The following is a 57,671-nucleotide window of genomic DNA, read 5'->3' on the forward strand; positions in this document are numbered from 1 at the left end:
CCGCAGAGACCAGCGAGAAGCGACTGTTTACTAAAAACACAGGTCCGTGCGAAGCCGTAAGGCGATGTATACGGACTGACGCCTGCCCGGTGCTGGAACGTTAAGGGGACCGGTTAGTGACCTTTCGGGGTTGCGAAGCTGAGAACTTAAGCGCCAGTAAACGGCGGTGGTAACTATAACCATCCTAAGGTAGCGAAATTCCTTGTCGGGTAAGTTCCGACCTGCACGAATGGCGTAACGACTTCTCGACTGTCTCAACCATAGGCCCGGTGAAATTGCACTACGAGTAAAGATGCTCGTTTCGCGCAGCAGGACGGAAAGACCCCGGGACCTTTACTACAGTTTGATATTGGTGTTCGGTTCGGCTTGTGTAGGATAGGTGGGAGACTTTGAAGCAGCCACGCCAGTGGTTGTGGAGTCGCCGTTGAAATACCACTCTGGTCGTGCTGGATGTCTAACCTCGGTCCGTGATCCGGATCAGGGACAGTGTCTGATGGGTAGTTTAACTGGGGCGGTTGCCTCCCAAAGGGTAACGGAGGCGCCCAAAGGTTCCCTCAGCCTGGTTGGCAATCAGGTGTTGAGTGTAAGTGCACAAGGGAGCTTGACTGTGAGACCGACGGGTCGAGCAGGGACGAAAGTCGGGACTAGTGATCCGGCGGTGGCTTGTGGAAGCGCCGTCGCTCAACGGATAAAAGGTACCCCGGGGATAACAGGCTGATCTTCCCCAAGAGTCCATATCGACGGGATGGTTTGGCACCTCGATGTCGGCTCGTCGCATCCTGGGGCTGGAGTCGGTCCCAAGGGTTGGGCTGTTCGCCCATTAAAGCGGTACGCGAGCTGGGTTTAGAACGTCGTGAGACAGTTCGGTCCCTATCCGCTGTGCGCGTAGGAATATTGAGAAGGGCTGTCCCTAGTACGAGAGGACCGGGACGGACGAACCTCTGGTGTGCCAGTTGTCCTGCCAAGGGCATGGCTGGTTGGCTACGTTCGGGAGGGATAACCGCTGAAAGCATCTAAGCGGGAAGCCTGCTTCAAGATGAGTATTCCCACCTCCTTGAGAGGGTAAGGCTCCCAGTAGACGACTGGGTTGATAGGCCAGATGTGGAAGCCCGGTAACGGGTGAAGCTGACTGGTACTAATAGGCCGAGGGCTTGTCCTCAGTTGCTCGCGTCCACTGTGTTAGTTCTGAAATAACGAACAGCTGTGTCAACACCAGCGTTCAAATTTCATAGTGTTTCGGTGGTCATAGCGTTAGGGAAACGCCCGGTTACATTCCGAACCCGGAAGCTAAGCCTTTCAGCGCCGATGGTACTGCAGGGGGGACCCTGTGGGAGAGTAGGACGCCGCCGAACAATCATTGTGGGAAAGCCCCGCACCAACCCTTACGGGTTCGGTGCGGGGCTTTTCTGCGTTTACCCCACGGTGATGTTTACGTGGGCGTATACTCGGAGCATGTCTGATGCCATGATCCGTGTGCCGGCCGAGGTGAGAGACCGCCTGGCCGTCATCGCTGAGTCCCGCGGGACGTCCATCCGGTCTCTGGTGCAGGAGTTTGCCGAGACGACGCTGACCGCAGAGGAGCGGCGGGAGCGGGCGGAGCGAGCCCGGGCTTATATGGCCGATCACTTCGGGGTGGACGTGACCGATGAGGAGAGTGCGGCCATGGGCCGAAAGCTCCGTGAGGCCTTCGCGCGGCAGGAGGACGCGGCCGCGTGATCCAGCACCACCTCGTCCTGGACGCGCCGTCCTTGCTTGCGCTGTCCGGGAATCGGCAGGTGTCCGCGCTGATTCACCATGCCCATCTCGATGCGGAGACGCGGTTGTGGGTGCCGGTCCTGTCGGTCCTCGAGGCCGACGTGGTTCTCGCGGGGATCGCCGAGCACATCGGCCAGCTCGACGTGATCCACATGCTCGACCTCGACTATCCGGCCGTCCTGGCTGTGGCACAGATGTGCCGCGACGGAGTGCCGGCCGGTGTCGCAGCCGCCGTCCATGCCGCACGTCACCTTCCCGAGTGGGGTTCGCAGGCACTGGTTGCCACGGTCGAGCCGAAGGCCTATGAGGGGCAGGGAGTGGGCGTCTTCGATCTGAACCGCTGAGCCTTCGCTCCTCAGAGGCGGCCGGCGGCCTTCAGGGCCAGGTAGGCGTCCGCCAGGGACGGCGCCAGGGTGTCCGGGGTGGCGTCGACGACGTGGACGCCGTGGCGGCTGAGCTGGTCGGCCGTGCGGCGGCGCTGGGACTGGGTCTGGGTACCGGCGGCGGCCTCGTAGACGGCGTCCACCGAGCCCCGTGAGCTTGTCATGGCCGCGACATGAGGGTCGGCGACCGAAGCCAGCAGGACCGTGTGGCGCTGCGTGAGGCGGGGCAGCACCGGGAGCAGGCCCTCTTCGATCGGGGCCGCGTCCAGGCTCGTCAGGAGCACCACCAGGGACCGGCGCGGGGCGTTGCGCAGGATGGTGGAGACCAGGGTCCGGGCGTCCGTCTCGACCAGTTCCGGCTCCAGGGTGGCCATCGCGTTGACGAAGGACGGGAGGGTGTCGGCCGCCGAGCGGCCCTGGACCTGGGCGCGGGGGCGGCGGTCGTGGGCCAGGAGGTCCACGCGGTCGCCGGCGCGGGTGGCCAGGGCTGCGAGGAGCAGGGCCGCGTCCATCGCGGAGTCCAGGCGGGGGGCGTCGCCGACGCGGCCCGCCGAGGTGCGGCCGGTGTCCAGGCAGATGAGGATGTGCCGGTCGCGTTCGGGGCGCCAGGTGCGGACGGCCACCTTGTTCTGGCGGGCCGTGGCGCGCCAGTCGATGGAGCGGGTGTCGTCGCCGGGGACGTAGTCGCGGAGGCTGTCGAACTCGGTGCCCTCGCCGCGGGTCAGGACGCTCGTACGGCCGTCCAGTTCGCGCAGGCGGGCCAGCCGGGACGGGAGGTGCTTGCGGCTGGTGAAGGGCGGCAGGACCCGGACGGTCCAGGGGGACGTCTGGGAGCCCTGGCGGGCCCACAGGCCCAGGGGGCCGTAGGAGCGGATCGTGACGCGGTCGGCCCGGCGGTCGCCGCGGCGGGTGGGCAGCAGCCGGGTGGTCAGCCGGCGGCGTTCGCCCGCGGGGACGACCACCTCGTGGCGGGACGCCGCCGCCTCCGTGCCCGGGAGCCAGCTGCTCGGGGGCCAGGCGTCGCGGACGCGGGCCCGGAGCTTGCGGCCGCTGGGGTTGGTGACGGTGAGGTGGACCTCCGCCGGCTCGCCCAGGCGGACCGAGGTGTCTCCGGAGCGGGCCAGTACGAGGCCGCGTACGGGCGCCGCCAGGGCGCCGTCGAGCGCGCAGGCCAGGGCGATCGGGCCGTTGACCGCGAGCATGCCGGTCCAGCTCGGTTCGAGGAGGCCGACCGGGATGCTGCCGAGGGCCGCCAGCAGGGCGGCGCGTCCGGTGAGGGCCATCAGCGCGGGACGGGGACGTGGGAGAGGATCGCCGTGATGACGGCGTCGGCCGTGACTCCCTCCATCTCCGCTTCCGGGCGCAGCTGGACGCGGTGGCGCAGGGTCGGCAGGGCGAGGGCCTTGACGTCGTCGGGGGTGACGTAGTCGCGGCCGGTGAGCCAGGCCCAGGCGCGGGCGGTGGCCAGCAGGGCGGTCGCGCCGCGGGGGGAGACGCCGAGGGTGAGGGACGGCGATTCGCGAGTGGCGCGGCAGACGTCGACGACGTAGCCGGCGATCTCGGGGGAGACGGAGACCTGGGCGACGGCCTGGCGGGCGGCTTCGAGTTGGGCCGGGCCGGCGACCGGGCGGACGCCGGCGGCGTGCAGGTCGCGGGGGTTGAAGCCGGCGGCGTGGCGGGTCAGGACCCCGATCTCGTCCTCGCGGGAGGGGAGGGGGACGGTGAGCTTGAGGAGGAAGCGGTCGAGCTGGGCTTCCGGGAGGGGGTACGTGCCCTCGTACTCGACCGGGTTCATGGTGGCGGCGACGAGGAAGGGGTCGGGCAGCTTCCGCGGGGTGCCGTCGACGGTGACCTGGCGCTCCTCCATCGCTTCGAGGAGCGAGGACTGGGTCTTGGGCGGGGTGCGGTTGATCTCGTCCGCGAGGAGGAGGTTGGTGAAGACCGGGCCGTCCTGGAAGGAGAACTCGGCGGTGCGGGCGTCGTAGACGAGCGAGCCGGTGACGTCGCTCGGCATCAGGTCCGGGGTGAACTGGACGCGCTTGGTGTCGAGTTCGAGGGAGGCGGCCAGCGCCCGTACCAGCAGGGTCTTGGCGACGCCGGGGACGCCTTCGAGGAGGACGTGGCCGCGGCACAGGAGCGCGACGACGAGCCCGGTGACGGCGGAGTCCTGACCGACCACGGCCTTGCCGATCTCGGTGCGGAGCGCTTCGAGGGAAGCGCGGGCGCTGTCCGCGGTCACTGCCGTGGACTCGGTGGCCGGGTACGTCATGACGTACGGACCTCTCTTTCGAGGGCGTCGAGGTGGTCGGCGAGCGCGACGAGTGCCGCGTCGTCGGAGGGGGTGGTGCCGAAGAGGAGGGCGGTCACGTCCCGGGGCTCGCCGGTCAGGCGGGCGGAGACGGCCGGGGCCAGGGCCGCGGGGTCGTGGGCCTGGGTGTGCGGTACGCCGAGCAGCGCGGCGAGGCGTTCGCGGGTGGCGGTGCGCAGCACGGTGGCGGCGCGGTCGCGGGCGTCGGTCTTGCGGTAGAGGCGGGCGCGGCCCTCGGTGGCCTCGGAGGCGCGGATGGCGACGGGGAGCTTCTCGGTGACGAGGGGGCCCAGGCGCCGGGCGCGCCAGAGGGCGGCGAGGACGGCGGCGACGAAGAGCTGGAGCAGGGCCCAGGACCAGCCGGCCGGGATGAGGTCGAGGAGGCCCTTGTCCTCGGCGGAGGGCGCGGTGTCGGGGTCGGAGTCCGCGAGGGACGGCAGGTACCAGACGAGGTCCGGGCGGGAGCCGAGGAGTTGGAGGGCGAGGGAGGCGTTGCCTTCGTCGGCGAGGGACTCGTTGAGGAGGATCGTCTCGGAGCCGAGGAGGACGGTGTCGCCGCCGGCGGGGCCGGTGGGGAGGACGAGGAGCGTGGGGTGGCCGCCGCTGGGGTAGCAGGCGGTGGTCCGGGGCAGGGCGGTGGTGTAGGTGAGGCCGCCGCCGGTGTCGGCGCGGCCGGCCGAGGTGGCGGCGGGCAGGGTGCAGCCGGGGTCGGGGCGGTCCGTGGTGGCGTCGCCGGAGGTGCGCACGCCGGGGGAGAGGTCGCCGAGGCTGTGGCTGCTGGGTGCGAGGAGGACGGTGCGGCCGCCGGAGAGGTCGATGGCCGAGCGGATGACGTCGCGCTGGGTGGCGCCGAGCCGGTCGGGGTCGGTGACCAGGAGAGTGGTGCGGGGGCCGGTGGCGGCGGCGGCCTCGCGGGCGGTGGTGACGACGCGGGTGGTGACGCCGCGTTCCTTCAAGAGCTCGGCGACGGCGCGGCTGCCGAAGGGGTCGGCGCTGCGGGGGTCGAGGCCGCCGTGGCGGGTGCCGGAGTCGAGGGCCGCCATGGCGACGGCGCCGGCGGCGAGGACGGCCACGGCGGTGAGGACGCGGCGGATCCGGCGAAGGCGGCGGGTGCGCGGGGCGCCGTCGGCGGGTGGGGGTGCGTGGCCGGGGGTACCGGCCGAGGGCTCCCGCGCCTCGGGCGCCGACGGGGCCGACGGCGCCGAAGTGGCCGTCGGCGTGGCCGGGTCGGTCGGGCCGGTCATGCGGTGGGTCCCGTCAGCAGCGGCTTTGCGCGGTCCAGGGTGAGGTCGAGGGCGCGCAGGCGGGCGTACGTGTCGGCGTCGGCGGTGCGGCCGCCGTAGGTGACGTCGTCGAAGGTACGGGCGGCGGCGCGGAGTTCCGCGGCGTGGTCGGGGAGGGAGACCGCGGCTTCGGCGGCGGCCTCGTCGGCGGTGCGTCCGGGGCGCGGGTCGAGCAGGGTGCGCTCCTCCAGGGAGCGGACGACGGCGCGCATGCGTTCCTGGACGGCTTCGGTCCAGCGGCCGGCCGCGGCGTGGGCGTCGGCGGCGGTGCGGTGGTCGGCGGCGCTGCGGGTGCCGTCGGCGAAGAGGACGCCCGTGCCGGTGGTGATCCGGCCGGGGGTGCCGAGGCGCCACCAGAGGGCGCCGACGGCGAGGACCACGAGTACGAGGATCACGACGAGGCCGAAGCCGCCTCCGGGGGTCGCCCCGGAGGCGGCGCCGAGCATGTCGTCGAGCCAGTCGAAGAACTTGCGCAGGGCGCGGTCGAGCAGGCTCGGGTCGTTCTCGTGGTACATCGGCTTGGACAGTTCGCGCTCGGCCGCTTCCCTGGCGGGTTCGCGCGGTGTCGTCACCGGTGGTGTTTCGGCGCTCGGCAGGAGCGCCGTGGCGCGGGTGATGAGGCCCCCCGTACTCATCATCTGTGCGTCAGCCTCCGGTCGTGCCGTAGTTCTCGAGGCCTGCGGCCCGGGCGAGCTCCAGGTCGAGTCCCTCGCGGCGGATGCGCTGGTCGACGTAGAGGAGCACGGTGACGCCGGACTGGAACGGCATGACGATGGTCTGCGCGATGATCAGGCCGATCGCGGGGGCGATCAGTGCGCCCCAGTTGTTCATGTTGGCGGGGCTGCCGTCCGCGAGGGCGTCGAGGCCGCCGCTGAAGGCGAAGACGCTGAGGAGCTGGAACGGCATGACGATCATCGCCGAGATGAAGCCGGCGATGATGATGGTGAGCAGCGTGATGCCGAAGATGCGCCACCAGGTGCCCTTGACGAGCTTCGAGGAGCGCGCGAAGGCCTTGAACACGGTGCTCTTCTCGAGCATCAGGGCGGGCGAGGCCAGTGTGAACTTGATGCCCAGCCAGAGCAGGAGCGGCAGCCAGACGAGGCCGCCGAGGACGGCGAGGGCGGGGGTCTCGGCGAGGAGGCCCGGCAGGATCAGTACGGCGCCGAGCAGGACGGCGCCGAGGGCCATCAGCAGCGTGAGCCCTATCAGGCGCAGCAGCTGGGGGCGGGACTCGCGCCAGGCGTCGGAGACCGAGGAGTGCTGGCCGAGCACGGCGCGGCTGAAGACCATCGTGAGCATCGCGGTGACCACGATGGTGCCGAGGAACTGGATGAACTGGACCACTGCGGTCGCGCCGATGGTGCTGCCGATCGCGTCGATGAATTCCTCGGGGCCGGCGTCCGGGGAGGCGGAGATGGCGAGGTCGTCCAGCATGAACTTCTGGGCGATCACGCTGATCACCTGGACGACGGTGGCCACGACCAGGGTGATCGGCAGGACCGCGCGCCAGTGGGTGCGCATGGTGGCGACCGCGCCGTCGAGGATCTCGCCGAGGCCCAGGGGCCGCAGGGGGATCACACCGGGCTTGGCGGCGGGGGGCTGGCCCCACTGGCCGGGGGCGCCCGGGTAGCCGTACTGGGGGCCGTACTGGCCCGCCTGAGGGGTACCCGGCTGCTGCCCCCAGCCCGAGGTGGGCTGCGGCTGCGGCTGCGGGGCCGCGGGCGTGGTGCCCGGGTTCGACCACTGACCGGGCGGCGGCTGTTCGGCGGACCACTTCGGGTCGCCGGCGGGCTGGGCGGGCTGGGCCGGCGGTGCGGGCTGCTGCGCGCCGCCGTCGGTGCCCGGCCGCTCGCTGTCAGACGGAGAGGATCCGGGCGAAGCCCAGCCCGGAGAGTCGTTCATCGTCACTCCTTCATGTGCGCCTGCCGCGGCAGGGCGCTGGTCGCTGCCATCGTGCCACGTGGGGGGCCCGAACGGAGTAGGGGGTGGGCAGCGGATCGCGTGCGGTGGCGGGGCGGGGAGGGCCGGCCCGGGAGGATTCCGACCGGTCGGACGGTTCCGGGCGGTAGTGAGGGGTTCTCCGCAGCCCGTACCTTCAATAGTCGACCCGTTCGGGGGCAGACTGGTGGAGCTGATCTCCACACAGGTCCGAGGGTCGATTTCCAGCCCTTTTGGCTGTGGGACAGCTCACCGCCGGGTCACGATTAGCTAATGGGATGATGTCAACCATGAAGGGACGCGTCCTTGTCGTCGACGACGACACCGCGCTGGCCGAGATGCTCGGCATTGTGCTGCGTGGAGAAGGTTTTGAGCCGTCGTTCGTAGCAGACGGTGACAAGGCACTTGCTGCCTTCCGGGAGGCGAAGCCGGACCTGGTGCTGCTGGACCTCATGCTGCCCGGGAGGGACGGCATAGAGGTCTGCCGCCTGATCCGGGCGGAGTCCGGCGTGCCGATCGTCATGCTCACCGCCAAGAGCGACACGGTCGATGTCGTCGTGGGCCTGGAGTCCGGGGCCGACGACTACATCGTGAAGCCGTTCAAGCCGAAGGAGCTGGTGGCCCGTATCCGGGCCCGCCTGCGCCGGTCGGAGGAGCCCGCGCCCGAGCAGCTGGCCATCGGTGACCTGGTCATCGACGTGGCCGGGCACTCGGTCAAGCGGGACGGCGCCTCCATCGCGCTGACCCCGCTCGAGTTCGACCTGCTGGTCGCCCTCGCGCGCAAGCCCTGGCAGGTCTTCACCCGTGAGGTGCTGCTGGAGCAGGTTTGGGGCTACCGGCACGCGGCGGACACCCGCCTGGTCAACGTGCACGTGCAGCGTCTGCGCTCCAAGGTCGAGAAGGACCCGGAGCGCCCCGAGATCGTCGTGACGGTGCGTGGTGTCGGCTACAAGGCCGGACCCAGCTGACGTGCAGTCCGGTACGTCCGGCGTGTCCGGTAGGGTCCCGGGCGGCTTCCACCCGTGGAGGCTGCGCTTCGGCCGGCTGTTCCGGGACCGGGCGTCGAGCAGCCGTGTCCTGCGGTTGTTCCTGCGCCTGGCGCGCCGACCGCTGCTTCCGGCCGTCCGGCTGTGGCGGCGCAACATCCAGCTCCGGGTGGTCGCCGCCACCCTGTTGATCTCGCTCGCCGTGGTCCTCGCCCTGGGGTTCGTCGTCATCGCCCAGGTCAGCAGGGGTCTCCTCGAGGCCAAGGAGGAGGCGGCACAGAGCCAGGCCGCGGGCGGGTTCGCGGTGGCGCAGGAGAAGGCCAACGCCCCGGCCACGGTGGACGGGCCCGACGCCACCGACAACAAGGTCGGCCGGGACGCCAGTACGTGGATGAACTCCCTGGTCAAGCAGTTGGCCAGTGGTGGGCAGACCGCTTTCGAGGTCGTCGCGCTGGGTGCGGGCACGGGTGACGAGGCGCTGCCCGGGACGCAGGGCGTCAAGGGCGCCCGGGCCTCCGGCAACGTGGACCCGACCGCCAGCGTCCCGCTGCCGCTGCGCCGGGCCGTCAACCGGGCCACCGGCGCCTTCAAGACCTTCTCCGAGATCCGCTACACCAGTGGGGACGGGGCGAAGGAGCCCGAGCCGGCGCTGGTCATCGGCAAGCGGCTCTCGGACATCAACGGCGACCCGTACGACCTGTACTACCTCTTCCCGCTCACGCAGGAGGAGGAGTCCCTCAACCTGATCAAGGTCACCATCGTGACCGCGGGCATGTTCGTCGTCGTCCTGCTCTGCGGCATCGCCTGGCTCGTCGTGCGCCAGGTGGTCACACCGGTCCGGATGGCCGCCGGGATCGCCGAGCGGCTCTCGGCCGGGCGGCTCCAGGAGCGGATGAAGGTCACCGGTGAGGACGACATCGCGCGCCTCGGCGAGGCCTTCAACAAGATGGCGCAGAACCTCCAGAACAAGATCCAGCAGCTGGAGGAGCTGTCCCGGATGCAGCGCCGCTTCGTCTCGGACGTCTCGCACGAGCTGCGCACCCCGCTGACGACGGTACGGATGGCCGCCGACGTCATCCACGACGCCCGGGTCGACTTCGACCCGATCACCGCGCGCTCCGCCGAGCTGCTCGCCGGGCAGCTCGACCGGTTCGAGTCGCTCCTCGCCGACCTGCTGGAGATCAGCCGCTTCGACGCCGGGGCCGCGGCCCTGGAGGCCGAGCCCATCGACCTGCGTGACGTCGTGCGCCGGGTCATCGACGGTGCCGAGCCGCTCGCCGAGCACAAGGGCACCCGGATCCGGGTCCTGGGCGACACCCAGCCGGTCATCGCCGAGGCCGATGCCCGGCGGGTGGAGCGGGTGCTGCGCAATCTGGTGGTCAACGCCGTGGAGCACGGCGAGGGCCGCGACGTGGTGGTCCGGCTGGCGTCCGCGGGCGGGGCCGTCGCCGTCGCCGTACGGGACTACGGGGTCGGGCTGAAGCCCGGCGAGGCCACCCGTGTCTTCAACCGCTTCTGGCGGGCCGACCCGGCGCGGGCGCGCACGACCGGCGGGACCGGCCTGGGCCTGTCGATCGCCGTCGAGGACGCCCGGCTGCACGGGGGCTGGCTGCAGGCTTGGGGCGAGCCGGGCGGCGGTTCGCAGTTCCGGCTGACCCTGCCGCGCACGGCCGACGAGCCGCTGCGGGGCTCGCCCATCCCGCTGGAGCCCGAGGACTCCCGGGCCAACCGCGCCAACCGGGCCAGGGCCGCGGCCGAGGCCGCGGGCGGTGCGGCGGAGCGTACGCCCGCCGACGCGGGCGACCGCTCGCCGATACCGCCGCGCTCGCCCGTCGCCGGAGCGATGCCGGTGCCCGCAGACCCGACGGCCCTGCCGGGGAACGGGGCACGGGTCGTGGCCCGCCCGGCCGAACAGGCACAACAGGAGGACCGAGCCGATGGACGCTGAGCCCTTGGACGCGCGGGCGGGGCGTGCGCGGGTGCGGCGCCGGCGGCTGCGCACCGTACGGGCGTACGCCTTCGGCGCGGCCGGGCTGCTGCTCGCGGGGTGTGCCTCCATGCCGGACCGGGGCGACATCCGTCCGGTGCAGGCCTCGCAGGGCGTGGATTCGCAGGTCCGGGTGTTCGGCGTACCGCCCGCGGACAAGGCCAGCCCGGCGGAGATCGTCGACGGCTTCCTGGAGGCGATGACCAGCGACGACCCGCAGCTGGAGACGGCCCGCAAGTACCTCACCGAGGCGGCTGCGAAGAGCTGGAAGCCCGGCTCGGCCGTCACCGTGCTCTCCTCCGGGCTCAACCGGGTTCCGAACCGCGGCGAGAAGGACCCGGACGGGCCCCGCTGGAAGGTGACCGGCAAGAAGCTCGCGACCGTCGACGAGCACAGCGCGTACCAGCCGCAGACCGGGGCCAGGGAGTACGAGGAGTTCCTCCAGCTCGTCCAGAACGAGGACAAGCAATGGCGGATCTCGACCCCGCCGAGCGGGCTCGTGCTCAGCGAATCGGACTTCCAGCGCATCTACATGCCGGTCAACAAGTACTACTTCGCGGGCGGCACGCTCGTCGCCGACCCCGTCTACGTGCGTCAGCGCACCGACCCGGACTCGCGGATGGACCCGACCACCCAGACCGTGCAGTCGCTGCTGGCGGGGCCGTCGCGGTGGCTCGCCCCGGTCGTGGAGTCCAGTTTCCCCACCGGTACGGAACTGAGCCCGGGCACCAAGTCCCTTTCGTACGACGGGCAGAACACGCTGCGCGTGCCGCTCAACGAGAAGGCCGAGAACGTCGCGCAGCCGCAGTGCAAGAAGATGGCCACCCAACTCCTCTACACGGTCAAGGACCTGACGGGTTCCCGGCTCGACCAGGTCGAACTGGTGCGGGCGGGCGGCAAGTCGACCTCGCTGTGTTCGGTGAGCGAGGTGAACGCGGCCGCGATCGCGGGCCGGCCAAAGATCCCCGAGTTCCAGTACTTCGTGGACAACGAGAAGCGTCTGGTCCGCATGAAGCTGGACACGAGCAGCGAGGACCAGCAGGTCCGGCCCGAACCGGTGCCGGGGCCGCTGGCCACCCCTCCCGGTTTCAAGGTCAGATCGGCGGCGGTCTCGCACGACGAGCGGCGCGCGGCCGTGGTCTCCGAGGACGAGCACGCGCTGTACGTCGTGCCGCTGGTCGGGAGCGGGGCGATGCCGCAGCCGTTGCCGGTCGGCAAGGGCGGCAAGGCGGCGTTGCTGACCGCGCCGAGCTGGGACGCTTCGGGTGATCTGTGGGTCGCGGACCGGGATCTGCAGTCCCCGGGGCTGTGGCGGGTGCCGGGTGGTGCCGGAACGCCCGAGAAGGTGCAGGTGGCGGGGCTCGACGGGCGGAAGATCGCTTCGCTGAAGGCGTCCGCCGACGGGGCGCGGATCGCCCTGCTGGTGGAGCAGCCCGGCGGCGGCAGCAAGGTCCTCTACGTCGGGCGGATCGAACGGCCCGACGGCAAGGGCGACTCCTCGGCGGTGTCGGTGCGCGAGCTGCGTCCGGCGGCCCCGCAGATGGTCGACGTGACGGCGATGAGCTGGGCGCCCCGCGGGCGGCTGCTCGTGGTGGGCCGGGAGAACGGCGGCGTGCAGCAGGCCCGCTACATGCTGGCCGACGGTTCGATGGTCGCGGCGAGCCTGCCCGGGGCCACCGGTCTGTCGGAGGTGGCGGTCGCGGCCACGGAGGACGAGGCGAAGCCGAAGCCGGTGGTCGCGTTCTCGGAGGACGGGATCGTGTGGCTTCCGCCGGGGGCGCAGTGGCGCACGGTGGCGGCGGGCGCGGGCGGCCGGGCTCCGGTGTACCCGGGCTGATCGGCCTTCGCGCGGGTCGTCCACAGGGGTCGCGCCCGGCGGCCGGGCCCGTCAGTGTGGATCCATGCGGGATGGGTGGCAGGAGCTCGCCGGGCTGGTCCTGCCGGTCGACTGCGCCGGCTGCGGGGCGGTCCGGGTGCTGGTGTGCGCCGAGTGCCGGGATGCGCTGAGCGGGGCCGGGGCGGGGCCGGTGCGGCCGTCTCCGCGGCCCGCGGGATTGCCGGTGGTGCTGGCCGCCGCCGTCTACGAGGGGGCCGTACGGAGCCTCCTGCTGGCGCACAAGGAGCGCGGGGCGCTACCGCTGGCCGGGGTGCTCGGCGCAGGCCTGGCGGCGGCCGTCCTGGCGGGCGGTGTCGGCGGTGCCGGTGGTGCGGGCGGTGCGGGGGACGTGGCGCTGGTCCCGGTCCCGTCGGCGCGGCGGCAGGTCCGGGCGCGCGGGCACGATCCGGCGCTCAGGATCGCGCGGGCGGCCGCGGGGCGGCTGCGGCGGGCCGGCGTTCCCGCGCGCGTGGCGCCCGTACTGGGGCTGCGGCGGGCGGTGGCGGACCAGGCGGGGCTGGGGGCCCGGCAGCGCCGGGAGAACCTCACGGGGGCGCTGGCGGTGCGCCGCGGCGGGTGGCGGCTCATGGCCGGTGCGGCCCGGATCGTGCTCGTGGACGACCTGATCACGACGGGGGCGACGCTGGCGGAGGCGGCCCGGGCGGTGCGCGCCGCGGGGCTGGTGGCGGGCCCGGGGACGGGCCCGGGGACGGTGCTGCGGGCGGCGGTGGTGGCCGCGCCGGCGGACTCCTTCAGGCGGATCGAACGCGCGCCACGTCTTTGCGCACCTCGGACAGAGCAAAAATCTTGTGAATAGATTTGGAACTGGCGGGGAAGGCCCATCGTTGCAGGTAGTAAGAGGGAACAGTCACCTGACTGGAAGTACATTCCGGTAGCGGGTGCCGACAACCGCCATAGAGGGATATGTTCGGTTGTAAGGAACTCAGGAGACTGTCTCTCGACTCCGAAGTCGGTGGGGTGTTGATCTTGCCGATGGGGGAGGAGGAGGTGAAAGTCGCCAAGTCCGAGGCTCCGGCCTTCACCGGAGTCTGGTGCGAAAGGGAGACGCTTCGCCCCGTCGGGCGGAGCTATCCGGGAACGGAGTTCTGCGTGGACATCGTCGTCAAGGGCCGCAAGACCGAGGTGCCCGAGCGGTTCCGCAAGCACGTGGCCGAGAAGCTGAATCCGGAGCGGATCCAGAAGCTCGACGCCAAGGTGATCAGCTTGGACGTCGAGGTGTCCAAGGAGCACAACCCGCGCCAGGCCGACCGTTCCGACCGCGTGGAGATCACCCTGCGTTCGCGGGGCCCGGTGATCCGTGCCGAGGCCGCCGCCGCCGACGCGTACGCGGCGCTGGACCTGGCTCAGGACAAGCTCGAGGCCCGGCTGCGCAAGCAGCACGACAAGCGTTACACCCGCCGTGGCAACGGCCGGCTCTCGGCGGCGGAGGTCGCCGACGTGGTGCCGGGCGTCGCATCGCTGAACGGCAGCGGACAGCCGGTGTCGGAGGAGAAGACGGACGGGGTGCCGATCACCCGGATCGGATCCCTCGAGGTGCAGGGCGAAGGCCCGCTCATCGTGCGCGAGAAGACCCACTCGGCCGCACCCATGTCGCTCGACCAGGCCCTGTACGAGATGGAACTGGTCGGCCACGACTTCTATCTGTTCGTCGACTCCGAGACGAAGTTGCCCAGTGTCGTTTACCGCCGTCATGCCTATGACTACGGCGTCATCCACGTGAACCCCGACGGTGCCTCCAGCTCGGAGGAACCGCGGGGCGGCGCCGGTGGCGCGCTCGGCGGCTGAGGCCGGGCACATCTGTTCATCGCCCCCGCGCAGGCGTTCCGGCGCCTGCGCGGGGGCGCCTGCATGACCGGTATGCGACGGGTATGCGCCAGGTGGCTCACTTTTGGCCCCCGGGCCGTGGCGCGGGCATGGAATCATGGCGTGCAGTCAACCGGCAGCGGTGTGTGTCCGGTTGGCCCGGCAACTGAGCACATGCAGGGGGAGGAACGATGGCGGACAGCTTCGGGCCGGCGCGCGGGGACAGCGGCGTCGCGGACTGCCACGGGACGGACCCGTCGCAGGAGCCCGCCCGGGAGCCCATCAGAGTGCTCGTGGTCGACGACCACGCGCTCTTCCGGCGGGGACTGGAGATCGTCCTCGCGCAGGAGGAGGACATCCAGGTCGTCGGCGAGGCCGGGGACGGGGCGGAGGCCGTGGACAAGGCGGCCGATCTGCTTCCGGACATCGTGCTGATGGACGTGCGGATGCCCCGGCGCGGCGGGATCGAGGCGTGCACCTCGATCAAGGAGGTGGCCCCCTCGGCGAAGATCATCATGCTGACGATCAGCGACGAGGAGGCGGACCTCTACGACGCGATCAAGGCGGGTGCGACCGGGTACCTCCTGAAGGAGATCTCGACGGACGAGGTGGCCACGGCGATCCGGGCGGTGGCGGACGGCCAGTCGCAGATCAGCCCGTCGATGGCGTCGAAGCTGCTCACCGAGTTCAAGTCGATGATCCAGCGGACCGACGAGCGCCGGCTGGTGCCGGCGCCGCGGCTGACGGACCGGGAGCTGGAGGTCCTGAAACTGGTGGCCACCGGTATGAACAACCGTGATATCGCCAAGGAGTTGTTCATTTCCGAGAACACCGTGAAGAACCACGTCCGCAACATCCTGGAGAAGCTGCAGCTGCACTCCAGGATGGAAGCCGTGGTCTACGCGATGCGGGAAAAGATCCTCGAAATCCGCTGAGGCGAGATCCGGAAGAGGCGACACGGGGCCCGGGCCCCGTGGTCGAAGTCCCGTCGGGCCTAGAGCGCAGCCAGTTCCGCGGTGACGGCCGCCGCCTCCGCGGGCGAGCTCGCGCGCTCGACGCGTACGTCCTCGCACCCGACCCACTCCGCCGCCTCCCGCAGGGCCCGCGCCATCGGGCCCGCGGCCTTCGGGGAGGTCAGCGAGAGCTGCCGGGCGACCAGCGTGCGGCCCTCGCGGGCCGGGTCGACGCGGCCCTGGAGCCGGCCGCCCGCCAGCAGCGGCATCGCGAAGTACCCGTGTATCCGCTTCGGCTTGGGCACGTACGCCTCCAGGCGGTGCGTGAAACCGAAGATCCGCTCCGTGCGGGGACGGTCCCAGACCAGGGAGTCGAAGGGCGAGAGCAGCGTCGTGCGGTGGCGGCCCCCGGGGGTCTGCGCGAGAGCCGCCGGGTCCGCCCAGGCCGGCTTGGACCAGCCCTGCACCTCGACCGGTACCAGCCCGGAGTCCGCGACCACCGCGTCGAACTGCTCGCCCTTGAGGCGGTGGTAGTCCGCGATGTCGGCGCGGGTGCCGACGCCCAGGGACCGGCCCGCCAGGGCGACCAGGCGGCGCAGGCACTCGCGGTCCTCCAGGTCGTCGTGGAGCAGCGCATCGGGAACGGCCCGCTCGGGGAGGTCGTAGACCCGCTTCCATCCGCGGCGCTCGCTGCACACCACCTCGCCGGTGTCCAGCAGCCACTCCACCGCGATCTTGGTCTCGGACCACTCGAACCACTCGCCGCCGTTCTTGGCGCCGCCCAGCTCGGTGGAGGTCAGCGGGCCGTCGGACCGCAGCCGGTCCAGGACGGCCCGCGTCGAGTGCTGCTTGTCCTCGAGGATGTGCCAGCGGTGGCCGCGGGTCCGGTTGGCCCGGCGGCGGAAGGCGAAATGCGGCCATTCCTCGATGGGCAGGATGCAGGCGGCGTGCGACCAGTACTCGAAGGCGTGCCGGTCCGACCAGTACGCCTGCTCCACGGCGTCCCGGCCGACCGCGCCCAGGCGCGCGTACGGGATCAGCTCGTGCGAGCGGGCCAGGACCGAGATGGTGTCCAGCTGCACGGCGCCCAGGTGGCGCAGGACCCCGCGGACCCCGCCGCGCCGGTCGGGCGCGCCGATGAAGCCCTGCGCGCGCAGCGCGATGCGCCGGGCCTCGTCGGCGGACAGGGACACGTGCGGCGGCGGGTTGCTCATGCGCCGAAGCCTAGGCGGCACCACTGACATTGATACTCGTAGCGGGTTCCGGTGGTCGTGGCTCTGCCACTGACTGACGCCCTGCTGGGCTGTCTTCCCGCTGTACCGTCCGGCTGCCGGGCCCGTTCTTCATGGCTCCGGCCAGGTGGAACATGACCTGATAGGAGCTTGGTCAGAAGCCCCCTCAATGTCCTGTCTGTCCCACCTGGCCGGTGTCACCTCCGGCTAGGAAGGCGCCTCCAGCATGACAGCAGCGGACACAGCGGGCACGAGCGGCCAGTGGGTGTTCGGCGGTGTGGACTCGCACGCCGACACCATCCACGTCGCGGTCATCACCGACAACGGCGGCCACCTCGCCGACGCAGAGTTCCCCACCACCACCGCCGGATACACGGCAGCCCTGGCCTTCCTCTGCGCCCACGGGGACGTGATCGCGATCGGCGTGGAAGGCACCGCGTCCTACGGAACCGGGTTCACCCGCGCCGCCGTCGCCGATGGCCTGAGCGTGCTCGAAGTCAACCGCCCCGACCGCGCCGAACGCCGCCGCAGCGGCAAGTCCGACCCCATCGACGCCTACGCCGCCGCCCGCGCCGCACTCTCCGGACGCGCCTCCAGCGCGCCCAAGGACGAGACCGTCACTGGCATACGCGCCCTCCACAACGCCGCCCGGTCCACGGTCAAAGCCCGCACCGCCGCCATGAACCAGATCGGGCACATCCTCGTCAGCGCCCCCGAAACCATCCGCGCCCGCTATCGGGCCCTGCGGGGAAAGCCGCTCATGGATGCCCTGGCACGACTGCGGCTCACGGCAACGACAGACGCCGTCCACACCGCCGTGCTGAGCGCTTTGAAGAGCCTCGCCCGACGCGTCCAGGCCCTGACCGCTGAACACGACGAGCTCACAGCAACACTCGACAGTGTGGTCACCGAACACAATCCGGGCCTGCGGGGCGCCTACGGCGTCGGCCCCGACACCGCGGCCCAGCTCCTGATCACCGCAGGCGGCAACTCCGACCGTCTCCGCACCGAAGCTTCCTTCGCGGCCCTGTGCGGGGTCGCCCCCGTTCCTGCCTCCAGCGGGAAGACCAACCGTCACCGCCTCTCCCGAGGCGGCGATCGCGCCGCCAACGCGGCCCTCTACCGGATAGCCCTCGTCCGCATGGCCAGCGACCAGCGCACCCGCGACTACGTGGCCCGCCAGACCGCGGCCGGCCGGACCAAGAAGGAGATCATCCGCCTCCTCAAACGGGCCATCGCCCGGGAAGTGTTCCGCTACCTCACCACGACGGTCGCCGTCCCCGAGGTCGCGGACCTGCGGCCCACACGCCAGGCCAAGAACATCACCCTCACCGCCGTCGCCCACCACTTCGGCGTCTGGCCATCGGTCATCTCATGCATCGAACGCGGCACCCGCCGCGACGACAACCTCGCCAACGCCTACCGCGACTGGCTCACCACTGCTTGACAGCCAATAGGAGCTTCAGCGGGCTCGTACGGCAGTCGCGAGGGCAGGCCCAGGTCGGACGGGAGCAAGGAGCCGACCCAGCAGTCCAGCAGTGCGCCGCCGTGCTCCATGCCGGCGCGCTGGACGCCCTCGACGAGGAAGCCCGCGCGTTCGGCGACGGCGCGGGAGCCGTCGTTGCCCACCCCGGCCCGCCAGACCAGCCGTACGACGCCCGCTTCGGTGAACGCCCAGCGGACGGCGGCCCGCAGGGCTTCGGCCATGTAGCCGCGGCCCCGGTGCCCGGCGACGGTCCAGTAGCCGATCTCGTGGGTGTGCGACCCCGTCCGGTGCACGGCGAGCGTGGCGACCAGCGGGCCGTCGGCCCCGAGCCGTACCGCGAAGTTGTACTCGGTGTCCTCGCGCCACCCGGCCGGGACGGTTTCCGTCACGTACGTCCGCGCGTGGGCGGGCTCGTACGGGACCGGCACCGATATCCAGCGCTGGATGTCGGGGTCCTGGCAGGCGGTGTACACCTCGGCCGCGTCCTCGGGGGCGTGCGGGCCGAGGACGAGGCGGTCGGTGGTCAGCGTGATCGGCTCCATGATCAGGATTGTGCCGGCCGGCTACTTCGCGGGTGCCGGAAGGTAGGGCAGTCGCGAGGGCAGGCCCAGGTCGGAGGGGAGCAGGGCGCCGACCCAGCAGTCGCGGTACGTGTTCCGCTGGATGATGCCGGCCCGCAGGAGGCCCTCGACCTGGAAGCCGGCCTTCTCGGCCACGGCGCGGGAGCCCGTATTGCCCACCTCGGCGCGCCATTCGAGCCGGCCGATGCCCAGCTCGGTGAAGGCCCAGCGGGCGACGGCCAGGACCGCCTCGGTCATGTAGCCCCGGCCGCGGTGTTCCTTGACCGCCCAGTAGCCGATCTCGTAGCTCTCCGCGCTGTGGACGTGCAGGCCGACGGACGCGACGAGCGGGCCCGTGGTTCCCAGGCGTACGGCGAAGGGGAAGGCCGTGCCGGCGCGCCAGCCGTCGGGCGCGGTCTCGGTCACCCAGGTGTGCGCGTTCTCCTTCTTGTAGGGGGAGGGGACCAGCGTCCATCGCTGGATGTCCGGGTCCTGTGCCGCGGCGTAGACCTCGGCCTCGTCCGCGAGGACGAAAGGCCGCAGTACCAATCGGTCCGTGCTCAGTGTCGTGGGCTCCATGAACCGATTCTGCTGCCGGGCCGACGTCCGCAGCGAACAAATTTCGGTGATCCCTCCGGGTGGTGCGGCACCTTCGGTGTCCCCCGTACGTTCTCAATCCGGGCACCCGTGCCCTCACGGGAACGGCGGACCTCCCGGCGCGGCCGCGTCCTCGCTTACGATGGCCGTTGCGGTGGGGCCCACCTGCCGTGCCCGTGTACGTACAGTGCCCAGGCCCGACCGGCAAGGAGACAAACCTCGGTGTCCGTCTTCAACAAGCTCATGCGTGCAGGCGAAGGCAAGATCCTGCGCAAACTGCACCGCATCGCGGACCAGGTCAACTCCATCGAAGAGGACTTCGTCAACCTCTCCGACGCCGAGTTGCGAGCGCTCACGGACGAGTACAAGCAGCGTTTCCAGGACGGCGAGAGCCTGGACGACCTGCTGCCCGAGGCCTTCGCGACCGTACGCGAGGCGGCCAAGCGCGTCCTCGGCCAGCGGCACTACGACGTCCAGATCATGGGTGGTGCGGCGCTGCACCTCGGCTACGTGGCCGAGATGAAGACCGGTGAGGGCAAGACCCTCGTCGGCACGCTGCCCGCGTACCTGAACGCGCTGTCCGACAAGGGCGTCCACCTGATCACGGTGAACGACTACCTCGCCGAGCGCGACTCCGAGCTGATGGGCCGGGTGCACAAGTTCCTCGGCCTGGAGGTCGGCTGCATCCTGGCGAACATGTCGCCCGCGCAGCGCCGCGAGCAGTACGCCTGCGACATCACCTACGGCACGAACAACGAGTTCGGCTTCGACTACCTGCGCGACAACATGGCGTGGTCCCAGGACGAGCTCGTCCAGCGCGGCCACAACTTCGCCGTGGTCGACGAGGTCGACTCGATCCTCGTCGACGAGGCCCGCACCCCGCTGATCATCTCCGGCCCCGCCGACCAGGCCACGAAGTGGTACGGCGACTTCGCGAAGCTGGTGACCCGCCTGACCAAGGGCGAGGCCGGCCAGCCGCTGAAGGGCATCGAGGAGACCGGCGACTACGAGGTCGACGAGAAGAAGCGCACCGTCGCCATCCACGAGTCCGGTGTCGCCAAGGTCGAGGACTGGCTCGGCATCGAGAACCTCTACGAGTCGGTGAACACCCCGCTCGTCGGTTACCTCAACAACGCGATCAAGGCCAAGGAGCTCTTCAAGAACGACAAGGACTACGTCGTCATCGACGGCGAAGTCATGATCGTCGACGAGCACACCGGTCGCATCCTCGCCGGTCGCCGCTACAACGAGGGCATGCACCAGGCGATCGAGGCGAAGGAAGGGGTGGACATCAAGGACGAGAACCAGACCCTCGCCACGATCACCCTGCAGAACTTCTTCCGCCTCTACTCGAAGCTGTCCGGCATGACCGGTACGGCCATGACCGAGGCCGCCGAGTTCCACCAGATCTACAAGCTCGGTGTCGTCCCCATCCCGACCAACCGCGGCATGGTCCGCAAGGACCAGCCGGACCTGATCTACCGGACCGAGGTCGCGAAGTTCGCCGCCGTCGTCGACGACATCGCGGAGAAGCACGAGAAGGGCCAGCCGATCCTCGTCGGTACGACGTCGGTCGAGAAGTCCGAGTACCTCTCCCAGCAGCTCTCCAAGCGCGGCATCCCGCACGAGGTGCTCAACGCCAAGCAGCACGACCGCGAGGCGACGATCGTCGCCCAGGCCGGCCGCCGGGGCGCGGTCACGGTCGCCACGAACATGGCCGGCCGCGGTACCGACATCAAGCTCGGCGGCAACCCGGACGACCTCGCCGAGGCCGAGCTGCGCCAGCAGGGCCTGGACCCGGAGGAGCACATCGAGGAGTGGGCGCACGCCCTTCCCGCAGCGCTCACCCGGGCCGAGGCCGCGGTGAAGGCGGAGTTCGAGGAGGTCAAGGAGCTCGGCGGGCTGTACGTGCTGGGCACCGAGCGTCACGAGTCGCGCCGCATCGACAACCAGCTGCGCGGCCGTTCCGGCCGACAGGGCGACCCGGGCGAGTCCCGCTTCTACCTGTCGCTGGGCGACGACCTGATGCGCCTGTTCAAGGCGCAGATGGTCGAGCGCGTCATGGCGATGGCGAACGTGCCGGACGACGTGCCGATCGAGAACAAGATGGTGACGCGCGCGATCGCGTCGGCCCAGTCGCAGGTGGAGACCCAGAACTTCGAGACGCGCAAGAACGTCCTGAAGTACGACGAGGTCCTCAACAACCAGCGTGAGGTCATCTACGGCGAGCGCCGCCGCGTCCTGGAGGGCGAGGACCTGCAGGAGCAGGTGCGCCACATGATGGACGACACCATCGACGCGTACATCGCGGCCGAGACGGTCGAGGGCTTCGCCGAGGAGTGGGACCTGGAGCGCCTGTGGGGCGCCTTCCGGCAGCTCTACCCGGTGAAGGTCACCATCGAGGAGCTGGAGGAGGCCGCGGGCGACCGCGCGGGCATCACCGCCGAGTTCATCGCGGAGTCCGTCAAGGACGACATCCACGAGCAGTACGAGACCCGCGAGAAGACGCTCGGCTCCGAGATCATGCGTGAGCTGGAGCGGCGTGTGGTCCTGTCGGTGCTCGACCGCAAGTGGCGTGAGCACCTGTACGAGATGGACTACCTGCAGGAGGGCATCGGCCTGCGGGCCATGGCCCAGAAGGACCCGCTGGTCGAGTACCAGCGCGAGGGCTTCGACATGTTCAACGCCATGCAGGAAGGCATCAAGGAGGAGTCCGTCGGCTACCTGTTCAACCTGGAGGTCCAGGTCGAGCAGCAGGTCGAGGAGGTTCCGGTGCAGGACGTGGCGCCGTCGCTGACGAAGGAGCCGGCGGGTGCGCGTCCGGAGATCCGGGCGAAGGGGCTGGACGCTCCGCAGCGGCCGGACCGGCTGCACTTCTCCGCCCCGACGGTGGACGGGGAGGGCGGTGTCATCGAGGGCGACTTCGAGAGCGACTCCCTCGGCGCCGAGGGTGACGGAATGACGCGGGCGGAGCGGCGCAAGGCGCAGAAGGCCGCGGGCGGGCGTCGCCGGAAGAAGTAACCCGCCGTCGCCGGGTTGAGCTGGAGCCGTCGGCCGGGGCCGGACACCTGGGGTGTCCGGCCCCGGCCGCGTTGTGTGCGGCTGCGGCTGCGGCGCCGTTGCCGGGGGCGTTGCCCCCGGACCCCCGCGCCTCAACCCCTGGCGAGGCTGAAGGTCAGGGGCGGGGGCCCTGGATTTCTACTGCGGCGCAGCGCCAGCGGAGGTCCGGGCCCTGTTCGAGGCGGAAGGCCATGGCGGTGAGGCGGTCGCCCGTGGCGATGCGGGCGAAGGCCTCGATGACCCCCGGGCCCGGGGTGAAGCGGCCGCACTGGCGGACGACCGGGCGCAGGCGGTCGCGGAGGGGGTCCGCGGGGGCCAGGGCGATCAGCTGCTGGTAGGCGGGGCCGATGGTGTGGCCGAGGAGCGAGTGGACCGGGCGCAGGCCGCTGACCACCGCGAGGAGGCGTTCGGCGAACCAGTGGTGCGGGCCGAGCTGCAGGGTGCGCGGGGGACTGGCCGGGCGCCGCTGGTCCCGGCGGCCCGCGGGCCGGGTGCGGGTCCGGCCCGCGGGCCGTCGGCGGCTGCCGTCGTTGGCGGTCATCGTGGCGCGCATCGTGGTGTCCATCGCGTGCTTCCCCCGAACAGGCCGGGCCCGGAGCGGTACCGGGCAGTAACTTGATGGGGATCTTCTACGGCCGCCGAACACGCTCCGCAACCACGCCCGCGGCCGTCCCGGCCGCCGGCCCGCTTCACCTATCAGGGTGGGCGGCGGCCGGTCCCCCGCCCCGGGCGGCGCCCGTGCGCGTACCCGGGTGGACGGGCGCGGCCCCCGGTCCGGCACCCCGAAGGGGGACGGGGTCCCTCACCCGCCCGGCCGCGTCCGAGTCGTATCCTGAGGGCGTTTCCGACTACCGAAAGCAGCCGGCCATGCGCGTGTACGTCCCCCTGACCCTCCCCGGGCTCGCCGAGGTGCACCGGGCGGGTGAGCTGGGCCCCGCCCCGCTGCTGGCGTACGCCGTCACCCCCGGTCTGCGCGAGTGGTACGTCTCGGACGACATCGAGGAGCTGGAGTACGCGGCCTTGAACCGGGCCGCGCTCGCCTCCCTGCGGCTGGTCGCCGCGGACGCGGACGCCCCGCGCCGGCGCGTCGTGGTCGCCCTCGACGTCGACGACAAGGCGGCCGACGCCACCCCCGGGGACGACGAGGCCGCTCTCGGCCGGGTGGCCCTCGCCGCCGCCGTACGGCTCGCCGTGGCCGCCGCCGTGCACGTGGACGCCGATGACGCCGAAGAGGACGTGGCCGCCGCCGTACGGGCCCTGGAGGCCGCCGACGGCGGGGACGCCGACGCGCAGCGCACCGTGGACGCGGCCGAGGACCACGACCTGCTGTGGTTCGGCCTGCAGGAGATTCCGGGGCTGCTGAAGTGACCGGGACGACCGCCGCCGCTACCGCCACCACCCGCCCGAACCACATCGTCTGGGACTGGAACGGGACGCTCCTCCACGACATCGACGCGGTCATAGCCGCGACCAACGCCTCCTTCGCCGAGCTCGGCTTCGCGCCGATCAGCCTGGAGACCTACCGAGACCTGTACGTCGTGCCGGTGCCGAAGTTCTACGAGCGCCTCATGGGACGGATGCCCACCGAGGCGGAGTGGCTGGTCATGGACGACACCTTCCACCGCCACTACTGGGCCGCCGCCGAAGACGCCGGGCTGGCCGAGGGGGCCCGGGAGTTGCTCCGGGACTGGCAGGTGGACGGGCTCACCGCGTCCCTGCTGTCCCTCGCACCCCACGACAAGCTCGTCCCCCTGGTCCGGGCCCACGGCATCGACCAGCACTTCCTGCGCGTCGACGGCCGGATCGGCCCCTCCCACACCTCCAAGGCGGGACATCTCGTACGCCACCTGGCCGCCCTGGACGGGACGGGTGTGACGGCGGACCGTACGGTCCTCATCGGAGACGCCGTGGACGACGCCCTCGCGGCCGCCCACGTGGGTGCCCGGGCGGTTCTCTACACGGGCGGCTCGCACAGCCGCCGCAGTCTGGAATCAGCCGGAGTGCCGGTCGTGGACAGCCTGGCCGAGGCCGTTCGGACAGCTCGGGAGCTGGCCGGATAAGGACTGCACGGGCCGCTGCACGGACGGCCGGCCACGTCGCTGGCCAGAGTGTCAAAGTTCTACCCCAAGATTTGTACAGATGCAGCGAATGACGTCCTGGGGGTAGGTCGGGATAGCCTTGTACCCGTGATCAGCGCGATAGTCATCGGGGGCACTGGAGCCTCCGGCCTGCGCCCGGCGCACGACCGTGCCCGGGCCTTCGCTGATCCCCGCCCCCGGGACCGTCGGCCGATCATGGCTCATTCCCTCCCGGTCGGCTCTCTCGACGGCATAGCGTCGATCCCGAACGGACACCCCGCCTCGCGGCGCTATGTCATTCCTTCCTTCACCTACGTCACGCAATGGCGCGCGACAGGAGCCAGAGGACATGCAGACCAAGCTGGACGAAGCAAAGGCCGAGCTGCTAGCACGGGCGGCCCGGGTAGCTGAGCACAGCCCGGCCGGGGGGCTACTTCCGACTGGGTCCGAGCGGGGAGAGCGTCCAGACCAGGACACCGTTCTCTCCTACCTCCAGCGCTACTACCTGCACACGGCGCCCGAGGACCTCGCGGACCGGGACCCGGTCGATGTGTTCGGAGCCGCGCTCTCGCACTACCGGCTCGCCGAGAACCGGCCGCAGGGCACCGCGAACGTGCGCGTGCACACGCCCACGGTGGAGGAGAACGGCTGGACCTCCAGCCACTCCGTCGTCGAGGTCGTCACCGACGACATGCCCTTCCTCGTGGACTCCGTGACGAACGAGCTGTCCCGCCAGGGCCGCGGCATCCACGTCGTGATCCACCCGCAGGTCGTCGTCCGCCGCGACATCACCGGCAAGCTGATCGAGATCCTCGGCCCCGACTGCGACGCCCACGGCCCCGCCACCGCGCGTCCCCACGACTCCCTCGTCGAGTCCTGGATCCACGTCGAGATGGACCGCGAGACCGACAAGGCCGATCTCAAGCAGATCACCGCCGATCTCCAGCGCGTCCTGTCCGACGTACGCGAGTCCGTCGAGGACTGGGAGAAGATGCGCGAGGCCGCGCTGCGGATCGCGGAGGGCCTCCCGGCCGAGCCCACCGCCCCCGACCTGCGCGAGTACGAGCTCGAAGAGGCCCGTGAGCTGCTGCGCTGGCTCGCCGACGACCACTTCACCTTCCTCGGCTACCGCGAGTACAACCTCGTCGACGGCGACTCCCTGTCCGCCGTGCCCGGTACCGGCCTCGGCATCCTGCGCTCCGACCCGCACCACAGCGGCAAGGAGGACGGCCACCCGGTCTCGCCGTCCTTCAACCGGCTGCCCGCCGACGCGCGCGCCAAGGCCCGCGAGCACCGCCTGCTGGTGCTGACCAAGGCCAACAGCCGCTCCACCGTGCACCGCCCCTCGTACCTCGACTACGTGGGCGTCAAGAAGTTCGACGCCGACGGCAACGTCGTCGGCGAGCGCCGCTTCCTCGGCCTGTTCTCCTCCGCCGCGTACACCGAGTCCGTGCGCCGCGTCCCGGTCATCCGCCGCAAGGTCGCGGAGGTCCTCGCCGGCGCCGGCTTCGCGCCGAGCAGCCACGACGGCCGCGACCTGACGCAGATCCTGGAGACGTACCCGCGCGACGAGCTGTTCCAGACCCCGGTCGACCAGCTCCAGGCCATCGTCACCTCCGTCCTGTACCTCCAGGAACGCCGCCGGCTGCGGCTGTACCTGCGCCAGGACGAGTACGGCCGCTACTACTCGGCGCTCGTTTACCTGCCCCGCGACCGGTTCACCACCGGTGTGCGGCTGCGCCTGATGGACATCCTGCGCGAGGAGCTCGGCGGCATCAGCGTCGACTTCACCGCCTGGAACACCGAGTCGATCCTCTCCCGCATCCACTTCGTCGTCCGCGTCCCGCAGGGCACCGAGCTGCCCGCGCTGACCGACTCCGACGTCGAGCGCATCGAGGGCCGTCTCGTCGAGGCCGCCCGCTCCTGGGCCGACGGCTTCCAGGAAGCGCTGATCGCCGAGTGCGGCGAGGAGCGCGCCGCCGAGCTGCTGCGCCGCTACGGCACCTCCTTCGCCGAGGGCTACAAGGCCGACCACTCGCCGCGCGCGGCCGTCGCCGACCTGATCCACCTGGAGCGGCTCGCCGCCAGCGACCGCCAGTTCGCGCTCTCGCTCTACGAGCCCGTCGGCGCGGGCCCCGGCGAGCGCCGCTTCAAGATCTTCCGTACCGGCGACCAGGTCTCGCTCTCCGCGGTCCTGCCGGTGCTGCAGCGCCTGGGCGTCGAGGTCACCGACGAGCGCCCGTACGAGCTGCGCCGCTCCGACCGGGTCAGCGCCTGGATCTACGACTTCGGTCTGCGGATGCCCGTCTCCGGCAACGGGGACAACTACCTCGGCGACGACGCCCGCGAGCGCTTCCAGGACGCCTTCGCCGCGGTCTGGCAGGGCGACGCGGAGAACGACAACTTCAACGCCCTGGTGCTGAGCGCCGGGCTCACCTGGCGACAGGCCGTCGTCCTGCGCGCGTACGCCAAGTACCTGCGCCAGGCCGGCTCCACCTTCAGCCAGGACTACATGGAGGACACCCTCCGCAACAACGTCCACACCACCCGACTGCTGGTCTCGCTCTTCGAGGCCCGGATGGCGCCCGTGCGCCAGACCGCCGGCAGCGAGCTCGTGGACGCCATGCTGGAGGAGCTCGACGGGGCCCTGGACCAGGTCGCCTCGCTCGACGAGGACCGCATCCTGCGGGCCTTCCTCACCCTCATCAAGGCCACCCTGCGCACGAACTTCTTCCAGCTCAACGGCGTGGGCGAGCAGCACTCGTACGTGTCGATGAAGTTCGACCCGCAGGCCATCCCGGACCTGCCGGCCCCGCGTCCGGCCTTCGAGATCTGGGTGTACTCCCCGCGCGTCGAGGGCGTCCACCTGCGCTTCGGCAAGGTCGCCCGAGGCGGCCTCCGCTGGTCCGACCGCCGCGAGGACTTCCGTACGGAGATCCTCGGCCTGGTCAAGGCGCAGATGGTCAAGAACACCGTGATCGTGCCGGTCGGTGCCAAGGGCGGCTTCGTCGCCAAGAACCTCCCCGACCCGTCGGTGGACCGCGACGCCTGGCTCGCCGAGGGCATCGCCTCGTACAAGATCTTCATCTCGGCACTCCTCGACATCACCGACAACATGGTCGCCGGCGAGGTCCTGCCCCCGAAGGGCGTGGTCCGCCACGACGAGGACGACACCTACCTCGTCGTCGCCGCCGACAAGGGCACCGCGACCTTCTCCGACATCGCCAACGGCGTGGCGGAGTCCTACGGCTTCTGGCTCGGCGACGCCTTCGCATCGGGCGGCTCGGCCGGCTACGACCACAAGGGCATGGGCATCACGGCCCGCGGCGCGTGGGAGTCCGTCAAGCGGCACTTCCGCGAGCTGGGCCACGACACCCAGACCGAGGACTTCACCGTCGTCGGCGTCGGTGACATGTCCGGCGACGTGTTCGGCAACGGCATGCTGCTCTCCGAGCACATCCGCCTGGTCGCCGCCTTCGACCACCGGCACATCTTCATCGACCCGAACCCGGACGCGGCCACCTCCTACGCCGAGCGCCGGCGCCTGTTCGAGCTGCCGCGCTCCTCGTGGGCCGACTACGACACCTCGCTGATCTCGGCGGGCGGTGGCATCCACCCGCGTACCGCGAAGGCCGTCCCGATCACCGCGCAGGTCCGCGAGGCCCTCGGCATCGAGGCGGGCGTCACCAAGATGACCCCGGCCGACCTGATGAAGGCCATCCTGCAGTCCCCCGTGGACCTGCTGTGGAACGGCGGCATCGGTACGTACGTCAAGGCCACCGCCGAGACGCACGCGGACGTCGGCGACAAGGCCAACGACGCCATCCGCGTCAACGGCTCCGACGTGCGGGCCAAGGTCATCGGCGAGGGCGGCAACCTGGGTCTGACCCAGCTGGGCCGGATCGAGTTCGCCCGCACCGGTGCGGGCGGCGAGGGCGGCAAGGTCAACACCGACGCCATCGACAACAGCGCGGGCGTGGACACCTCCGACCACGAGGTGAACATCAAGATCCTGCTCAACGCGGTCGTCACCGACGGCGACATGACGGTCAAGCAGCGCAACAAGCTGCTCGCCCAGATGACCGACGAGGTCGGCCACCTGGTGCTGCGCAACAACTACGCGCAGAACGTCGCGCTCGCCAACGGTGCGGCCCAGGCCCCGAGCCTGCTCCACGCCCAGCAGCGCTACATGCGGCGGCTGGAGCGCGACGGGCTGCTCGACCGGGCGCTGGAGTTCCTGCCCACCGACCGGCAGATCCGCGAGCTGCTGGGCGGCGGCAAGGGCCTGACCCAGCCGGAGCTGGCCGTGCTGTTCGCCTACACCAAGATCACGGTGGCGGACGAGCTCATCGCCACCGAGCTGCCGGACGACCCGTACCTGCGCCGTCTGCTCTTCGCGTACTTCCCGGCCGCCCTGGCCGAGCGGCTCACCGAGCAGATCGACACGCACGCGCTGCGCCGGGAGATCATCACCACCATCCTGGTCAACGACACCGTCAACACGGGTGGTTCGACCTTCCTGCACCGTCTGCGCGAGGAGAGCGGGGCCTCCACGGAGGAGATCGTGCGCGCGCAGCTCGCGGCCCGCGAGATCTTCGGCCTGGCCGACGTGTGGGACGCGGTGGAGGCGCTGGACAACAAGGTCGCCGCCGACGTCCAGACCCGGGTGCGGCTGCACTCGCGGCGCCTGGTCGAGCGCGGTACCCGCTGGCTGCTGAACAACCGCCCGCAGCCGCTCCAGATCACCGAGACCATCGGCTTCTTCCAGGAGCGCGTGGGCCAGGTCTGGGCCGAGCTGCCGAAGCTGGTGCGCGGCGCCGACCTGGAGTGGTACCAGTCGATCCTCGACGAGCTGACGGGCGAGGGCGTCCCCGAGGAACTGGCCGCCAAGGTGGCCGGCTTCTCCTCCGCCTTCCCGGCGCTGGACATCGTCGCGATCGCGGACCGCACGGGTGTGGATCCGCTGGAGGTCGCCGAGGTGTACTACGACCTCGCCGACCGTCTGGCCATCACCCAGCTGATGGACCGGATCATCGAGCTGCCGCGGTCCGACCGCTGGCAGTCGATGGCCCGCGCCTCCATCCGCGAGGACCTGTTCGCGGCGCACGCGGCGCTGACCGCGGACGTGCTGTCGGTGGGCAACGGCACTTCGACTCCCGAGGAGCGCTTCAAGGCGTGGGAGGAGAAGAACACGGCCATCATCGGGCGGGCGCGGACGACTCTGGACGAGATCCAGGGGTCGGACGACTTCGACCTGGCGAACCTGTCGGTGGCGATGCGGACGATGCGGTCGCTGCTGCGCGTGCACAGCTGATCGGTCGGCTTTGCCGAACGGGCCCGGCCCGGGACCTTCATGGTCCCGGGCCCGGCCCGTTGTCGCTTCCGGTGTGCGCTTCCGGGTGCGGCGCCGTTGCGGGGCGCTGCCCCCGGACCCCCGCGCCTCAAACGCCGGCGGGGCTGGATCTTCCAGCCCCGCCGGCGTTTGAGGCGCAGGTCTGAGCGGGGCTGGTCAGCGGCCCGCTGTGAAGGCCTCGTAGGCGTCGCAGACTTCGGAGGAGGGGCCGTCCATGCGGAGCACGCCGGCCTCCAGCCAGATCGCGCGGTCGCAGGTCTCGCGCACCGTGTTGATGCCGTGGCTGACGAGGAAGACGGTGCCGGCGTGCTCGCGGAGTTCCTCGATGCGGGCCTGGCTGCGCCGCTGGAAGGCCGCGTCGCCGGTGGCCAGGGCCTCGTCGATCATCAGGACGTCGTGGTCCTTGGCTGCGGCGATGGAGAACCGCAGTCGGGCGCCCATGCCGGAGGAGTACGTCCGCATGGGCAGGGAGATGAAGTCGCCCTTCTCGTTGATGCCGGAGAAGTCGACGATGCCCTGGTAGCGCTCGCGGATCTGCTGCTTGGACATGCCCATCGCGAGACCGCCGAGGACGACGTTGCGTTCGCCGGTCAGGTCGTTCATCAGGGCGGCGTTCACGCCGAGCAGGGACGGCTGGCCGTGCGAGTAGATCCGGCCGCGGGCCACCGGCTGGAGGCCGGCGATGGCGGCCAGCAGGGTGGACTTGCCCGAACCGTTGGAGCCGATGAGGCCGATGGCCTCGCCCTTGTACGCGGTGAAGGTGACGCCCTTGACGGCGTGCACCTCCTTGATGCCGGGGGGCGCCTTGCGGGAGAAGACCCGGCTGAGCGCCGCGGTGGCTCCACCCTTGCGGGCGCCGGCGCCGTGCACCTTGTAGATGACGTGGACCCCGTCGGCGATGACGGTCGGTACCCGGGTGTCGGTCTGCGTCGCGGTGTCAGCCACGTCCGTACTCCTCTTCTGCCTTCCAGAACCAGATGAAGCCGCCGACGCCGGCGACCAGGGCCCAGCCGATGGCGAGCGGCCACGCGTGGGGCGGGAGCGAGTGCGCCTGGAAGCTGTCGATCAGCGCGAAGCGCATCAGGTCGATGTAGACGGCGGCGGGGTTGAGCTTGAGCAGCACCAGCACCCAGTGGTGCGGCAGGTGGCCCGACCTGATCATCTGGTCGATGGACCACATGACGCCCGAGGAGTACATCCAGGTGCGCAGGACGAAGGGCATCAGCTGGCTGACGTCCGGGCTCTTGCTGCCGATGCGCGCCATGATCATCGCGCAGCCGGCGGCGAAGACGGCCATCAGCAGCAGGGCCGGGACGGCCAGGAACCAGGACCAGGCGGGCCGCTGGCCGAAGGCCAGCAGCAGGATGACCAGGGCGCCCATGGTGACGAGCAGCTGCTGGAAGAGCTGGACGACGGTGGAGATGGGCAGGCTGGCGCGGGGGAAGTGCAGGGCGCGGACCAGGCCGCGGTTGCTGTGGACGGCGCGGGTGCCGGCGTTGATGGAGCTGCCGATGAAGTCCCAGACGAAGATGCCGGTGATCAGGAAGGGGATGTAGTCCGGCACGCCGTGGCTGGCCTGCATCACGATGCCGAAGATGAAGTAGTAGACGGCCGCGTTGAGGAGCGGGGTCACCAGGTGCCAGACCTGGCCGAGCTTGGCGGTGCTGTACGTGGCCTGCATGCGGGCGGTCGCGTACGCGGTCACGAAGTGGCGGCGGTCCCAGAGTTCCGCGATGTAGCGGGGGAGCGTGGGGCGGGCGCCGCTGAGGGTGAGGCCGTGGGCGGCGGCGAGGCGCGCGAGTTCCGCGGAGGGGGCGGGCTCGGTCTTGGAGGCGGTCGCGGTGGTCACAGGGTTCGCTTTCGACGGGGTCAGTACGTCACTGCCGAGGTCGGGACGGGTCCGTATCGTCGCTACGGCGAGGTTAGGGCGTGCTGCGTCGGAACGCAACCGTATCGTCGTGACGGGGGCGCGGTTATGCTCTCTGCATGACCCCGGACCCCGCCGCCGCTTCCGCCCCCGCCCGTAGAGCTCCCGCCGGGGCCGCCGTCCTGCGCGCGGACGTGACCGAGGCGATCCGTGACGCGGTGGTGGAGGAGCTGGCCGCGGTCGGCTTCTCGAAGATGTCCATCGAGGGCATCGCCCGGCGGGCGGGGGTCGGCAAGACCGCGGTCTACCGGCGGTGGAAGTCGAAGCTGCACCTGGTGCTGGACCTGGTGGGGGCCTTCGCGGTGGACGGCCTGCCGGTGCCCGCGACCGGCTCGCTGTACGGGGACGTACGGGCGCTGCTGGAGGTCATGTCCCACGTGCTGCGGCACCCGGTGGCCTCCGCGGTGATCCCCGACCTGCTCGTGGAGGCGGCGCGGAACCCGGAGATCGCGGACGCGGTGCGCGGCGCACTGCTCGACGGACAGCGGCGGATGGCGGAGGGGATCGTCTCGGACGCGGTCGCCCGCGGCGAGCTCCCGGCGGGCATCGACCCGGCCCACGCCCTCGACCTGCTGATCGGCCCGCTCTACTGGCGCCAGGTGGTGGTCCGGGAAGCGGTGGCGGGCGGCCACCTCGACGTCCTGGCCCACCAGGTGGTGGCGGGCCTGAAGGCGAGCTCCGGCGCCGGCGAATAGCGGCGCCTAGGGCCGGACGGGAGCCAGGGCCGGCGCGGGTGCGGGAGCCGCGGGAGCCGCGGGAGCCGCGGGAGTGGGGCGGCGGTCCGCCAGGGGGACGACCGCCGGGATCGGGGCCGTCTGCCCGAGGAAGACCCGGCGCACCACCCGCTCCGCCGCATGGCCGTCGTCGTACGAGCAGAAGCGCGCGCGGAAGGCCGCCCGCAACTGCGCGGAGCGCGAGCCCTGCCAGTGGCCCGTGCTGAAGATGTCCACCAGCTGGTCCTCGGTCCGGGCGATCGCGCCGGGCGGGCACGAGCGCAGGTCGAAGTAGGTGCCCCGGGCCGCCTCGTACGCCTCCCAGTCGTCCGCGTGGATCACGATCGGCCGGTCCAGCACCGCGTAGTCGAACATCAGGGACGAGTAGTCCGTCACCAGCGCGTCCGAGGCCAGGCAGAGCTCCTCCACCGAGGGGTGGGAGGAGACGTCGATCAGGCGCGGGTGCGTGCCCCGGGAGGGCGGGACGTCCGCGTACGTGAGGTGGGTGCGGGCCAGGATCGTGAAGCGCGGGCCCAGGTCCTGCAGCACCCGCTCGAAGTCCAGGTGGTCCGGCCGACTGCGCCGGTAGTCGCGGTGCGTGGGCGCGTACAGGACGGCCGTCGAGCCCGCCGGGATGCCGAGGCGTTCGCGCAGCTCCAGCACCTGGGCCGGAGTCGCCCGGTGGAAGGCGTCGTTGCGCGGGTAGCCGTACTCCAGCGTCGTGTAGGAGGCCGGGACGGCCTTCTCCCACACCAAGGTGGAGTGCCGGTTCGAGGAGAGCAGGTAGTCCCACTGGTCGGCGCCGCGCAGCAGTCCCGCGAAGTCCGTCGTCGGGGTGGCCGCCGGGCGGTCCTGGAGGTCGAGGCCCACCCGCTTGAGCGGGGTGCCGTGCTGGGTCTGGACGAGGACCTGGCCCGGACGCTTGACCAGGGCCCGGTCGAAGTTGACGTTCGTGACCAGGTATCCGGCCCGGGCCAGGGCGGTCCAGTACGCCGCCGAGCCGGGGCGCAGCGCCGTCGTCTCGCGGGGCAGGGTCGGGGCGTGCTCCGGGTCGCAGATCCACGCCGTGCGCATCTGCGGCGCGAGCTCCCGCAGCGTGGCCTCGATCGCCGCCGGGTTGCAGGCGTAGCCGCCGTGCCAGTATGCGGAGAAGACCGCGAGCTCCGGGCGCAGCGGAAGCAGCCGCTGGATCCGGTAGTGCAGCCGCAACGAGGACTCCCGCAGGCCCCGGCGCAGGACCGAGACCGCGCGTCCCAGCGCCAGTCCGGCCGACCGCAGCACCGACAGCAGCCGGTACGTGCGCCGGGTGCCCAGCCGCATCAGGGCGTGCCGGACCCGGTCGGTCCGGGAGAGGGGCAGCGGCAGGGCGCCGCTGCCGCCGGGGACGTGGTAGCGGCGCAGCAGGACGCAGGCCCGGGCGAAGAACTCGGTCCGGGCGGCGCGCGGGAGGCGGCGCGGATCCGCGTACACGGCGCAGAAGTGCTCGGCCATCCGGCGGTGCAGGGCGGGGCGCCAGCGCTCCAGCTCGGGGCGGCCGGCGAGGTAGCCGAAGACCCGGTCGTACTGGTCGAAGACGTCGAGGTGGCGGCGGCTGGTGGTGGTCAGGATCGAACCGGCGCGCCGCTGCCGGTGGTGGACGCACACCCGGTCCAGGACGGCGAGGGACTCCGCGGCCAGCAGGGCCGGGTAGGTCCAGGGGACGTCCGCGTAGAAGCCGGGCGGGAACGCGAGGCCCTCGCGCTCCACGTACTCGCGGCGGTAGGCCCTGTTCCAGACCGCCATCGGCATGCCGAGGAGGGCCGGGCGGTCGGCGAGCCGGAAGCTGGCCGGGCCCTCCTCGGACGGCCGGTGGGAGGGGCGGCCCGGTACGAGTTGGCCCGACCACAGGGCGCGCGCGTGGTCGTAGACCAGGACGTCGGGGGAGCCGGTGGCCTTCAGCCGGTCGGTGATGGCCTGCAGGGCGCCGGGGGCGAGGATGTCGTCGCCGTCGAGGAAGACCAGGTAGTCGCCGCTCGCCCGGGCCAGGCCCGCGTTGCGGGCCGGCCCCGGGCCCAGGTTGTGCGCGAGGTGGACGGCCGTCACCCGGGGGTCACGGGCCGCGTACTCGTCGATGATCGAACCACAGGCATCCGGGGAGGCGTCGTCGACCGCGATCAGTTCCAGGTCCGAGTGCGACTGCGTCAGTACCGAGTCCAGACCCTCCTGGAGGTAGGCCTGGACCTTGTACGCGGGCACGATGACGCTGAACCGGGGCACGGCACATCCAGGGGTCGGCTCGGGCATATGGCCCAGGAACCCCTGGTGTGGCGATCGGGTTACGCGGTGTGTGGCATTCGGGTTGCGCAGTGCCAACGGAGCACGTCGGGCGCCGTGCGGGGGACGGGCTACTTGATCGCTCCGGCCATCACCCCCGAGACGAACTGCCGCTGGAAGGCGAAGAAGACGACGAGCGGGACCGCCATCGACAGGAACGCGCCGGGCGCGAGCACGTCGATGTTGTTCCCGAACTGCCGTACCTGCTGCTGGAGCGCGACCGTGACCGGCGGGTTGGCCGAGTCCGCGAACACCAGCGCCACCAGCATGTCGTTCCACACCCACAGGAACTGGAAGATGCCGAGCGAGGCGATCGCAGGACCGCCGAGCGGCAGCACCACCCGTGCGAACAGCCGCAGTTCACCCGCCCCGTCGAGACGGGCCGCCTCCAGCAGCTCGCGCGGGATCTCCGCGAAGAAGTTGCGCAGCAGGAACACGGCGAAGGGCAGCCCGAAGGCGGTGTGGAAGAGGACCACGCCCGCCGTGGTCTCGAACAGCCCGATGGAGCCGAAGAGTTCGGAGACGGGGATCAGCGCCACCTGGACGGGGACCACGAGCAGTCCGACGACGAGGAGGAACAGCCAGTCCCGGCCGGGGAACTCCAGCCAGGCGAAGGCGTATCCGGCGAGCGAGCCCAGGACCAGGACCAGCAGGGTGGCCGGCACGGCGATCGCGAACGTGTTCAGGAGCGAGCCGGTGATGGTGTCGTTCGCCAGCAGCCGCTCGTAGTTGTCGGCCGTCAGCCGCGAGGGCGCGGTGAACACCTGCCACCAGCCGCCGCCGTTGAGGTCGGTGGGGGAGACGAACGAGGAGAGCAGCAGCCCGAGCGTGGGCAGCAGCCAGAAGAGCGCCGCCACGACCAGGAAGACGCGCAGCGCGCCCGAGGCGAGCTTGGTGGAGACGAGGGCGGCGTACGAGGGCTTGGCGGGCGCGGGCGCGGGCGCGGAGTGCGAGGAGTGCGAGGGCCTGGCGTACGCGGGTCCGGCGGCCGCCGGCTCCACCGCCGTCGGGTCCGGCGTCGCGTCGGAACGGCTCATCGGGACCCCTCCTTGCGCAGCCGACGGATGTTCACGAGCATCACTGGGATCACCAGCACCAGCAGCAACACCGCGATCGCGCTGCCCAGCCCCGGATCGGCGTCCGTGCCGAACGAGGTCCGGTACAGCTGGAGCGCGAGCACGTTCGCGTCGTCCTGGACCGCACCCGGGGCGATCACGAAGACCAGGTCGAAGATCTTCATGACGTTGATGACGAGGGTGACGAGCACGACCACCAGGACGGGCGCCAGCAGCGGGACGGTGATCCGCCGGAACACCTGCCACTCGTTCGCCCCGTCCACGCGCGCCGCCTCCAGCAGCTCACGCGGTACGGCGGCCAGCCCGGCCCCGATCAGCACCATCGCGAAACCGGCCCACATCCATACGTACGCCCCGATGACCGCCGGGGTGACGAGCGCCGGGCCGAGCCACTCCACCCCCGCGTACGCCTCCCGGAAGTTGGCCGCGGGCAGCCGCAGCAGGGCCCCGTCGGCCTTCGCGGACAGGGTGAAGGTGCCGTCGGCGCCGGCCGTCGCCGTATCGACCACCCGGCCGTCCTTGACCGCCTCGATCCGCATCCCGGCGTAGCCCTGCTCGGTCGGGTCGACCGCGTTCGTCGACCCGCCCCCGCCCCGGGTGAAGTCCTGCCAGACGGTGCCGGTGACCTTCCCCGGCACGGCGTCCGACCTGCCTGCGGTACGGGTCCCCTCCGGCAGCGCCTCCGGGGCCACACCGACCAGCGGGAGCAGCACCGGGGTACCCGCGCGGACGGGGTCGCGGGTGATGAAGGCGCCCCCGCCGGCGTCCGCGAGCGGCGAGTCCCGGCCCGGGCGGGCCTTGGGGAAGGCCGAGGACGCCGCGAAGGTGTCGTGGACCCCGACCCAGACCGCGTTGGCGACCCCGCGGTCGGGATCGTGGTCGTAGACGAGCCGGAAGATGATGCCCGCGGCCAGCATCGAGATCGCCATCGGCATGAACACCAGCAGCTTGAACGCCGTTCCCCAGCGGACCCGTTCGGTGAGGACCGCGAAGATCAGGCCGAGGGCGGTGGCCGTGGCCGGGGCGAACACCACCCAGAGCGCCGTGTTCTTCAGGGCGGTGCGGATCGTGTCGTCGCTCAGGATCTGCCGGTAGTTGTCGCCGCCGACGAAGGTGTCGCCGGAACGGTCGAAGAGGCTGCGGTAGAGGGAGTAGCCGATCGGGTGCACGACGAGCGCACCGAGCAGCACGAGCGCCGGGAGGAGGAACGCCGCCGCGATCAGCCGGCGGCGCCTGGCCTCCGCGGAGACGACGCCCTTGGACGCGACGCCCTTCGCGGCAGGGGCCGGCACGGGATCAGTTCCCGTAGGCCTTGGCCGCGTCCGCCTCCAGTTTCGCCTGGGTGCCCGCCACGTCCGACGGGTTCGCCAGGAAGTCCTGGAGCGCCTTCCACTCACCCGCGCCCGGGGTCCCGCCGAAGGCCGCCGGGGCCTGGTCCGACATGTCGAAGCGGAAGTCGTCGCCCGCGGCGATCAGCGCCTTGGCGATGTCCCGCTGGATGGCGTTCGGATAGGCGCCCGGGTCCACCGCCTTGTTCGGGGAGACGAAGCCGCCCTGCCGGGCGTGGATCTCCGCCGCGTCCGGCGACGCCAGGAAGGTCAGCAGCGCCTGCGCCCCCTTCGACGGCTTCAGGGCGACCGCCACGTCGCCTCCCGAGACCACCGGAGCCTTCTCGCCGACCGCCGGGAAGGGGAAGACGAGGGCGTCCTCGCCCACCTTCGCCTGCGTCTGCGCGATGTTCACCGCCACGAAGTCGCCCTCGAAGACCATCGCGGCCGCCGGCCGGTCGCCGCCGGTGAAGGTCTGCGTCACCGACTTCGGGAACTCCGTGGACAGCGCCCCGCTCGGCCCGCCGGCCAGGAAGTCCTTGCGGCCGAACAGCTCGCCGAGCGTGGTCAGCGCCTGCTTGACGCTGTCGTCCGTCCACTTGATCTGGTGCTTGGCCAGCTGGTCGTACTTCTCCGGCCCGGCCTGGGAGAGGTAGATGTTCTCGAACCAGTCGGTGAGGGTCCAGCCGTCCGCACCCGCCACCGAAACGGCCGGGGTGCCGGACGCGGACAGCGTGTCGGCCGCGCTGATCAGTTCCTTCCAGGTCTTCGGGGGCTTGACCCCCGCCGCCTCGAAGGCCTTCGCGTTGTACCAGATCAGCGACTTGTTGGCAGCCTTGTAGTACACGCCGTACTGGGTGCCCCCGACGGCGCCGAGCGTCCGCCAGCCCTTCGAGTAGTTCGCGTTCAGCTGGGCGGCGGCCTCCGGGCCCAGCGGTTGCACCCACTTGTTCTCCACGGCCGCCTTCAGCGCCCCGACCTGCGGGAGCAGCGCCACGTCCGGCGGCGCACCACCCGCGATCTTCGCGCCGAGGAAGGTGACGATCGGGTCCTGGGCCGGGACGAAGGTGACGGAGGCACCCGTCCGCTTCTCGAACTCCTTCAGGACCTTGGTGAAGTTCTCCTGCTCCGGGCCCGTCCAGACCGCGGCGACCTCCAGCTTCTCGCCGGGCAGCTTCGGTAACTGCACCCGGGGTGCGGCCGTGCTGCCCTCGGGACCCTGCGGTTCGTCCGTCCCGCCGTCCCCGCATGCAGAGAGCACGAGGGCGGCCGCCGCGGCGAGCGCCGTCCAGGTGAGTGTCGTACGGCTCGTTCCGTGCCTGCGCATGGTTCGCCCCCGATGCCCGTGATGTGTCCTGGACCACAAGGTCTACGCCGAGCCGTGCGCCCCCGCAATAGCGCCTCGCGGGGGCGCGGCCGCGTGTCAGGGCGCGGGCGGGAACAGCACGGGTATCGCCGAGACCAGGTGCGAGGCCCGGTCCAGGGCGCTGGCCAGCAGTGCGAGGTCGGTGGGCCCGTTGCCCAGCTCACGCACCGGGCGGCGGGCCGGCGGATCGCCCATCCGCTCCCACTCCACCGGGACCACGGTCGGCCGCTGGGTCGCCGTCCGGGGGATCCGGCCGGTGACCCGGCCCGCCTGGAACGGGACCGTCCGGCCGTCGCCGAAACGGAGTAGGCCGCGCCCCGGGCCCGGCTGGTCGGGGGCGTCGAGCTCCACGCGCAGGGTGACCAGCCGGGCCGGCCCGGTGTCCGCCGTACGGTCCGGGTGGGCGCTGGCGGCCACCAGGTGCACGCCGAGCCGGGCGCCCTCGCGGGCCACCGCTTCCAGGGCCCGGACCACCGAGCCCGCGGCGGGGCGGCCCGTACTGCCCAGCCCCGGCGCGACCAGCGCGTCGAGGTCGTCCACGAGCACCACCAGGCGGGGCAGCGGGCTGGGCCCGGGCGGATCGGTACGGGTGGTCGAGGCCCGCAGCCGCAGCGTGCCGGTGCGCTGGGGGTCGAGGTCGCCGCGCTGCTCGCCGGGGGCGGGCCGGCGCGGCGCGACCATGCGGTCGGACACTTCGCGCTGCGCGTGCCACTCGGCGAAGGACAAGTCCTCCAGCAGTTCGGAGCGGCGCTTGAGCTCCGCGCCCAGCGCCTGCGCGAACTCCCGCATGCGCAGCGGATCGGAGGCGACCAGGTGGGCGCAGACGTGCGGGAGTTCGGTGCAGGGCAGCAGCCCGTCGCCGCGCTCGCCGCCGGCCCCGTCGAGGAGGAGCAGCCCGAGCCGGTCGGGCCGGGCGGCCGCGGACAGCGACGCGGCCACCGAGCGCAGCAGCTCGGTCCGTCCGCTCCCGGCGGGCCCTTCGACGAGCAGGTGCGGGCCGTCGTGGACGAGTTCGGTGCCGACGGGGCCGCGGCGGCCGCTGCCCAGCACGATCTCGGCCAGGCCGCCCATGCCCTGCCCCTGGTCGGTGGCGGCGGCCCACCGCGCCATCAGGGAGGCCGGGGTGGCCCGGGCCAGTCCCAGCTCGTCCAGCAGCCGCGCGGTGGCGGGCAGGGCGGCCGCGGCCGCCCGGTAGGGCTCGGCGGAGCCGCCCCCCTCTGCGGTGCGCAGCGGGGCCAGGGCCCGGGCGAAGCGCTCGGCCCAGGCGGCGGAGACGGAGTCGGCGGTGGCGGTGCCCCCCGACGGGACCGGCCTGCCGCCGCTGATCGTGAAGGTGCGTACGGCCGTGGCCACGTCGCCGCTGAGCAGGGCGACCGCGCCGCAGTCCCGGAAGGCGGGGGAGTTCGCGCAGGCGGCCTCGTACGTCTCTTCGACCGGCGAGGCGGGGGTGGCGGCCGGGGCCTCGGCGAGCACGAGCACGTGGATCCCGGCGGCCGGCCCGTGCGAGGCGAGCCGGCCGGTGACGTCGCGCAGCGGCCCGGCTCCGGGATCGCCGTCGAGGACGAGGAGCGTGTGCGGGCCCTCGTACACGGCGGCGGCCCGCCGGACCTGTCCGGCGTCGGCGGCGGACCAGTGCACGCCGAGCGGCCCCTCGTCGAGGCGCCGGGTCAGCTCACCCGTGCGGGCGGCGGCCTGGTCGCGGTCGTACGCGAGCAGGAGCCGGCAGTCCTGGCCGTGCGCGGGCCGTACGTGGGGCAGCCAGCCGAGCCAGCCCCAGTCGCGCCGCCGGTCGGCGAGGCCGCGCGCCCGGTCGGCGGAGACGAGCACGATCTCCAACTGCCCCGGCGCGTGCAGTGCCGCCAGTTGCGCGACGACCCAGCGGGCCGCCCCGGCCAGTCGGGCCCGAGGGCCGGCCAGCCCGAGGGCGCCGACGGCGGGCAGGGACACCCGGCTCCCGGCTCCGAGCCCCACGTCCAGTACGGCGGGATGCCCGGGCGTACGGGACCACAGGCGCTCGGTGGGGCCCATCGCGGCCAGCAGCACCGCGGCGGGATCGTCGGGGTGGGGTGCGACGGCCACCGGCTCCTGCGGGGCCTCGGCGGGCTCCTCGCCGCGCACCCACTTGCGCGCCCAGGCGCCGAGGCCCTTGCGCCGCCCGGGGCCCGCGCCGGAGCTCGGGCTCGGTGGTGCTGCGCTCTGCGACCCGGCTTCGCGGGAGGTGCCGGGGATGCTCGGGACGCCCGGGGCGTCGGGGACCTCGGGCGCGTCCGGATCGGGTCCGGGCGCGGCCGGATCCGCCCCGGGGAGCGGGCCGGGCAGCGGGAGGGCGGTGACGGGCCGGGCGGCGACCGACAGGTGGCCCTGGAGGTCCGGGGTCACCGACAGCGCGGGAGCGCCCGCGGGGGCCAGCCGCAGGGTGGACTCGCCGACCCGCAGCAGCGCGCCCGGGGGCAGGGCGACGGGCTGCGCCCCCACCGGGGCGCCGTCCAGCGTGGTGCCGTTCGTCGAGTTCAGGTCGGCCACCGCGACCCGACCGTCGGGGATGACCGTGACCGCGCAGTGCAGCCGGGAGACATCGGGGTCGTCGAGGGGGACGTCGGCGTCGGCGGAGCGGCCCACCCGGATCTGCCCGCTGTGCAGCAGGTGCACCCCGCCCGCGTCGGGTCCGGCGACGACGTGCAGCTGGGCCGCGCCGAGGCCGTCCTCGGGCAGGACGTCCGGCACGGGCCCGTGCAGCGCCAGTACCGCGCCGTCCACGAGCGGCGGCTCGCCCAGCACCCGCCGCTGGAGGTCGAGGCGCTCGGAGCCGGCGTACAGCACGACCGTGCCCCCGGTGTCGGGCCCGCCGACGGTCGCCGCGAGCCCGGAGGCGACCGCGGCCAGCGCGGTGCCGACGGGGGCGGTGACGAGTACGTCACAGCTCGCGGGGGCGGTCGCGGTCTGGTGGCCGCTGCGCGACCCAAGGACGGTCAGCCGGATCTGCATCGCCGTCAGCGGTCCCTTCTGCGCGGTGCGCGGTGTGTGCGCCCGGCAGGGGAATCCCGTGACATGACCGCCCGGTCGCCCCCCACCCGGCACGGACGCGTCGTCCGGTCAGGTCTGCCCGGAAGGCGGGGCTCCCGTCCCGTGCCGTCCGTACAGGTGCATCCTCGCACCTGTCACGGACAACACGCCCGGCACCTGGCAATAAATGATCTTGATGTTTCGGGACCCGGGTCGGACCCCGATCGGATCCGGACAGCAAGGCGGCAGAAGACGGGGAAAATCGCCTCCGGCATACCCCGCAAACATCACCCTCCGTACATATGTGCGGCAACCAACCTCCGGGGACCGGCGTCTTCCAGGGGGACACCCCCTAGAGTGGGCCGAAAACCAATCAGCGGATCGACCACATCCGACGACAGCAGGGGAGCGCGAGACGTGCGGCCAGTCGGCAGCAAGTACCTGCTCGAGGAGCCGCTCGGGCGCGGCGCCACGGGCACTGTCTGGCGTGCCCGCCAGAGGGAGGCCGCCGGCGCGGAGGCGGCCGTCGCGGGACAGCCCGGCGAGACCGTGGCCATCAAGGTCCTCAAGGAGGAGCTGGCCCAGGATCCCGACATCGTCATGCGCTTCCTGCGGGAGCGCTCGGTCCTGCTGCGCCTGACCCACCCCAACATCGTGCGCACCCGCGACCTCGTCGTCGAGGGCGATCTGCTGGCCCTGGTCATGGACCTGATCGACGGCCCGGACCTGCACCGGTACCTGCGCGAGAACGGCCCCTTCACGCCCGTCGCCGCGAGCCTGCTGACCGCGCAGATCGCCGACGCCCTCGCCGCCAGCCACGCCGACGGAGTGGTCCACCGCGACCTGAAGCCGGCCAACGTGCTGCTCGACGAGCGCGGCGGACAGATGAAGCCGATGCTCACCGACTTCGGCATCGCCCGCCTCGCCGACTCCCCGGGCCTGACCCGCACCCACGAGTTCGTCGGCACCCCGGCCTACGTCGCGCCCGAGTCCGCCGAGGGCCGCCCGCAGACCTCCGCCGTCGACATCTACGGCGCCGGCATCCTGCTGTACGAGCTGCTCACCGGCCGCCCGCCGTTCGCCGGTGGCACCGCGCTCGAAGTGCTCCACCGCCACCTCAGCGAGGACCCGCAGCGGCCCTCGACCGTGCCCGAGCCGCTGTGGACGGTCATCGAGCGCTGCCTGCGCAAGGAGCCGAACGAGCGCCCCAGCGCCGAGAGCCTGGCCCGCGGGCTGCGCGTGGTGGCCTCCGGCATCGGCGTGCACTCCTCGGCCGCCGAGGTGGAGGCCGCGCTCGGCGTGGGTGCGCTGCTCGCGCCCGACCCCTCGCCGGCTCCGGTCCCCGAGACCCCCGACGCGGGCGCGTACGACCCGAACGCCATGACGAGCGTCATGCCGCCGGTCGGCGCGGCCGACGCCACCTCGGTGCTGCCCATGGGGTCCCCCCGGCCGGGAGGGGCCGCGGGCCCCGGGGCCGACCCGACCTCGGTGATGCCCCCGGTGCAGCGGCCCGACTCGCCGCACCCGTGGCAGTCGCAGATGCAGGCCGCCCGCGACCGCAACGAGCAGACCCAGATCCAGTACCTCGACCCGAACGAGGACCCCCTGCGCCGCCGCCCGCAGCGGCAGGCGCCCCCGCCGCCGCAGCACCGGCCCCAGCAGCCGCAGCAGCCCCAGCAGCCGCCGCAGTACCGGCAGGGCCCGCCGCCCCCGCAGCAGCAGTACCAGCAGCCCCAGCAGCCGCAGTACCGCCCGCCGCAGCCGCCGCCCCAGCAGCAGTACGCGCCGCCCCCGCCGCCGCAGCACTACCAGCCGCAGCAGCACCAGCCCCAGCCGTACCAGCAGCAGCCTCCGCCGCAGCAGCCCCAGTACCGCCAGCCGCAGCAGCAGCCCCCGCAGCCCCCGCCGCAGCAGCGGCCGGCCCCCCGGGAGCCGCGCGAGCCGCGCCGCCGCAGCGCCAACCCGGTGCGGATCCCCGGCCTCGGCTGCCTCAAGGGCTGCCTGGTGCTGATCCTGGTGTTCTTCGTCGCCGGCTGGCTGGTCTGGGAACTGACCCCGCTTCAGGAGTGGATCGGTACCGGCCGGGGCTGGTGGGACCAGGTCTGGACCTGGGGCGGCGACGCCGTGGACTGGGTCAGCACGATCGGGGACTCCGCTGGCTCCTCGGGCTCCACCAAGCCCTGAAACGAACCCTCGTAGCTCCGACTTCGTGGATTTGTCGACTTCTGGGACACGATTTCGCTCGCAGAAGTGAAGGTCGCCGCGAATCCGGACCCCTGCTGGCCTCTAATGCCCACCCGGCCGCGTAGCTTTGGTGCGTACGCCAGCCGCTGAGGGAGCAGTCGTGGCACGGAAGATCGGCAGCCGGTACACCGCGCACCAGATCCTGGGGCGCGGCAGCGCGGGCACGGTGTGGCTGGGCGAGGGGCCTGACGGGCCCGTCGCCGTCAAACTGCTGCGCGAGGACCTCGCGTCCGACCAGGAACTCGTCGGACGCTTCGTCCAGGAGCGCAGCGCGCTGCTCGGCCTGGAGCATCCGCACGTCGTGTCCGTCCGCGACCTCGTCGTGGACGGCAACGACCTCGCCCTCGTCATGGACCTCGTCCGCGGCACGGACCTGCGCACGCGCCTGGACCGCGAACGGCGGCTCGCCCCCGAGGCGGCCGTGGCGATCGTCGCGGACGTGGCCGACGCGTTGGCCGCGGCGCACGCGGCGGGGGTCGTCCACCGGGACGTCAAGCCGGAGAACGTCCTGCTGGACATGCAGGGCCGGCTCGGCCCCGGCGGCTCGCACCCGGCGCTGCTGACCGACTTCGGCGTGGCCAAGCTGATCGACTCCCCGCGGCGGGCCTCCACGGGCCGGGCCTCGGCCCCCACGACCCGGATCATCGGCACCCCGGACTACCTGGCGCCGGAGATCGTCGAGGGCCTGCCCCCGCGTGCCGCGGTGGACATATACGCCCTGGCCACGGTCCTGTACGAGCTGCTGGCCGGGTTCACCCCCTTCGGCGGGGGCCACCCGGGCGCGGTCCTGCGGCGGCACGTGACGGAGACGGTGGTCCCGCTGCCGGGGATCCCCGACGAGCTGTGGCAGCTCATGGTCCAGTGCCTGGCCAAGGCCCCGGCCTCGCGGCTGCGGGCCTCGGAGCTGTCGGTGCGGCTGCGGGACCTGCTCCCGATGCTGGCCGGGATGCCGCCGCTGGACGTGGACGAGCCGGACGATGCGGATCCGGACCCCGAGCCTTCGGAGGAACCGGCGGCCGACCCGGTCCGGCGGCGGGGCGTGGTCCCGCTGGTGCCGGGCTCGGCGACCGACTCCAACCGGGACACCCACACCTCGATGCGGGTGCCGGGGCCGGACGAGCTGGCGGGCGGGGCGCTGGGCACCGCCCGGGTCCCGCGCCCGGCCGGCGGCCACCGCCCCGGCTCCGCCCGCCACCGGGCGGAGGCGGCCCGCAAGCGCCGCCTGGTCCTGTCGGCATCGGCCCTGGCCCTGGCCGCGGCGATCGGTCTGGGCACGTGGCTGGCGGTCTCGGGCGACGACCCGGCGCCCCGGCAGGACCACAAGCAGTCGGTTCCGCGGGTCCCGTAGCGCCGTGCGGCGCCGCTGTCGGGGGCTCCGCCCCCGAACCCCCGCGCCTCAATCGCCGGCGGGGCTGGATTTTCCAGCCCGTCCGGCGATTGAGGACCGGGTCCGGGCAGAGTTTGTTACACCGAGGCCAGTTCCGGGTGCCAGCGCCGCGCCACGGCGGGGTGGGCGCGGACCCAGCCCTTCAGCTCGTTGCGGCCGTACTGGGCGTGCAGCGGGTTCGACTCGTCGTGCGCGACACCGGGCGCGGAACGCAGGTAGTCGCCCGGGACGGTCTCGATCACCGCGTCCAGCCGCGGGTTGTAGAAGAACGGCACCGAGTACCGCTCCACCGCGCCGGGCGGGCTGACCACGCGGTGGTCCGTCGCCGTCAGGTAGCCCTCGGTCGCGATCTCCAGCAGCTCGCCCAGGTTCACCACGAAGGCGCCCGGCATCGGCGGTACGTCCACGTAGCCGCCGTCCCGGACCACCTGGAGGCCGCCCACCGAGTCCTGCAGCAGGAGGGTCAGGAAGCCGTAGTCCTTGTGCGCGCCGACCCCCTGGTCGGCGCCGGAGGGGGCCGATCCCGGGTAGCGGATCAGCTTGGTGTGCAGGTGCGGGCGGTCCGCGAAGGCCTCGTCGAAGAAGTCCGCCGGGGCGCCGATCGCCACGAGGAGCTCCTGGAGCAGGCGGTGGGCGACCGCCGCGAGCCGGGTCTGCCAGTCCAGGACGACCGTACGGAGCTCCGGGAGGGCGGCGGGCCACTGGTTCGGGCCCTCCAGCCACAGGAACGCCGGGTCGTCCGGCCCCACGACCGGCGCCGGGCGCTCCGCGCCGACGTCGAGCTGGTCCCGCCAGTCGGAGGCGCCGCCGGTCAGCTCGTGGCCGATCCGGGTGTAGCCGCGGAAGTGGGGGGAGTTCAGATTGCTGACGGCGAGCCGGTCGGCTTCGGGGAGGGCGAAGAAGGCCTTGGTCAGCTCGAGGATGCGGGCGCTCTCGGCGGCAGTGACGCCGTGCCCGGTCAGGTGCAGGAAACCGGTGTCCCTGGCGGCTGCGTGCAGCTTCTTCAGGAAATCGGCCCGCTGGGCCGGGTCGTCGGCCTGGGAGAGGTCCAGGACGGGGAGAGAGTGCGCGGACGGCATGACGGCTCCGTTTCGGATGTCACGGGGTCCTGTTCCCCAAAGGTGGTGGGGGCCGCGGGCGGGGGGCGGGTCTCCGACAGGGATGGTGCCGGGACCACGGGGCCGCGTACAGGACCAAGTCGGATCGTGGTGGATCAGGCTTGGGTTCGGTCCGGCGGCGGACAGCTCGTCGTCGTGACACGCATGTGGTCGACATGGCGGCGCTTGACGAGGTGAACGGTCATAGACAGAGGGTACGCCCGTACGATCCATCACCAGAACGGGTGATTCGGCCTGGCCGGACTGCGTTGTCCGGGGACCGGCTACGCTGGACCCGTGGCAGTCGTCGATGTTTCCGAAGAGCTGAAGTCCCTCTCCTCGACCATGGGGTCGATCGAGGCCGTCCTGGACCTCGACAAGCTGAGGGCAGATATCGCCGTGCTCGAGGAGCAGGCCGCTGCGCCGTCCCTGTGGGACGACCCGGAGGCCGCCCAGAAGATCACGAGCAAGCTTTCGCACCTCCAGGCGGAGGTCCGCAAGACCGAGACCCTGCGGGGGCGCATCGACGACCTCGCGGTGCTCTTCGACCTCGCCCAGGAAATGGACGACGCGGACACCCTGGCCGAGGCCGAGGCCGAGCTGGTCTCCGTCCGCAAGGCGCTGGACGAGATGGAGGTCCGGACCCTGCTCTCCGGCGAGTACGCCGAGCGCGAGGCCCTGGTCAACATCCGCGCCGAGGCCGGTGGCGTCGACGCCTCCGACTTCGCCGAGCGCCTCCAGCGCATGTACCTGCGCTGGGCGGAGCGGCACGGCTACTCGACCGAGATCTACGAGACCTCGTACGCGGAAGAGGCCGGCATCAAGTCGACCACCTTCGTGGTCAAGGCCCCGTACGCCTACGGAACGCTCTCCGTCGAGCAGGGCACCCACCGCCTCGTGCGCATCTCGCCCTTCGACAACCAGGGCCGCCGCCAGACCTCCTTCGCGGGCGTCGAGGTGCTCCCGGTCGTGGAGACCAGCGACCACGTCGAGATCGACGAGGCCGAGCTGCGCGTCGACGTGTACCGCGCCTCCGGCCCCGGCGGCCAGGGCGTCAACACCACCGACTCGGCGGTCCGCATCACGCACATCCCGACCGGCATCGTGGTCTCCTGCCAGAACGAGCGCTCGCAGATCCAGAACAGGGCGAGCGCCATGAACGTCCTCCAGGCCAAGCTGCTGGAGCGGCGCCGCCAGGAGGAGAAGGACAGGATGGACGCCCTCAAGGACGGCGGCAGCTCCTGGGGCAACCAGATGCGCTCCTACGTCCTGCACCCGTACCAGATGGTCAAGGACCTGCGGACGGAGTTCGAGGTCGGCAACCCGCAGGCGGTGCTCGACGGCGAGATCGACGGCTTCCTGGAAGCCGGGATCCGCTGGCGCAAGCAGCAGGAGCAGACCGCGTAACCCTCGGTAGCCGCGGCGTACCTCGCGTACAAGCGGAAGGGCCCGGACACATGGTGTCCGGGCCCTTCCGCGTGTGTGATCGGAACGTGGCACGGGCCTACCGCGGGCACCACGGCCGGGCGGTCTAGGCGGTGTGCTGGGCCACCAGGACCAGAGCCGTCACGAGGACCACCATGAGCACGATGAGCGTCACGGGGTTCAGGCCGGAGAAGGGGCCCTCCTGCTGGAGGCGCTCCCGGTTCGCCCGGCATACCGGGCAGCGGCCCTGGCTGACGGGTGCGGCGCAGTTCGCGCACACGAGCCGGTCATATGTCATGCGCTCCTCCTCTCGTCCCCTCGGTCTTCTGTCGCCTATAACGGCGTGGGGAACCGGAGCGTTCCCCCTACCACTGTGCCAGCTTCGCCGACATTCGGCGCGGCCCGTCCGGGCAATCACGGTCCTGAGCGCCCGCACGCCGGGATAAATCGGGCAAGTCCGGAGGCCGGGTCCACACCTCGCGCCCGTTCGCGTATGGTCACGCACACCTACTCCCGGCGACCGTGGTGCACCCGTGATCCGATTCGACAGTGTCTCCAAGTCCTACCCGAAGCAGAGCCGTCCCGCACTCAGAGAAGTCTCCCTCGACATCGCGAAGGGCGAGTTCGTCTTCCTGGTCGGCTCCTCCGGCTCCGGCAAGTCCACCTTCCTGCGGCTCATCCTGCGCGAGGAGCGGGCGAGCCACGGCCAGGTGCACGTCCTGGGCAAGGACCTCGCCAAGCTCTCCAACTGGAAGGTCCCGCAGATGCGGCGCCAGCTGGGGACCGTCTTCCAGGACTTCCGCCTGCTCCCCAACAAGACGGTGGCCGAGAACGTGGCCTTCGCGCAGGAAGTCATCGGCAAGCCGCGGGGCGAGATCCGCAAGGCCGTCCCGCAGGTCCTCGAACTCGTGGGGCTGGGCGGGAAGGAGGAGCGGATGCCCGGCGAGCTCTCCGGCGGTGAGCAGCAGCGCGTGGCCATCGCCCGCGCCTTCGTCAACCGCCCCGCCCTGCTGATCGCGGACGAGCCCACCGGCAACCTCGACCCGCAGACCTCGGTCGGGATCATGAAGCTGCTGGACCGGATCAACCGGACCGGCACCACCGTGATCATGGCCACCCACGACCAGCAGATCGTCGACCAGATGCGCAAGCGCGTCATCGAACTCGAACAGGGCCGACTCGTGCGCGACCAGTCGCGCGGCGTCTACGGCTACCAGCACTGAAAGGTCCCTGAGACGCAATGCGCGCCCAGTTCGTCATGTCGGAGATCGGCGTCGGTCTCCGTCGCAATCTCACCATGACCTTCGCGGTCATCATCTCGGTGGGCCTCTCCCTGGCCCTGTTCGGCGGCTCCATGCTCATGAGCGAGCAGGTGAGCAAGATGAAGGGCTACTGGTACGACAAGGCCAACGTCTCGATCTACCTCTGCAACAAGCAGGACGCCGTGGAGGCGAGCGAGGCCGCAGCCAAGAAGGCCGACGGTTCGCCGGCGGCCTCCACGGGCGTCACCACCTGCGCCAAGGGTGCGGTGACCGACGAGCAGAAGAAGCAGATCGAGTCCGAGCTCAAGAAGATGTCCCTGGTGAAGTCCGTCGCCTACGAGTCGGCGGACGAGGCGTACAAGCACTACCAGGAGCGGTTCGGGAACACGGCGCTCGCCTCCTCCATCACCCCGGACCAGATGCAGGAGTCCTTCCGGGTCAAGTTGAAGGACCCGGAGAAGTACAAGGTCGTCACCTCCGCCTTCGTCGGCCGCGACGGCATCCACACCGTCGACGACCAGCGCCAGGCCATCGACGACCTCTTCCGGATCCTCAACTACCTGAACATCGCGGCGCTCGCCATCATGCTGATCATGTTGGTCGTGGCGCTGCTGCTGATCGTCAACACCGTGCGCGTTTCTGCCTTCAGCCGACGGCGTGAGACGGGGATCATGCGGCTGGTGGGTGCCTCCAGCTTCTACATCCAGGTCCCCTTCATCATGGAGGCGGCCGTCGCCGGCCTCATCGGCGCGCTCTTCGCCTGCGGCATGCTCGTCTCCGGCCAGTACTTCGTGATCGACCACGGCGTCGGGCTGCGGGACAAGATCCAGCTCATCGACTTCATGGGCTGGGGATCGGTGCTGGCCAAGCTCCCGTACGTACTCTTCATCGGCCTCCTGATGCCCTCCATGGCCGCCTTCATCGCCCTGCGCAAGTACCTGAAGGTGTGACAAGCGCCCCGTGAGCGGTACGGCCAACCATCCGTACCGGAGCGGGGCTTGTCCTAGACTCGGCGCCATGCCGGGACTGCCCGCTCTCTGTCTCCGGCCCCGCGACCTGCGTCGCGGGGCCGTTTTGACGTTGGCCTTCCTCGCGGCCGTCGCCACCGGTGCCTTAACCGGATGCTGGCAGCACGAGGACGGCGCCGGGACCGCTGCGGCCCTGGCCGGCGCCCCCGCGGCCGAGCCCTCGCGCGAGGCGGGCACCGTCGACCGGGAGGCCGTCGCCCGCGCCGTCGCCGAGGCGGTCGCCGAGGGGAAGTCCGGGAAGAAGGCGGCCCAGGAGGTCGTCAGTCGCAGCGGTGACCGTTGGGGCGCCGTCTACGACCAGGGTGAGTACGCCGCCTTCGCCGAGGGCCTCGACGGCCGCTGGACCGGCGTCGGGGTGTGGGCCGGCCGGGCCCCCGACGGCATGATCAAGGTCGACAGGGTCCAGCCCGGCAGCCCCGCCGCCCGGGCCGGGCTACGCGCCGGGGACCGGCTGATGAGCGTCGACGGGCACGCCGTGACGGGCCTCGCCGTGCCCGACGTGGTCGCCCTGCTGCGCGGCGATGCCGGCACCCCCGTGGTGCTGAACCTGAGCCGGGACGGCGCCGACCTCACCGAGACCGTGCGCCGCGAGCAGATGCGCACCGAGCCGGTGACCGTACGGCAGCGCCCGGACGGGGTCACGGTCATCAAGGTCGCCTCCTTCACCCGTGGTTCCGGCGATCGCGTCAAGGCCGCCGTCCGCGCGGCCCCGTCCGGCCGGGGGATCGTGCTCGACCTGCGCGGCAACCCGGGCGGTCTGGTCACCGAAGCGGTCACCGCCGCCTCGGCCTTCCTCGACGGCGGGCTCGTGGCCACGTACGACGTACGGGGCGACCAGCGGGTCCTGTACGCGGCCGAGGGCGGGGACACCACCCGGCCGCTGGTGGCCCTGGTCGACGGCGGCACGATGAGCGCGGCCGAACTGGTGACGGGCGCCCTGCAGGACCGGGGCCGGGCGGTGGCCGTGGGCAGCCGGACCTTCGGCAAGGGATCGGTGCAGATGCCGACCGAGCTCCCGGACGGCTCGGTGGCCGAGCTGACGGTGGGCACGTACCGCACGCCGGCGGGCCGCAGCCTGGACGGCGCCGGCATCACCCCGGACGTGCCGGCGGGCGAGGCGGTCGAGGAGCGGGCCGTCACGGTATTGGGTGGCCTCGGGGTGGGTCCGTAGTGCGAAAATGACCGCACTATGGCTAAGGAAAAAGGGCGGAAGATGATCGCCCAGAACAAGAAGGCGCGTCACGACTACGCGATCCTCGACACCTACGAGTGCGGTCTCGTGCTCACGGGCACCGAGGTCAAGTCCATGCGCCAGGGCAGGGCCTCGCTGGTGGACGGCTTCGTGTCGGTGGAGGGCGGGGAAGCCTGGCTCTACAACGTGCACGTGCCGGAGTACAGCCAGGGCACCTGGACCAACCACAGCGCCCGGCGCAAGCGCAAGCTCCTCATGCACCGCGAGGAGATCGACAAGCTGGAGCGCAAGGCCGACGAGTCGGGTCACACGATCGTGCCCCTCTCGCTGTACTTCAAGGACGGCAGGGCGAAGATCGAGATCGCGCTGGCGAAGGGCAAGAAGGAGTACGACAAGCGGCAGACGCTGCGGGAGAAGCAGGACACCCGCGAGACGAACCGGGCGATCTCGGCCATCCGTCGCAAGCAGCGCGGCACGGTTTAATCACCTGGCACGCGGTGGTCCACTTCGCGTACCATGGCGTCAGCACCGCCCCCCAGGGGTCGGCGCAGCTTGAAAAAACAACATGGGGATGATCGGTTTCGACAGCGGATGTCGATGCAGGGGAAGCGAGCCGAGGAAGCGGCAATGATCTCGCTAACCACATGTCGCAAAAAATAATCGCCAACTCCAAGAGCGATAACTCCCGCTTCACCCTCGCTGCCTAATAACAGTGAGCTGAAGCCTCTGTGAGGAGCGTCAGCCCGGAAGTGGTCCCGGTCCGGATCCTGGCGTCAATTAGGGATCTAAACCTCTAGCCCCGGTCACGGGGGTTGGAGGGAAACCAAACAGTGACTGAGCCCGTCGGAGACTCGTCCGTGTGATCTCCGGGGCTGAGAAAAGCGCAGCGGACTGCGCTCGGAGAAGCCCTGCTTCTGCACCGTTGGACGCGGGTTCGATTCCCGCCATCTCCACTCATCCCATGTGGGCAAAGGCCCCGCAGCCTCTCGGCTGCGGGGCCTTTGTCATGCGGGAAGCCTCCGCGCTGCGCTGCTGGTGGCGGTACGGTGAGAAGCCCACTCCGGAGCGGAGTTCCAGCGAGGAGGACATGTGAGTACGCCGATCCCCGATGAGGGCGGGCCGCTGATCCCCATGCCGGAACTCACGCCTGCCGCCCTTCGCGAGGCCGTTGCGAAGATCGCGCCCAGCCGTGTCCCCGGGTTGACGCAGCACCTCTTCGAGGCGACGACGAGCGCCCAGCAGGCGCAGTCGCTCGCCCCGCTGCGAGCTTTCATCCACTCCTGGGCCGTATTCGTCGAGATCGAACGCCACCCCCGGAGGGCTGCGCGTCTGCACGCCCTGGAACGGCTGGTTCAGGAAGGGGTTGAGGATCCCGGGCCGGCCTTGGCCGAGATCCAGCAGATCCTCGACAAAGCAGAGGCCGAGACCGGCCTGTGAGCCAGTGGACATGGGACTACAACGCTGACGATTCCGCGCACATCACCGGCGGCCTGCCGCCCGGGGTGGTCGCGGAGGTCGAGCGGATCGCCACCGAACTGTCAGCGCTCGGCCGGGATGCCGAGGCCGTCGGTCGCCCCACCGGAAGGACCGGCGGTCTCCGAGAATTCGACATTCTCGGTGGGCGCGGGTTCATCAACTTCCTGGCCGTCCCCCGGCACGAGTGCGTCTACGTCTGCAGCATCACCTGGTACGAGTGACGGCCCGGACGGAGGCGAGCGCGAGAACGGCCGCCGCGGCCGGGAGGGCGTAGGCGGTCGCCGGGCCCAGGTGGTCGACCAGGGTGCCGGCCGTGGCCGCGCCCAGGGAGATGCCCGCGAAGATGGCGGTGACCGCGAGGGTCATGCCCTCGTTGAGGCGGCCCTGCGGGGTGAGCGCGTGGACGCGGGACATGGCCGTCACCATCGTGGGGGCCGTGGCCATGCCCGCCAGCAGCAGCGCGCAGGCCAGCGGGAAGAGAGCGCCCGTGCTCGCCGCGAGCCCGGGCAGGGCCATCGCGGCGGCCATGACGAGCAGGCAGGTGCGCAGGCCGCGCGGGCGCATCGTGCCGTAGAGCAGGCCGGCCGCGCAGGAGCCCGCCGCCTGGAGGGCCAGTACCGGGCCGGAGGCGGCGCCCAGGCCCAGGGCGTCGAGGTGGGCGATCGAGGCGATCTCCATCGAGCCGAAGACCACGCCCGTGGCGAGGAAGAGGGGCATCAGCGGGCCGAGGGCGCGCAGCGGGGAGCCGTGGCGCGGACCCGCCGTCACCGGGGGCTGGGTGGCGCGGCAGGAGGTGAAGACCAGCATGCCGGTCAGCAGCAGGGCCGCCGCGGTGAGGGTGCCGGCCTCGGGGAGGACGACCGAGCAGAGGAAGGCCGCCAGCACCGGGCCGAGCATGAAGCAGAGCTCGTCGGCGGCCTGTTCGAAGGACATCGCCGTGTGGTGCGCGTCCCGGGAGCCGCGCAGCAGGTGCGTCCAGCGGGCGCGGGACATGCCGCCGATGTTGGGGGTGGTGGCGGTCGCCGCGTACGAGGCGAAGAGGGTCCAGGCGGGGGCGCCGGTACGGACGCACACGACCAGGGACAGCGAGCCGAGGACCGCGATCAAGGTGGCCGGGACGGCGATCCGGGCCTGGCCGTGCCGGTCGATCAGCCGGGCGGTCCACGGCCCGACCAGCGCGGTAGCGGCCAGTCCGGTCGCCGAGACCGCGCCCGCGAGGGCGTACGAGCCGCGCTGGCCGGCGATCATCATGACCGCGCTGATCCCGAACATGCCCATGGGGAGGCGGGCGAGCAGGTTCCCGGCGGTGAAGCCGCGGGTGCCGGGCAGCGCGAACAGGCGCCGGTAGGGGGCCAGCGGGCCCGACGGGCGCGGCGGGCGCGGGGGAGTGCGGGCGGGGACCGGCGGGACGGGCGAAGCGGGCGGGGCGGCGAGGACGAGCGTGCTGCCGGTGACGGCCATGAGGGGCATGACCACCACCCTCGGCCCGGACCGGGCGGATCGTCCAACACCTGTTCGGCGGCCATTCACGCCGATCTGTTGTTAGTCTCCGGGGATGATGTCCCGTGACGTGGATCCCCGGCTGCTGCGCGGGTTCGTCGCGGTCGCCGAGGAACTGCACTTCACCCGCGCCGCCGCCCGGCTCTACGTCGCCCAGCAGGCGCTGAGCCGCGACGTACGGCGGCTCGAAGAGGCCCTCGGCACCGCGCTGTTCGTCCGCACGACCCGCGCCGTCGAACCGACCCCCGACGGGGAGCGGCTGCTGCCGCTCGCCCGGCGGGTGCTGGCCGCGCACGAGGCGCTCGCCGCCGCCTTCGCCGCACCCCGGGCCCTGCTCGTCGACCTGAACACCGACGGGCCGAGCACCGCGCGCACCGTGCTGGACCGGGCCCGGGAGCTGGCCCCGGACTGCGAGCTGATGGCCCGCTGGGAGAGCGGCCTGACCCACGCCGCCGCCGAGATCGCCGCCGGACGTCTCGACGTCTCCTTCGGGTACGCCGACGGGCTGGACCCGGTGTGGCGCTCGCGCCTCGCGCACCGGCCCGTGCGCTACGAACCGCTCGCCGTGCTGCTGCCCGAAGGACACCCGCTGGCCGGGCTGGCGGCCGTACCGCTGGACGCGCTGGCCGGGGAGACCGTCTACGCGGGCGCGGGGAACCCCCGCACGCTGGAGTGGACGGGGCTCGCGCGCGAGCTGTTCGCCGGGCGGGGGATCCTGATGGCGCCGCCCGCGCCGGTGGCCATCGGCAAGGACGAGTTCAGCCGGGTCATGGCCAAGACCGGCCATCCGGTGCTGGTGACCGTCGACTTCGTCGACATGCCCGGGTCCGTCAAGCGCCCGCTGGTCGACCCCGTACCGCTCTCCCCGCTGTCCATGGTCTGGCGCAAGGGCTTCAGCCACCCCGGACTCGAAGCGCTGCACCGGGCCGTGGCCGGGCTCGGCGGCGAGCGCGGCTGGCTGGAAGTGCCCCCGGCGAGCTGGCGCCCCGCCGCGCTCACAGGTGCCCCCGGCGGCGGGTGAGAGCAAGGTTTCCCGGCGGTCATCAGGCGGTGACCGGGGCCGAAACGCGCCGTTCCTACGGTCGTGCCACGGACGCGAGAGCTGTGGAGGCGTGTGATGACCGGTACGACCGCACCGCGCAAGGGGGGCCGCTGGATCGAGCGGTGGGACCCCGAGGACGAGACCTTCTGGAAGGAGACCGGGGAGCGGACCGCCCGCCGCAACCTCGTCTACTCCGTGTTCTCCGAGCACATCGGCTTCTCCATCTGGTCGCTCTGGTCCGTGATGGTCCTCTTCATGGGACCGGCGTACGGGATCGACCCGGCCGGGAAGTTCTTCCTGATCGCGACCGCCACCTGCGTGGGCGCGATCGTACGGGTGCCGTACACCTTCGCCGTGGCCCGCTTCGGCGGCCGCAACTGGACCGTCGTCAGCGCGCTGCTGCTGCTCGCGCCGACGGTCGCCGCGATCGTGGTGATGGAGCCCGGAACCTCCTACGGGACCTTCCTGGTCGTCGCCGCCCTCACCGGCGTCGGCGGCGGCAACTTCGCCTCCTCCATGACCAACATCAACGCCTTCTTCCCGCTGCGCAAGAAGGGCTGGGCGCTCGGCCTGAACGCCGGCGGCGGCAACATCGGCGTGCCCGTGGTGCAGCTGGCCGGGCTGCTGGTCATCGCGACCGCCGGGGCCGCCCACCCCCGGTACCTGCTGGCCGCCTACATCCCGCTGATCGTGACCGCGGCGGTCCTGGCGGCCGTACGGATGGACAACCTGGCGCCCGTGCGCAACGACACCGGCGCGGTCCGCGAGGCGCTGAAGGACGCGCACACCTGGATCATGGCGTTCCTCTACGTCGGCACGTTCGGGTCCTTCATCGGCTACAGCTTCGCCTTCGGCCTGGTGCTGCAGACCCAGTTCGGCCGCACCCCGCTCCAGGCCGCCTCGCTGACCTTTATGGGGCCGCTGCTCGGATCGCTGATCCGGCCGGTGGGCGGGGCGCTCGCGGACCGGTTCGGCGGGGCCCGGATCACCCTGGGGACGTTCGTGGCCATGGCCGCGGCCACCGGAGTGGTGGTGTTCGCCTCGCAGCGGTCCTCGCTGCCGGTCTTCCTCGTCGGCTTCGTGGCCCTGTTCGTACTGAGCGGGCTCGGCAACGGATCGACGTACAAGATGATCCCCGGCATCTTCCAGGCGAAGGCGCTGGCGCGCGGCATGAGCGGCGAGAGCGCGGCCGCGTACGGGCGCCGGCTCTCCGGCGCCTCGATGGGACTCATCGGGGCGGTCGGCGCGCTCGGCGGACTCGGCATCAACCTGGTCTTCCGGGAGGCGTTCCGCACCTCCGGCTCCGGAACGGCGGCCTTCGTCACCTTCCTCGGCTTCTACGCCCTGTGCTGCGCGGTCACCTGGGCGGTATACCTTCGCCGCCCGGTGGCCCCGGTGATCCACACGGTCGGCGTCGAGACGAAACCGCAGCTCACGTCGGTGTAACCGGGGCGAAATACGGGTGAACCGAGTCCGACACGACGTGTGGGCAGACTCGGTCCACCCGTACCGCCCCCACATGCGTCACTAGGCAGGTCACGATGGACGACACGAACACCGGCCCGCTCGCGGGCTTCACCGTCGGGGTCACGGCCGCCCGGCGCGCGGACGAGCTCATCGCGCTGCTGCGCCGCCGCGGGGCGGCCGTGCTGCACGCGCCGGCGCTGCGGATCGTGCCGCTCGCCGACGACAGCGAGCTGCTGGCCGCGACGAAGGAACTGATCGGCTGCGCACCGGACGTGGTCGTGGCCACCACCGCCATCGGCTTCCGGGGGTGGATCGAGGCGGCCGACGGGTGGGGCGTCGGCGAGGGGCTGCTGGAGCGACTGCGGGCCGCCGAACTGCTGGCGCGCGGGCCGAAGGTGAAGGGCGCCATCCGGGCCGCCGGGCTGGTGGAGACCTGGTCCCCGGACTCGGAATCCCTCGCCGAGGTACTGGAACGGCTGCTGGCGGACGGGGTGGACGGCCGGCGGATCGCCCTCCAGCTGCACGGGGAGCCGCTGCCCGGCTTCGTCGAGGCGCTGCGGGCCGGCGGCGCCGAGGTGGTGGTGGTTCCGGTGTACCGGTGGATGGCGCCGGAGGACCTGGCGCCGCTGGACCGGCTGCTGGACGCGATGATCGGCGGCGCGGTGGACGCCGTCAGCTTCACCTCGGCGCCGGCGGCGGCCTCGCTGCTGTCCCGGGCCGAGGAGCGGGGGTTGCGGGAGGCCGTGCTGGACGCGCTGCGCGGCAGGCTGCTGTCCGCGTGCGTCGGGCCGGTGACCGCACTGCCGCTGCAGGCGCACGGGGTGGACACGGTGCAGCCGGAACGGTTCCGGCTGGGCCCGCTGGTGCAGTTGCTCTGCCAGGAGCTGCCCGGGCGGGCCCGGGTGCTGCCGGTGGCCGGGCACCGGGTGGAGATCCGGGGGCACGCGGCCTTGGTGGACGCGCAGCTGCGGCCCGTACCGCCCGCCGGGATGGCCCTGCTGCGGGCGCTGGCCCGGCGGCCGGGCTGGGTGGTGTCCCGCGCCGAACTGCTGCGGGCGCTGCCGGGCGCGGGGCGGGACGAGCACGCCGTGGAGACGGCGATGGCCCGCCTCCGAGTGGCCCTCGGGGCCCCGAACCTGATCCAGACCGTGGTCAAGCGCGGGTAC

45 protein-coding genes, 2 rRNA genes and 1 other RNA gene (2 of these 48 cut by a window edge) are annotated in these 57,671 nt (G+C 71.8%); 29 read left to right on the forward strand and 19 right to left on the reverse strand.

Features of this window, described 5'->3' with window-relative positions:
• From OG386_RS26620 to OG386_RS26635, 4 genes are all read left to right on the forward strand, one after another.
• Positions 1 to 1,159, forward strand: a 23S ribosomal RNA gene (locus OG386_RS26620) (it extends 1,964 nt beyond the left edge of the window).
• 76 nt (positions 1,160 to 1,235) lie between these two features.
• Positions 1,236 to 1,352 (forward strand): 5S ribosomal RNA (gene rrf / locus OG386_RS26625).
• Positions 1,353 to 1,452: 100 nt separating this feature from the next.
• A complete protein-coding gene (locus OG386_RS26630) occupies positions 1,453 to 1,716 on the forward strand; it encodes a hypothetical protein (RefSeq protein WP_328790217.1) in 264 nt (87 codons plus the stop codon).
• Positions 1,713 to 2,099, forward strand: coding sequence for a hypothetical protein (locus OG386_RS26635; protein WP_328790218.1), 387 nt, complete (start codon positions 1,713 to 1,715; stop codon positions 2,097 to 2,099). The genes OG386_RS26630 and OG386_RS26635 overlap by 4 nt, the downstream gene beginning before the upstream one ends.
• 11 nt (positions 2,100 to 2,110) lie before the next feature.
• Here OG386_RS26635 and OG386_RS26640 read toward each other — a convergent pair whose 3' ends face one another.
• Genes OG386_RS26640 through OG386_RS26660 form a run of 5 tightly spaced genes read right to left on the reverse strand, consistent with a single transcriptional unit; the run spans position 2,111 to position 7,631 of the window.
• The gene (locus OG386_RS26640; protein ID WP_328790219.1) at positions 2,111 to 3,421 is read right to left on the reverse strand and encodes a DUF58 domain-containing protein; all 1,311 of its coding nucleotides are present in this window, start codon (positions 3,419 to 3,421) and stop codon (positions 2,111 to 2,113) included.
• Positions 3,421 to 4,407, reverse strand: coding sequence for an AAA family ATPase (locus OG386_RS26645; protein ID WP_327385148.1), 987 nt, complete (start codon positions 4,405 to 4,407; stop codon positions 3,421 to 3,423). The genes OG386_RS26640 and OG386_RS26645 overlap by 1 nt, the downstream gene beginning before the upstream one ends.
• Positions 4,404 to 5,690, reverse strand: coding sequence for a DUF4350 domain-containing protein (locus OG386_RS26650; RefSeq protein ID WP_328790220.1), 1,287 nt, complete (start codon positions 5,688 to 5,690; stop codon positions 4,404 to 4,406). Before OG386_RS26650 ends, OG386_RS26645 begins: the two co-directional genes overlap by 4 nt.
• Positions 5,687 to 6,367, reverse strand: a complete 681-nt coding sequence (locus OG386_RS26655; RefSeq protein ID WP_384844410.1) for a DUF4129 domain-containing protein — start codon at positions 6,365 to 6,367, stop codon at positions 5,687 to 5,689. The genes OG386_RS26650 and OG386_RS26655 overlap by 4 nt, the downstream gene beginning before the upstream one ends.
• A 7-nt stretch (positions 6,368 to 6,374) precedes the next feature.
• Positions 6,375 to 7,631, reverse strand: a complete 1,257-nt coding sequence (locus OG386_RS26660) for a glycerophosphoryl diester phosphodiesterase membrane domain-containing protein (RefSeq protein ID WP_328790221.1) — start codon at positions 7,629 to 7,631, stop codon at positions 6,375 to 6,377.
• Between the two features lie 314 nt (positions 7,632 to 7,945).
• On the opposite strand from OG386_RS26660, the gene mtrA reads away from it, so the two are divergent.
• From mtrA to OG386_RS26690, 6 genes are all read left to right on the forward strand, one after another.
• A complete protein-coding gene (gene mtrA / locus OG386_RS26665) occupies positions 7,946 to 8,635 on the forward strand; it encodes a two-component system response regulator MtrA (RefSeq protein ID WP_189747360.1) in 690 nt (229 codons plus the stop codon).
• Between the two features lie 22 nt (positions 8,636 to 8,657).
• Complete coding sequence (mtrB, locus tag OG386_RS26670) at positions 8,658 to 10,601, forward strand: MtrAB system histidine kinase MtrB (protein WP_405787416.1); 1,944 nt, start codon at positions 8,658 to 8,660, stop codon at positions 10,599 to 10,601.
• Positions 10,591 to 12,477, forward strand: coding sequence for an LpqB family beta-propeller domain-containing protein (locus tag OG386_RS26675; RefSeq protein WP_328790222.1), 1,887 nt, complete (start codon positions 10,591 to 10,593; stop codon positions 12,475 to 12,477). Before mtrB ends, OG386_RS26675 begins: the two co-directional genes overlap by 11 nt.
• A 64-nt stretch (positions 12,478 to 12,541) precedes the next feature.
• Entirely contained in the window at positions 12,542 to 13,333 is a 792-nt protein-coding gene (locus OG386_RS26680; RefSeq protein ID WP_328790223.1) for a ComF family protein, read from the forward strand.
• A 293-nt stretch (positions 13,334 to 13,626) separates the two neighbouring features.
• Positions 13,627 to 14,322 carry a ribosome hibernation-promoting factor, HPF/YfiA family gene (gene hpf / locus OG386_RS26685; protein WP_030010104.1) on the forward strand — a complete coding sequence of 232 codons (696 nt, stop codon included), beginning with the start codon at positions 13,627 to 13,629 and terminating at the stop codon, positions 14,320 to 14,322.
• Between the two features lie 209 nt (positions 14,323 to 14,531).
• A complete protein-coding gene (locus OG386_RS26690; RefSeq protein ID WP_328790224.1) occupies positions 14,532 to 15,275 on the forward strand; it encodes a response regulator transcription factor in 744 nt (247 codons plus the stop codon).
• Between the two features lie 59 nt (positions 15,276 to 15,334).
• Here the strand turns inward: OG386_RS26690 and OG386_RS26695 are convergent, their stop codons facing one another.
• Positions 15,335 to 16,507, reverse strand: a complete 1,173-nt coding sequence (locus tag OG386_RS26695; protein ID WP_328790225.1) for a winged helix-turn-helix domain-containing protein — start codon at positions 16,505 to 16,507, stop codon at positions 15,335 to 15,337.
• Positions 16,508 to 16,751: 244 nt separating this feature from the next.
• Here OG386_RS26695 and OG386_RS26700 point away from each other — a divergent pair, with 244 nt between their 5' ends.
• Positions 16,752 to 17,972 carry an IS110 family transposase gene (locus tag OG386_RS26700; protein WP_328787263.1) on the forward strand — a complete coding sequence of 407 codons (1,221 nt, stop codon included), beginning with the start codon at positions 16,752 to 16,754 and terminating at the stop codon, positions 17,970 to 17,972.
• Here the strand turns inward: OG386_RS26700 and OG386_RS26705 are convergent.
• Positions 17,945 to 18,553 carry a GNAT family N-acetyltransferase gene (locus tag OG386_RS26705; RefSeq protein ID WP_328790226.1) on the reverse strand — a complete coding sequence of 203 codons (609 nt, stop codon included), beginning with the start codon at positions 18,551 to 18,553 and terminating at the stop codon, positions 17,945 to 17,947. The genes OG386_RS26700 and OG386_RS26705 overlap by 28 nt on opposite strands.
• 21 nt (positions 18,554 to 18,574) lie before the next feature.
• The gene (locus OG386_RS26710; RefSeq protein WP_328790227.1) at positions 18,575 to 19,150 is read right to left on the reverse strand and encodes a GNAT family N-acetyltransferase; all 576 of its coding nucleotides are present in this window, start codon (positions 19,148 to 19,150) and stop codon (positions 18,575 to 18,577) included.
• 240 nt (positions 19,151 to 19,390) lie between these two features.
• Here OG386_RS26710 and secA point away from each other — a divergent pair, with 240 nt between their 5' ends.
• On the forward strand, positions 19,391 to 22,189 hold the full coding sequence (gene secA / locus OG386_RS26715; RefSeq protein ID WP_328790228.1) for a preprotein translocase subunit SecA: 2,799 nt from the start codon (positions 19,391 to 19,393) through the stop codon (positions 22,187 to 22,189).
• A gap of 154 nt (positions 22,190 to 22,343) precedes the next feature.
• Here the strand turns inward: secA and OG386_RS26720 are convergent, their stop codons facing one another.
• Complete coding sequence (locus tag OG386_RS26720; protein WP_405787412.1) at positions 22,344 to 22,793, reverse strand: Rv3235 family protein; 450 nt, start codon at positions 22,791 to 22,793, stop codon at positions 22,344 to 22,346.
• 302 nt (positions 22,794 to 23,095) lie between these two features.
• Here OG386_RS26720 and OG386_RS26725 point away from each other — a divergent pair, with 302 nt between their 5' ends.
• The 3 genes from OG386_RS26725 (at position 23,096) to OG386_RS26735 (ending at position 29,620) form a co-directional block, all read left to right on the forward strand.
• Complete coding sequence (locus tag OG386_RS26725) at positions 23,096 to 23,596, forward strand: DUF6912 family protein (RefSeq protein WP_328790229.1); 501 nt, start codon at positions 23,096 to 23,098, stop codon at positions 23,594 to 23,596.
• The gene (locus OG386_RS26730) at positions 23,593 to 24,288 is read left to right on the forward strand and encodes an HAD family hydrolase (protein ID WP_328790230.1); all 696 of its coding nucleotides are present in this window, start codon (positions 23,593 to 23,595) and stop codon (positions 24,286 to 24,288) included. The genes OG386_RS26725 and OG386_RS26730 overlap by 4 nt, the downstream gene beginning before the upstream one ends.
• Positions 24,289 to 24,655: 367 nt before the next feature.
• On the forward strand, positions 24,656 to 29,620 hold the full coding sequence (locus OG386_RS26735) for an NAD-glutamate dehydrogenase (RefSeq protein WP_328790231.1): 4,965 nt from the start codon (positions 24,656 to 24,658) through the stop codon (positions 29,618 to 29,620).
• A 195-nt stretch (positions 29,621 to 29,815) separates the two neighbouring features.
• Here OG386_RS26735 and OG386_RS26740 read toward each other — a convergent pair whose 3' ends face one another.
• Together OG386_RS26740 and OG386_RS26745 are read right to left on the reverse strand one after the other, a co-directional pair.
• Positions 29,816 to 30,604 carry an ABC transporter ATP-binding protein gene (locus OG386_RS26740; protein ID WP_266595898.1) on the reverse strand — a complete coding sequence of 263 codons (789 nt, stop codon included), beginning with the start codon at positions 30,602 to 30,604 and terminating at the stop codon, positions 29,816 to 29,818.
• Positions 30,597 to 31,508, reverse strand: coding sequence for an ABC transporter permease (locus OG386_RS26745; RefSeq protein WP_328790232.1), 912 nt, complete (start codon positions 31,506 to 31,508; stop codon positions 30,597 to 30,599). Before OG386_RS26745 ends, OG386_RS26740 begins: the two co-directional genes overlap by 8 nt.
• A 137-nt stretch (positions 31,509 to 31,645) precedes the next feature.
• Here OG386_RS26745 and OG386_RS26750 point away from each other — a divergent pair, with 137 nt between their 5' ends.
• Positions 31,646 to 32,281 carry a TetR/AcrR family transcriptional regulator gene (locus OG386_RS26750; RefSeq protein ID WP_328790233.1) on the forward strand — a complete coding sequence of 212 codons (636 nt, stop codon included), beginning with the start codon at positions 31,646 to 31,648 and terminating at the stop codon, positions 32,279 to 32,281.
• Positions 32,282 to 32,287: 6 nt separating this feature from the next.
• Here OG386_RS26750 and OG386_RS26755 read toward each other — a convergent pair whose 3' ends face one another.
• From OG386_RS26755 to OG386_RS26775, 5 genes are all read right to left on the reverse strand, one after another.
• Positions 32,288 to 34,555: a bifunctional glycosyltransferase/CDP-glycerol:glycerophosphate glycerophosphotransferase gene (locus OG386_RS26755; protein ID WP_328790234.1), complete on the reverse strand. Its 2,268-nt coding sequence runs from the start codon at positions 34,553 to 34,555 to the stop codon at positions 32,288 to 32,290.
• Positions 34,556 to 34,683: 128 nt separating this feature from the next.
• Positions 34,684 to 35,649, reverse strand: a complete 966-nt coding sequence (locus OG386_RS26760; protein WP_328790235.1) for a carbohydrate ABC transporter permease — start codon at positions 35,647 to 35,649, stop codon at positions 34,684 to 34,686.
• Positions 35,646 to 36,980, reverse strand: coding sequence for a carbohydrate ABC transporter permease (locus tag OG386_RS26765; protein ID WP_443053201.1), 1,335 nt, complete (start codon positions 36,978 to 36,980; stop codon positions 35,646 to 35,648). The genes OG386_RS26760 and OG386_RS26765 overlap by 4 nt, the downstream gene beginning before the upstream one ends.
• A gap of 4 nt (positions 36,981 to 36,984) precedes the next feature.
• Positions 36,985 to 38,343, reverse strand: a complete 1,359-nt coding sequence (locus tag OG386_RS26770) for an ABC transporter substrate-binding protein (RefSeq protein WP_328790236.1) — start codon at positions 38,341 to 38,343, stop codon at positions 36,985 to 36,987.
• 96 nt (positions 38,344 to 38,439) lie between these two features.
• Entirely contained in the window at positions 38,440 to 41,367 is a 2,928-nt protein-coding gene (locus OG386_RS26775) for an FHA domain-containing protein (protein WP_328790237.1), read from the reverse strand.
• A 435-nt stretch (positions 41,368 to 41,802) separates the two neighbouring features.
• Between OG386_RS26775 and OG386_RS26780 the strand changes: the two genes are divergently transcribed.
• Both OG386_RS26780 and OG386_RS26785 read left to right on the forward strand, forming a co-directional pair.
• Complete coding sequence (locus OG386_RS26780) at positions 41,803 to 43,569, forward strand: serine/threonine-protein kinase (protein ID WP_328790238.1); 1,767 nt, start codon at positions 41,803 to 41,805, stop codon at positions 43,567 to 43,569.
• A 160-nt stretch (positions 43,570 to 43,729) separates the two neighbouring features.
• Positions 43,730 to 44,977: a serine/threonine-protein kinase gene (locus OG386_RS26785; RefSeq protein ID WP_327385168.1), complete on the forward strand. Its 1,248-nt coding sequence runs from the start codon at positions 43,730 to 43,732 to the stop codon at positions 44,975 to 44,977.
• A 116-nt stretch (positions 44,978 to 45,093) separates the two neighbouring features.
• Here the strand turns inward: OG386_RS26785 and OG386_RS26790 are convergent, their stop codons facing one another.
• Positions 45,094 to 46,095 (reverse strand): isopenicillin N synthase family dioxygenase, encoded by a 1,002-nt coding sequence (locus tag OG386_RS26790; RefSeq protein WP_328790239.1) that lies wholly within the window; start codon positions 46,093 to 46,095, stop codon positions 45,094 to 45,096.
• A 315-nt stretch (positions 46,096 to 46,410) separates the two neighbouring features.
• On the opposite strand from OG386_RS26790, the gene prfB reads away from it, so the two are divergent.
• The gene (gene prfB, locus OG386_RS26795) at positions 46,411 to 47,520 is read left to right on the forward strand and encodes a peptide chain release factor 2 (protein WP_328790240.1); all 1,110 of its coding nucleotides are present in this window, start codon (positions 46,411 to 46,413) and stop codon (positions 47,518 to 47,520) included.
• A gap of 124 nt (positions 47,521 to 47,644) precedes the next feature.
• On the opposite strand, the gene OG386_RS26800 is transcribed toward prfB, so the two are convergent.
• The gene (locus tag OG386_RS26800) at positions 47,645 to 47,836 is read right to left on the reverse strand and encodes a hypothetical protein (RefSeq protein ID WP_030011325.1); all 192 of its coding nucleotides are present in this window, start codon (positions 47,834 to 47,836) and stop codon (positions 47,645 to 47,647) included.
• Positions 47,837 to 48,071: 235 nt separating this feature from the next.
• Between OG386_RS26800 and ftsE the strand changes: the two genes are divergently transcribed.
• The 7 genes from ftsE (at position 48,072) to OG386_RS26835 (ending at position 52,717) form a co-directional block, all read left to right on the forward strand.
• The gene (ftsE, locus tag OG386_RS26805) at positions 48,072 to 48,761 is read left to right on the forward strand and encodes a cell division ATP-binding protein FtsE (RefSeq protein ID WP_030011324.1); all 690 of its coding nucleotides are present in this window, start codon (positions 48,072 to 48,074) and stop codon (positions 48,759 to 48,761) included.
• 17 nt (positions 48,762 to 48,778) lie between these two features.
• Positions 48,779 to 49,750, forward strand: a complete 972-nt coding sequence (ftsX, locus tag OG386_RS26810; protein WP_328790241.1) for a permease-like cell division protein FtsX — start codon at positions 48,779 to 48,781, stop codon at positions 49,748 to 49,750.
• Positions 49,751 to 49,817: 67 nt separating this feature from the next.
• Positions 49,818 to 50,999: a S41 family peptidase gene (locus tag OG386_RS26815; RefSeq protein ID WP_328790242.1), complete on the forward strand. Its 1,182-nt coding sequence runs from the start codon at positions 49,818 to 49,820 to the stop codon at positions 50,997 to 50,999.
• An 18-nt stretch (positions 51,000 to 51,017) separates the two neighbouring features.
• Entirely contained in the window at positions 51,018 to 51,503 is a 486-nt protein-coding gene (smpB, locus tag OG386_RS26820; protein WP_328790243.1) for an SsrA-binding protein SmpB, read from the forward strand.
• A gap of 84 nt (positions 51,504 to 51,587) precedes the next feature.
• Positions 51,588 to 51,976, forward strand: a transfer-messenger RNA (tmRNA) gene (ssrA, locus tag OG386_RS26825).
• A 133-nt stretch (positions 51,977 to 52,109) separates the two neighbouring features.
• Positions 52,110 to 52,457: a hypothetical protein gene (locus OG386_RS26830; protein WP_323185172.1), complete on the forward strand. Its 348-nt coding sequence runs from the start codon at positions 52,110 to 52,112 to the stop codon at positions 52,455 to 52,457.
• Entirely contained in the window at positions 52,454 to 52,717 is a 264-nt protein-coding gene (locus tag OG386_RS26835; protein WP_327385174.1) for a hypothetical protein, read from the forward strand. The genes OG386_RS26830 and OG386_RS26835 overlap by 4 nt, the downstream gene beginning before the upstream one ends.
• Here OG386_RS26835 and OG386_RS26840 read toward each other — a convergent pair.
• On the reverse strand, positions 52,701 to 53,957 hold the full coding sequence (locus OG386_RS26840; RefSeq protein ID WP_328793369.1) for an MFS transporter: 1,257 nt from the start codon (positions 53,955 to 53,957) through the stop codon (positions 52,701 to 52,703). The two genes, OG386_RS26835 and OG386_RS26840, sit on opposite strands and share 17 nt — an antisense overlap.
• Before the next feature lie 94 nt (positions 53,958 to 54,051).
• Between OG386_RS26840 and OG386_RS26845 the strand changes: the two genes are divergently transcribed.
• From OG386_RS26845 to OG386_RS26855, 3 genes are all read left to right on the forward strand, one after another.
• Positions 54,052 to 55,017, forward strand: a complete 966-nt coding sequence (locus OG386_RS26845; protein WP_328790244.1) for a LysR family transcriptional regulator — start codon at positions 54,052 to 54,054, stop codon at positions 55,015 to 55,017.
• A 96-nt stretch (positions 55,018 to 55,113) separates the two neighbouring features.
• A complete protein-coding gene (locus tag OG386_RS26850) occupies positions 55,114 to 56,484 on the forward strand; it encodes a nitrate/nitrite transporter (protein ID WP_328790245.1) in 1,371 nt (456 codons plus the stop codon).
• A gap of 95 nt (positions 56,485 to 56,579) precedes the next feature.
• Positions 56,580 to 57,671: the 5' portion of a uroporphyrinogen-III synthase gene (locus OG386_RS26855; protein ID WP_328790246.1), read on the forward strand. It continues 84 nt past the right edge of the window; 1,092 of the gene's 1,176 nt are visible here — the first part of the coding sequence; the start codon lies at positions 56,580 to 56,582; its stop codon lies beyond the right edge, outside the window.

The organism is Streptomyces sp. NBC_00273, from assembly GCF_036178145.1.
GTDB lineage: Bacteria > Actinomycetota > Actinomycetes > Streptomycetales > Streptomycetaceae > Streptomyces.

Coding starts and splice junctions, on each gene's coding strand:
- OG386_RS26655 (WP_384844410.1), bottom strand. CDS start 6,367: ATGATGAGTACGGGGGGCCTCATCACCCGCGCCACGGCGCTCCTGCCG.
- OG386_RS26690 (WP_328790224.1), top strand. CDS start 14,532: ATGGCGGACAGCTTCGGGCCGGCGCGCGGGGACAGCGGCGTCGCGGAC.
- OG386_RS26705 (WP_328790226.1), bottom strand. CDS start 18,553: ATGGAGCCGATCACGCTGACCACCGACCGCCTCGTCCTCGGCCCGCAC.
- OG386_RS26800 (WP_030011325.1), bottom strand. CDS start 47,836: ATGACATATGACCGGCTCGTGTGCGCGAACTGCGCCGCACCCGTCAGC.
- OG386_RS26700 (WP_328787263.1), top strand. CDS start 16,752: ATGACAGCAGCGGACACAGCGGGCACGAGCGGCCAGTGGGTGTTCGGC.
- OG386_RS26725 (WP_328790229.1), top strand. CDS start 23,096: ATGCGCGTGTACGTCCCCCTGACCCTCCCCGGGCTCGCCGAGGTGCAC.
- OG386_RS26650 (WP_328790220.1), bottom strand. CDS start 5,690: ATGACCGGCCCGACCGACCCGGCCACGCCGACGGCCACTTCGGCGCCG.
- OG386_RS26680 (WP_328790223.1), top strand. CDS start 12,542: ATGCGGGATGGGTGGCAGGAGCTCGCCGGGCTGGTCCTGCCGGTCGAC.
- OG386_RS26645 (WP_327385148.1), bottom strand. CDS start 4,407: ATGACGTACCCGGCCACCGAGTCCACGGCAGTGACCGCGGACAGCGCC.
- OG386_RS26660 (WP_328790221.1), bottom strand. CDS start 7,631: ATGAACGACTCTCCGGGCTGGGCTTCGCCCGGATCCTCTCCGTCTGAC.
- OG386_RS26695 (WP_328790225.1), bottom strand. CDS start 16,507: ATGAGCAACCCGCCGCCGCACGTGTCCCTGTCCGCCGACGAGGCCCGG.
- OG386_RS26845 (WP_328790244.1), top strand. CDS start 54,052: ATGATGTCCCGTGACGTGGATCCCCGGCTGCTGCGCGGGTTCGTCGCG.
- OG386_RS26735 (WP_328790231.1), top strand. CDS start 24,656: ATGCAGACCAAGCTGGACGAAGCAAAGGCCGAGCTGCTAGCACGGGCG.
- OG386_RS26640 (WP_328790219.1), bottom strand. CDS start 3,421: ATGGCCCTCACCGGACGCGCCGCCCTGCTGGCGGCCCTCGGCAGCATC.
- OG386_RS26790 (WP_328790239.1), bottom strand. CDS start 46,095: ATGCCGTCCGCGCACTCTCTCCCCGTCCTGGACCTCTCCCAGGCCGAC.
- mtrA (WP_189747360.1), top strand. CDS start 7,946: ATGATGTCAACCATGAAGGGACGCGTCCTTGTCGTCGACGACGACACC.
- OG386_RS26710 (WP_328790227.1), bottom strand. CDS start 19,150: ATGGAGCCCACGACACTGAGCACGGACCGATTGGTACTGCGGCCTTTC.
- OG386_RS26770 (WP_328790236.1), bottom strand. CDS start 38,343: ATGCGCAGGCACGGAACGAGCCGTACGACACTCACCTGGACGGCGCTC.
- smpB (WP_328790243.1), top strand. CDS start 51,018: ATGGCTAAGGAAAAAGGGCGGAAGATGATCGCCCAGAACAAGAAGGCG.
- OG386_RS26720 (WP_405787412.1), bottom strand. CDS start 22,793: ATGGACACCACGATGCGCGCCACGATGACCGCCAACGACGGCAGCCGC.
- OG386_RS26840 (WP_328793369.1), bottom strand. CDS start 53,957: ATGGCCGTCACCGGCAGCACGCTCGTCCTCGCCGCCCCGCCCGCTTCG.
- ftsX (WP_328790241.1), top strand. CDS start 48,779: ATGCGCGCCCAGTTCGTCATGTCGGAGATCGGCGTCGGTCTCCGTCGC.
- OG386_RS26760 (WP_328790235.1), bottom strand. CDS start 35,649: ATGAGCCGTTCCGACGCGACGCCGGACCCGACGGCGGTGGAGCCGGCG.
- OG386_RS26675 (WP_328790222.1), top strand. CDS start 10,591: ATGGACGCTGAGCCCTTGGACGCGCGGGCGGGGCGTGCGCGGGTGCGG.
- OG386_RS26850 (WP_328790245.1), top strand. CDS start 55,114: ATGACCGGTACGACCGCACCGCGCAAGGGGGGCCGCTGGATCGAGCGG.
- OG386_RS26815 (WP_328790242.1), top strand. CDS start 49,818: ATGCCGGGACTGCCCGCTCTCTGTCTCCGGCCCCGCGACCTGCGTCGC.
- OG386_RS26775 (WP_328790237.1), bottom strand. CDS start 41,367: ATGCAGATCCGGCTGACCGTCCTTGGGTCGCGCAGCGGCCACCAGACC.
- OG386_RS26750 (WP_328790233.1), top strand. CDS start 31,646: ATGACCCCGGACCCCGCCGCCGCTTCCGCCCCCGCCCGTAGAGCTCCC.
- OG386_RS26630 (WP_328790217.1), top strand. CDS start 1,453: ATGTCTGATGCCATGATCCGTGTGCCGGCCGAGGTGAGAGACCGCCTG.